We start from the raw sequence: 57,671 nt of genomic DNA, 5'->3' as shown, positions 1-57,671 counted from the left end.
TTGCGTTATTTCAACAAATCTCGCATCTTGAAGTAGTGATCCGTAATAATCGCGTCAACCCCCCAGCCGTACAACCTGCTGAATTCGTCCTCGTCATTGACCGTCCACGCGATGACTTTCAGCCCTGACTCATGCGCCCTGCGCACCAGGTCTTCGTCTATGGTGCTGCAGTGCGGCGCGATGAACTCCGCGCCGATGTCAAGAGCGCGATGGAGTTTTCTCTCGTTCCCGTAAGGCATGCGGTAGAGTTGCCCGGTCGGCGCCGTCGGATAGTTGTGTTTGTATTCGCGGACAATGTCTCTGTTGAACGACGTCACGACGGTATCGTTAAGGATGCCGTACGCTTCGAGCGTTTCACCTGTATCTCGCGCGTTCGCGCACTTTATCTCTAAGTTGAAGGCAACCCAGCCGGCCAATCTCTCCAGAATGTCATCCAGCAACGGGCGATCCGGGGCGTGCTTCTTGATCTCGTCGTACGGTGTATGGCGGATGACGCGGCCACCGACTGTGCCGTCGTGACATATCAAGAGCCTGCCGTCGACAGTCGATCGTACATCCGTCTCTATCATCCGCACGCCAGCGCGAACGGCTTTCTCCATCGCCTCGAGCGTATTGTCGGCGCCAAATCCACGGCCGCCCCGGTGCGCGATAATCTTCAACTGCCCTCCTTGACTTCTGGAGTTTCCCCCAAAAGTTAAGTGTATCCGAGTCCGCGGACTCGTATGTTATGCTCGTTGCCACGATGCGTATTTTGTTCATCTGTACTGGAAATATCATGAGAAGCGTCATCGCCGAGTGCGTGTTGCGCAGGCGGGCGGAGGAACTCCTTGGCTGCCGGGCGGTCGCCCTGACATCGGAGTCGTGCGGTATCGAAGCGGCGCCTGGTTCGCCCCCTCATCCGGAAACGTTGAGGTCGCTCGAAAAACTCGGAATCCCGGCATGCGACACGACCTCCTCTCCGGTGAACGAAACCCGCCTGTCCGCGTCGGATCTGGTTTTGACTATGACCCGCTGGCAATGCTACGCGCTCGCGAGGATCTCCCCCGCCCACCGGCAAAAGTGCTTCTCGATAATCGAAGTCAACGGCGTTATAGAGTCGCTGCTCGAGGATCGCGGCATCCGTCTCGACGACAAAGAGTGGTGGACGCTCGCCCGAAGGCTCGAGCAAACTAACCTGGAATCAGCGCTCGAGCGCGGCGCGGAGTTGATAAATTTACTGCGTAGAGGTAGACGGAAAGGTAGACGGTGCCTGACCCCTGCTATAGTTTCAGGCCGAGGTCGCGGAACTGTTCGGGCGAAACCTCGTCAGGCGCGCCGGTCATCAGATCGGAAGCCGACTGCGTCTTGGGAAACGCGATAACGTCCCTGATGGAGTCTTTTCCAGCGAGCAGCATGACCAGGCGATCGAGCCCCAGCGCGATGCCGCCATGCGGAGGCGCGCCGTAACGCAACGCGGAAAGCAAAAATCCAAACTTGGCCTCATACTCGTCGGGCGTTATCCCCAGGACGCGGAACATGCGCTCCTGTACCTCATGGCGGTGGATTCGGATTGAGCCGCCGCCAATCTCCATCCCGTTTATCACTATGTCGTAGGCGCGTGCCCGCACGGAAAGCGGATCCGTGTCGAGCGTGGATATAGACCCAGCCGTGGGGCTCGTGAACGGGTGGTGGAGCGACTTGTATCGCTTCTCTACACTGTCGTACTCGAGGAGCGGAAAATCGACTATCCACACAAGCTTGAACTCCGCGCCACACAAACCCATCGCGTCCGCTACGCCACCTCGCAGGTGATGCATGATGTCGTTACACGCGCCGCGATCCCCGGCCAGCAAGAACGCGGCGTCACCCGGTATGAGCTTCATCACGCTCGATAACCCATCTTTTTCATCTTGAGAGAGGAATTTGGCAACGGGCGAGCGCAGGCCATCGTCCTCAACGATGAACCATGCGAGCCCACCGGCGCCGAGCTCCCGGGCCCGCTCGTTCCAGTTATCCAATTGGGAGCGGGACATCTTTCCTCCGCCCTCGACGCGCATCCCACGCACGACTCCGCCCGACTCGATGGCGCTTGAAAAAACCTTGAAAGACGTACCTCTAAATACGTCATTCAGCGTGGACATGCGAAGCCCGTAACGAAGGTCGGGGCGATCCGTGCCGTAGCTCTCAATCGCCTCGTCGTAAGGCATGCGGGCAATCGGCGTCTCTATCGCGGCGCCTGTCGCGGCCTCAAAAACACCTGCCAGAAGCTCGTCAACGGCGTTGATGACGTCGTCCTCGTCAACAAACGACATCTCCATGTCCACCTGGGTAAACTCCGGCTGACGATCCGCCCTCAGGTCCTCGTCACGGAAGCAACGCGCTATCTGGTAGTACCGGTCGAAGCCGGCGATCATCAACAGTTGCTTGAACAACTGCGGGGACTGCGGAAGCGCATAGAACCTTCCCGGTTGAACGCGGCTCGGCACCAGGTAATCGCGCGCGCCCTCCGGCGTGCTCTTGCAGAGCTGTGGAGTCTCTATCTCGATAAAGCGTTGCGAGTCCAGGTAATCGCGAGTCGCCCTGACAATGCGGTGCTTCAGCTTGATGGCGCGTTGCGCGTCAAAACGTCTCAGGTCGAGAAACCTGTACTCGAGCCTGACCTTCTCGTCAACGTTGATGTCATCCCGTATCTCAAATGGAGGCGTTTGCGAGGTGTTCAGAACCTCGACATCTCTTGCCAGCACCTCGATCGCTCCTGTCGACAACTCGGTGTTCTCAGTCCCCGCGGGCCTGCGAGAGACGGCGCCGCGCACGGCAAGCACGTACTCCGGCCTGACATCCCCGGCAATCGCGTGACACTCCGCAGACACGGCGGGGTTGAACACGACCTGGACAACCCCATTTGTGTCACGCAGATCGATAAAGATCAAACCGCCGTGGTCGCGGCGCCTGGCGACCCATCCGTTCACGGTCACATCCTTGCCCTCCCACGAAAGATCCACGTCCCCGCACAAGACATCTCTCTTGAGCCGGAAGGAAACCTGCGTGTCTGAGCGTTGTGTGTTTGAGCGTTGCGTATCTGTCATCTTCTCATTCACCTTTCGATCCCGACAGCGGGAGGCAAAAACGCATAATGGGGTCAAACCAAAATATGCGTTTTTATGCGCGCTCCCATCATTTATCTGTTACAAAACGCATATTTTGGTTTGACCCCATTATGCGTTTTAGGAAATCGATCACTTTTTCGATTACCATCTCAACCGGGATCTGCCACTGCTCTGACGCGTCGAGGTCGCGCACTGTCACTTCTCCGCGCTCGAGCTCGTCCGGCCCAATGATGAGAACGAGACGCGCCCGCATCCGGTCGGCCTGCTTCATCTGCGCCTTTAGCCCGCGTCCCATGACATCGGTGTCCGCGGAGATGCCCTCTTCCCGCGCGCGGGCGAGGATATCCAGCAGGCGGTCACGATCCACCCCCGGCGCGCCGGCTATGAACAGGTCGAGACGCAAGCGCTCACACGGATCCAGGCCTTGAGCGTCCAACGCCATTACAAGCCTCTCCACCCCCAGACTGTACCCGACCCCGGGGGTCGGCGGGCCTCCGAGTTGCTCGATCAGATAATCGTAGCGCCCTCCGGCCGAGACCGTATTTTGCGCTCCCAATCCTTCAAACTGAAACTCGAACGCTGTGCCTGTGTAGTAGTCGAGTCCTCTCACCATGCGCTCGTCGATCTCAAACGTGATACTCAAACGATCAAGACTCATCATCACGGCGTCGAAGTTTTCCCGGCACCGTCCACACAGATAGCTTCCCATTGTCGGCGCATCCGCAACCGCGCGCCGGCAAGACCCATTCTTGCAATCCAGAACGCGCAGCGGGTTTAAGGAAGCGCGCCTCTGGCACTCCCCGCAAAGCGCAGGAATCACGGCGCCTAAAAACTCGGAGAGGCGGCTCATGTACTTCGGCCTGCACTCACCACAACCCACGTTGTTCAAGAAAAGGGTGTAGCCGGATAGTCCGAGGCGCTTGAACAGGTGATCGGATATCGCGATGATCTCAGCGTCGATGAAAGGATCAACACTTCCAATCGCCTCCGCCCCAACCTGGAAAAACTGCCTGAAGCGCCCCGCCTGCGGCCTCTCGCGCCTGAACATCGGGCCGGCATAATACAACTTCTGAGGAAGGCCTCGCGAGGCGAGCCCGCGCTCTATGAACGCGCGCGCGACAGGCGCCGTCCCCTCTGGGCGCAACGTAAGGCTTTCACCCCCCTGATCCTCAAACGAATACATCTCTTTGGTGACAATATCGCTATCATCGCCGATGCCGCGCCGGAAGAGGTCGGCGCTCTCTATGATCGGCGTGATTATCCTCTCATAGCCGTAGAGAGCCATGACTTCGCACGCCGAGCGCACAAGCCAGTTTGCCTTCTCCGAATCTGGATAGACGAGATCAAAAGTTCCTTTTGGCGCGCGGTACTTCATCAGCACTCCCTCTCGATGCCATGAAGATACGGATTTGTCGCTTTTTCGGCACGCACCGTCGTGGCGGGGCCGTGGCCCGGAAATATTCGCGCGTCGCCGGGAAGAGTCCAGACGTGCTTCCGCACGGAAGCAAGCAGTTGCGAAAGCGAGCCACCGGAGAGGTCAGTCCTCCCGATGGAACCTTGAAAGACCAGGTCGCCACAGAAGATGCTGTCGCCCGCAATGAAGCTCATCGAGCCGAGTGTGTGGCCCGGCGTGGGCACAACCTTGATCTCGCGGGCGCCAAACTCGAAAATCTGAGAAGCCTCGAGATGCTCCACATCACCCGACTTCATCCCCGCAATCATCGAGCTTAGCCTTCCTCCTATGCCCCGTGCCGATCCATCAAGAACACCCGAGTCGATCCGTGAGACAAACAGACGAGCGTTCAAAGCCTCCGCCACTTTCCCGGCGGCGCCGACATGATCCATGTGGCCGTGCGTGCACAGTATGGCCTTGCACTTGACGCCAGCGTCCGTGACCGCGCTGATTATCTTGCGCGCCTCGGCGCCAGGATCGATCACAAAACCATCACATGAGCTTTTGTCCATGACGATATAGCAGTTCGTATGAAACATCCCGACTTCCAACGTCTTGACGAATAATTTTTCCACGCGTGAACTTCCTGTCGATGTGCCCTAATAGTAACAGAGTAAACAACAATTGAACTTTGGGGGTCAGGTCTTTTTTCTAAAAGTCGATCGTCCGTCCAGAGGGGTCAGGCACCGTCTACCTTTACTGCGTAGGGGGGGTCTGGCAACGTCTACCGCTTTAGCGGTAGACGGTGCCTGACCCAAAAGTTAAATGTCGTAGGCGTCGATGACTGAGTCGATTTTTTTGATGTCCTTGAAAATATCCTTCAGATGGGTGTTCGAGCCTATCTCAAAAATCAGGTTGCTCCTCGAGAGGCGCTGTGAGTCCGAAGAAAACGACGCCGAGAGAATGTTTACGCCCTGATCACCAAGAACAGCCGTAATGTCCCTGACCAACCTGGGCCTGTCCCAGGCTTCGACGCATATCTCGACCACCTTGATCCTCGGCTCTTCTTTCTCCCATGTGACCTCGATAAGCCTGTCTAACTCTCGTGAGAAATCCTGAACATTCTTACAATCCTTGCGGTGGACAGAAACACCCCTGCTCCTGGTGACAAACCCTACTATCGGGTCTCCGGGAGCGGGACAGCAGCAACGAGCTACCTGCACCAGCGCGTTTTCTATCCCGTGAACTTTTATGCGCTGGATCAAGCGCGCGTCGCGAGCCTCCACATCAAACCTCTGCTTCGGCAAAGGCTCGCTCTCCGGGATCATTACTGATTTTTTCTCATGACCCGCCAGGCATTGCGACGCCTTGCCGGCAATCACGTTCGCGGAAACGTGGCCCGCGCCTATCTGCCTGTAGAGATCATCAAGCCCGGTCAGGCGCTGATCCTCGGCAAACTGTGTCAGTACTCTGGCAACCTCCCTGCGCTTGAACGGGACGCCCAGTTTTCGCATTGCCCGGTCGAGCGCCTCCTTGCCCTCGTTGCGCTCATCTTCACGCCGCTCGCGGGAAAACCACTGACGGATCTTGTTGCGCGCGCGAGACGTCTCGACGATATTGAGCCAGTCACGGCTGGGGCCGGAAGCGTTCTTTGAAGTCATGATCTCTATGATGTCGCCGTTATGGAGATGACAGGAGAGCGGCGCCATTTTCCCGTTCACCTTCGCCCCCACGCAACTGTGCCCGACTTCGGTGTGTATGCTGTAAGCGAAATCTATCGGTGTCGCGCCCGCCTGAAGCGATAGCAGTTTTCCGCCGGGAGTAAAGACAAACACCTCGTCCTGAAACATATCCACCTTGAGGTTCTTCATGAACTCTGCCGGGTCTTTGATCTCCTGTTGCCACTCCATCACCTGCTTGAGCCAGTTGCGGCCCCCCTGGTCGCGGCGCAAGCGCTCTTTGTACAACCAGTGCGCGGCGATCCCGCACTCGGCGGTACGGTGCATCTCATGGGTGCGTATCTGAATCTCCAGCGGCCAACCCTCCATGCTGATCACGACAGTGTGCAGGGAACGGTACATGTTGAGCTTCGGCATCGCGATATAGTCCTTGAAGCGCCCCGGCACCGGCATCCACATAGCGTGGATCACTCCAAGAACCGCGTAGCAATCGCGGATCGAGTCGACCGTAACCCTCACGGCGGAGAGGTCCATGATCTCGTCAAACTCGATGCCGCGGTTCACGATCTTTTCGTAGATGCTGTAGAAATGCTTGACGCGCCCTGAAACGTCCGCCTTTATCTTATTTTTCTTGAGTTCGTCCGAAATGTGTCCGGTAAGGCGTTGCATGTACTTCTCGCGCTCGACACGCCGTTCAGTGACCATTCTCTTTATCTGCTCATACCGCATGGGGTGCAGAACCTCGAACGAAAGATCCTCGAGCCGCCACTCGATCTGGGATATGCCAAAGCGGTGCGCCAGCGGCGCGTAGATATCGATGGTTTCCTGGGCGATCTCGCGACGGCGCGCGAGAGACAACGCGCCGATCGTCTCCATGTTGTGAAGGCGGTCAGCCAGCTTGATAAGCATGACGCGCACGTCGCCAGCCATTGCGATGAGCATCTTGCGCATGTTTTCAGCCTGCTGCTCTTCGCGCGAATCAAACTTGAACCGCTCGAGCTTTGTAACGCCATCGACGATGTCCGCGATCGTCGCAGAAAACTGATCGCGGACATCGGCTATCGAGAGACCAGTGTCCTCGACCACGTCATGGAGAAGCGCCGCGCTGATGGTGTTTTGATCCAGCTCCAACTCCGCGAGGGTGGATGCCACGGCGATCGGATGAACAATATACGGCTCGCCGGATTTCCGGCACTGGTCACCGTGCGACTTCAAGGCGACCCGGTATGCCTTCTCGATCTGGCGCTGCCCGCTCTTCGAGAAAAGGCGCCCTGTCATCGAGAACAACTTCTCAGCGCCAGGCGACCGTTCCGTCATCACTTCTTCTTTTTCTTCTTCCCGCTCCCGGGGCCTTTGGTCCGCGACTTCGCCAGGTTCTTGGACGTCTGACCGCCCTGCGCCGGCTTTGGCTTCGGCACGGGCTTGCTCGCATGCGTTGATTCGCCCGATTCACCTGTTGAAGTTTTAGGCATGGGTTTTGGTTGCGGCTTCGAGGGAGGCGGCCTCTTGTCTCGCGCTCCTGTTACCGTTTTCCGAGCGCCAGCGCTCGCCGAAGAGGCCCTTGCTCCAGCACTCTTTTTCAAAACAGGCGTTACCGCGCTTGCGTCGCCGGATTCGCGCGCGTCGCGGATATTGCGCCTCTCGACCTGGCTGATGTACGCCCTGTACTTAGGCTCAGTCTCCTTCCACAACGCGAGGAATGGGCTCGCGACGAAGATGCTCGAATAGGTTCCAGCGGCAATTCCGATGAACAACGGGAAGGCGAACGCTTTCAGTGTCTCCCCACCAAAGAAAAGAATTGTGACAACAGGCATCAAGGTGGTCAACGAGGTGTTGATCGAACGCGCCATCACCTGGTTTATGGACTCGTTCACAACCAGTGAGTACGTCTTTTTGCTCTGTCTGGTAAGCAGATCGGAGTTCTCTTTGATGCGGTCAAAGATCACAATCGTGTCGTACAACGAGTATCCCAGGATCGTCAGAACCGCAATCACAGTCGCAGGCGTCACCTGCTTTTCGGTGAGCGCGTAAACTCCCACCGTAACCACCAGGTCGTGCAACACGGCGATAATGGCGCTGATCGCCATCTTGAACTCGAAACGAACGCTGATGTAGATGAGGATCGCCACCAGAAAGGCAATCAGCGCAACAATCGCCTGCCGGGTCACCTGGCCACCCCACCCCGGACCGACACTGTTTTCCGCAAGCAACTCTTCCATGTTACCGCTTTTTTTCAGTGCCTCGGTGAGCTGTGCTGTTTTCGCGTCGTCCAGCTTTGGCACTCGCACGAGAAACTGGTTATTGCCCGAGGACTGTATCTGCGCGCTGGCGTACCCGACCGACCCGGTTGCCGCCCTTACAACTGAAATGTTCGTTTTCGGCTTGACCCTGAGATTGAACTCGGTACCGCCAGTGAAATCGATTCCGAAATTGAGGCCGAGGATGAACAGTCCGACTATCGACACGACAATGAGTGTAATTGACACAGAGATCCAGACGTACTTGTGTTCAATAATATTGAGATCTTTCGCGCGTCTCGGGATGAGCCTCATCATGCCTCACCTCCCTTCAAGTCCGCCTCGACACAGGCACCGATGGCGCCAGGCCTCTCCAGCAACTTCCAGCCCGCCAGGAGAGACGTCAGAGGCCTCACAAAACAGTACGAGATGAAAACATCGAAAATAGTGGCAATCCCAAGGGTCAACGCGAATCCTTTCACCGACCCGATCGCGAACAGATACAGGATCGCGGCGGTGGTAAACGAGACCGTATCGGCTGCTATGATAGTGCGAAACGCGGACTTGTAAGCGGTATCCACCGATGAGCGCATACTCCTGCCAGCTTTGACGTCCTCTTTCAGCCGCTCAAAGAAAACAATGCTCGAGTCCGCCGCGATGCCTATAGAAACGATAATGCCGGCGACACCGGCCAGCGTCAGAGTCCAAAAGCTACCAAGCACGCAGATGAACCCAAACATCAAGCCACCGAAGACCATCAGTCCCAGGCATGTGATGACCCCCAGCACGCGATAGTAAACCAGCATGAACAGCACCACCACAACAATACCGATCAATCCTGCGATGACTCCTTTTTTCAGCGAGTCGCGGCCCAGTGTCGCTGTGACGTCGTTCTCTGTAAGGCGCGTAAGCTCGACGGGAAGCGCGCCCGTGTTGATCACAATCACAAGATCCTTGGTTTCCTGGTCCGTAAAGTTGCCGGTAATATTTCCCTTGCCTTCTGTAATCGCTTCCTTGATGTTCGGCGCCGATTCGACCTTGTAATCCAGCACTATGGCAAGTTGCTTGTTGACGTTCGCCTTTGTAATATCCGCGAATTTACTGGCGCCATCGCCGGTCATTTCGAAATCCACCTGCGAGGCGCCTTCCTGCACCGAAACCTCCGCGCGCTTAACGGCGTCACCGGTCAGGAGGGTCGGCCCAAGCTTGAGGATGACTTTTTCCTTTTCTTTATCAGGACCGGCAAGCGTCACCGGCTTGTCCTCCCGACGCTGATCGTCCGGTGTCACTTTCCAGCCAGGGTCTTTTTTGGCCTCACTCTCGGACTTGGATTCAGAAACGATTCGAAACTGCAACTGCGCGGTCTGACCGATCAGATTGATCGCTCTTTTTTTATCGTGAATGCCCGGAAGTTGGACAATAACGTTTTTTGTCCCCTGCGTCGTAATGTCAGGCTCGCCAACTCCCATTTTGTCAACCCTGGTTCTGATCTTCTCAACGGTCTTCTCGAGCACTCCCGCGTCGAGAACCTTGCCCTTAGAAGGCCTGGCTTCGTACACGAGGCTGATGCCTCCCTGCAGGTCAAGGCCCAGGCGCGGCTTCATATCGAAGCCGAACTTGATGGCATAGAGACCCACGAGTATCAGTATCATCACGCCAACTGAAATCACGTTTTTCGTTTTTTTGCTCATGAATTCTCCATCTGACGTCGGCCTTTCGTCTTATTCGTCTTCTTCATCTTCTTCGGCAGACTCTTCTTCCTCTTCTACCGCCTCACGGACGGTCAAGTTGCGGGCGATCGCGGATCTGCTGAAGGTCATGCGCACGTCTCTGTCAACCTCGACGACCACAGTGTCATCGGACAGCTTCTTGACGATCCCGTGAATGCCGCCGATAGTCATTACCTCGTCACCTTTTTCGAGTTCGGCTAACATGTCCTGCGCCTCAGCCGCCCTCTTTTTCTGAGGACGGTAGAGCACGAAGTACATCACCAGGAACATGAGGCCGAGTATCACCCACATTCCCCACGCCCCAAAGCCCGTCACCGGTTTCTTGGTAGAGCTCGCCGCGGCCAGCGCAACACCTGGATGAACAGCCGCCAAAACACTTAAAAATGTCACTTTCGCCAAATCCCTTCCAAATATCGAGTCCTCACCGTCAGTCAGGCGCAAATCTCACATATCATAATGTATCGGTTGCTCTTTGTCATTTAACCCAAACGCAGGGGTCAGGCACCGTCTACCGCTCCGTCTACCGCTCCGTCTACCTTATGATTCGATCGACGCGCGCAACTCACGCATGAGAGCGGAGAGAGCGTACAGATTATGAACCGTCAGCAGGTGGAACCCTAAAATCTCTTTGGCCGTAACCAGATGCCGCAGATACGCCCTCGTAAACCTCTTGCACGTGTAGCAACCACACGCCGGATCCAGTGGGCCGTCATCGTTGGCGAACGCCGCGTTTCTGAGATTGACCCTTTCCGAACCGATCCACGCCGAGGCGTTCCGCGCTGTGCGCGTTGGCAGCACCGAGTCGAACATGTCCACCCCAAGAGCGACCGACGCATTGATGCCTTCGGGATCGCCTACGCCCATGAGGTAACGCGGCCTGTCTGAGGACAGGTTCTCGATGGTCGCATCTATCAACTCGAGCGTCATCTCTCGTGGCTCGCCTACCGAGAAGCCCCCGAGGGCGTATCCGGGAAAATCCAGCTCCGCCATAGCCGTCGCGCTCCGCCGCCGCAGATCGGCATAAGCGCCGCCCTGAACGATGCCGAAGAGCGCCTGGCGCGGATTGTCGTGAGAGGAAAGACAGCGCCTCGTCCAATCCAGGTTAAGCGAAACCGAACGCTCCGTCCTGGCGCGATCGGCGGGGTAAGGGAGGCACTCGTCCAGCGCCATCGCGATGTCCGCGCCCAGAGCGGACTGGACGCGCATGGACTCCTCGGGACTCAAAAACACGAGCGAGCCGTCGAGGTGCGAGCGGAAGGAAGCGCCCTCGGCGGTGATCTTCACGTCCTTGCCGAGGCTGAAAACCTGGTAGCCGCCGGAGTCGGTCAGTATGCCTCCATCCCAGCCCATGAAGCGATGGAGCCCCCCAGCGCGCTCTATCACCTCGATCCCCGGACGCAGCATGAGATGGTACGCGTTCGCCAGCACCATGTCGAAACCCAGGTCGCTAACCTCGTCAGGGCGCATCGCCTTGACTGTAGCCTGCGTCGCCACGGGCATGAAGCAGGGAGTGCGCACTTCACCGTGCGGCGTCCTGAGCACTCCGGCGCGAGCGCCCGTTTTTCTGTCCAGCGCGGTTACCTCGAACGAAAAACCATTTGATGTCATTGAATCAGCATAGCATCACCAAAAGAGTAAAAGCGGTAACCCTCGCGGATAGCCTCCTCGTAGGCGCTCTGAACCGGCTCTATCCCGCCGAACGCGCAAACCATCATGAGGAGCGTCGTGCGCGGGAGATGGAAGTTCGTGATAATGGCATCGACTATCTTGAAGCGGTAACCGGGAGTTATAAAGAGATCGGTGCAACCTTCCCCCGGTGTCACAAGCCTGCTTTCCGCCGCGCATGACTCGAGCGCGCGGACCGAGGTTGTGCCGACGGCGACGACGCGCCCGGTTTTTCTCCTTGCCTCGTTCACCGCGCGCGCGGCGGCCTCGTCGAGCGAGAACCACTCCTTGTGCATGCTGTGATCCTCGACCATTCGCGCGCGCACCGGCACAAAGGTATCCATGCCGACGGCGAGTTCGAGCCCGGCGATTGTCAAGCCAGCGCGACGTACCCGCTCCAGCAATGCGTCTGTGAAATGAAGCCCGGCGGTCGGCGCGGCGGCCGACATCTCACGCTCCGCGTACACCGTTTGATACCGCTCGGCGTCCGCCAGTTCATGAGTGATGTACGGCGGAAGCGGCATCTCTCCCTGTTCGGCTATAGCGCGATTGAGTTCCTCGCCGCGCTTGTTGAATTCGACTGTCACGACGCCCGATTCGAGGCCGTCGGTGACAGTGGCCTCGAGCGTCCCGTCGCCAAGCAGGACACGGATCCCTGGACGCAGCGATGCGCCGCGCGCCATCGCCTTGAACACCGACTCTCCTCTGTCTTCGAGCAGTAGAAGCTCAACCGAGCCGCCGGTCCGCGCCTTTCTTCCTTTGAGGCGACCATGAAACACACGGGTTGTGTTGAGCGCCAGGCAGTCGCCGGGGGCAAGCAACTCCGGCAGATCGCGGAAGACACGGTGCGATATCCGCCCTGTGGCGCGCTCGAGGACAAGGAGCCTGCTGGCGTCGCGCTCCGGGAGAGGATCCTGCGCGATCAGGGCTCGCGGGAGGTCATAGTCGAAGATGTCGGTTCTCATCGGCGGGGCGGGTCGCTTTTCTGATACCGTTCCTTTTCGCTGTAGACGCAACCGCAGTAGCCCTGACGGTACATGCCGGCCTCCCGGGATTTCTCTGTGGCCTCACGGTATCCGCTCGTCATGTCCTCGAACACGAAGCGAACACCGTGCTCGGCAGCCGCGGCTTCACCGGCCTCGCGTATAAGCTGCTGGTTCTGATGCGGGCTTACCAGCAAAGTGGTTGTAAAGCTGGCGATGCCATGCGCGCGGGCTTCGGCCGCGGCGCGCGAGAGGCGCAAAGCGAAGCAGCGCGCGCACCGCTCTGGTGGCTCGATAACGCCGACGCTCGCGAGAAACCGCTCCATCTCGTACGAGCCCACTTTCAAGGACAGGCCGTGCTCGTCGCAGTAATCCACCACGGCAAAGTATCTTGCTCTGTACTCGCGAAATGGATGGATATTAGGGTTATAGAAAAAAGGCGTGACAACCAGTCCACGCTCTTCCAGGAGAGCCAGCGGGTATATGAGACATGGAGCGCAACACGTGTGCAGCAGGATCGAGGGCATTAGAACAGGCCACCGCCCTCGGGCTGGCGCCCCAGGTGTTCATAAGCGCGGGGGGTCGCTACCCGTCCCCTTGGAGTTCTTTTGAGAAACCCGATCTGCATCAGGTAAGGCTCGTAAACGTCCTCAAGCGTGTCGGACTCCTCACCGATAGAAGCCGCAAGCGTCTTGAGGCCGACCGGCCCTCCCGAGAACTTATCGACTATGGCACAAAGCACAGCCTGGTCGAGAACGTCCAACCCCATCTCGTCTATCTGCAGCATCTCCATGGCCCTCGCGGCCACATCTCCGGTGATAACGCTATCGGCTTTCACCTCAGCGTAGTCGCGCACGCGGCGGAGAAGCCGGTTCGCCACGCGCGGAGTCCCGCGCGCCCGGCGGGCGATCTCGTGAGCGCCCGTATCGTCGACACGGATGTCGAGTATGCTCGCGGCCCTGTTGACGATAGCCTCCATCTCAAGCAGGGGATAATAATCAAGCCGGCAGGACACACCAAAGCGCGTAAGCAACGGCGCCGTGATCAACCCTGTTCTGGTAGTCGCGCCGATCAACGTAAACTCCGGCAGCGGAAGGCGGACATCACGCGCGCCAGGGCCTTTCCCTATGATGATGTCGACCTGGAAATCTTCCATGGCGGGGTAGAGGATCTCCTCAACAACTCGCGGTAGCCGGTGTATCTCATCGATAAACATGACGGCGCCCTTCTCGACATTGGTAAGTATGGCCACGAGGTCGCCCTGGCGCTCGAGGGCGGGACCGGAAGTCGAGCGCATGCCGACTCCAAGCTCCGCGGCGATGATGCCGGCAAGAGTTGTCTTGCCGAGACCCGGCGGGCCTGACAGAAGCACATGATCGAGAACCTCGCCCCGGTTCCTGGCGGCCTCGATAAAGATGCGCAACTGTTCCTTGTTGGCGGCCTGACCCACGAACTCGGATAGTGTACGCGGCCTCAAGGTAAGGTCGATCGCCTTCTCCTCGGACGATATCGCCTCACCGGCGAGACCTTTCCCGTGCTGTTCAGACATCCTTAATACTCCGTTTCATGTTAGGGGTCAGGCAACGTCTATCGCTTTAGCGGTAGACGGAGAGGTAGACGGTGCCTGACCCCTCTACGCAGTAAAGGTAGACCCTATGCCATTTGCTTCATGGCAAACTGCAAGAGCTCCTCGACGGTTGCCTCCTCGCCCTTGAACGGGTATTTTTTAAGCGCCTCGTGCGCCTCGAGCCGCGAGTATCCGAGTTGCGCCATGGCCATGGCAGCTTCGTTAAACGCGAACCGGCCATCGGGGGGAAGGCCCGTCACGTCCTCGATCGAGGGGTCAACCTTGTCCTTCATCTCGAGCAGCAAGCGCTCGGCGCCCTTCTTCCCAACCCCGGGGATGATCGTGAGAGCGTCCGCGTCTCCCATCCTTATCACCGTCTCAAACCTGTCATGCGGGAAAATCGACAACACAGAAAGCGCCTTCTGGGCGCCAAACCCTGATACCGACATGAGTTTGACAAATAAATCTCGCGACGCGGGCGAATCGAACCCGTACAACTGCAACACATCCTGTCTGACGTGAAGATATGTGTGAAGCGCGACCACGCCACCCACCCCCGGCGCCTGGTCTATTGTTCCAGCCGGCGCCCTGACCTCTATGCCGATACCACCAACCAGCACGACCAGACGATCCGGGTTCTTCTGAATTATTTTGCCGTTGATGTACGCGATCATCTGTTACCGTTCCTCTTGCGTCCCGGTGAGCTCGCGGATTCTTCGGGAGTGCAGATGGCATATCGCCATCGCAAGCGCATCGCAAGCGTGAAGCGACACGGGCGGCTCATGCATCTGTAGAAGCGTCATTATCATATACCGAACCTGCTCCTTGGACGCGTTCCCGTTGCCGACAACAGCCAGTTTGACCTGAAGAGGCGTGTACTCTACCCATCGAGCGCCGGCGTGGTTGCAGGCGAGCAGTATAACGCCCCGCGCCTGGCCCACCGCCATCGCCGTCTTCTGATTGGCATTGAAGAAGAGCTGCTCGATAACCACCACATCAGGCTCGAGTTCGAGAATAATCTTCTTCGACTCACTGTATAGTTTATCAAGCCGATCCGACATGTCCGCGGCGCTGGAGGTTCGAATGGCGCCGTGGACATCCGCCCTCATTTTGTCACGACTCTCGATTACGAGGCCATAGCCGGTGTTGGTTATCCCGGGGTCTATGCCCAGTGCTTTGAATTCTCCGGTCAAACCGATTCCTCGAGCGCATCTATGGGGATATCGAGGTTCGCGTACACATCGTTTACGTCATCTATCTCCTCGAGCGCGTCAATGAGGCGCAACACCTTCTTCGCGTCATCTTTCTCCAGCAGGATCGTCGTTTTGGGAACCATTGTGAGCTCGGCGCTCTCCGTCTCGATTTCGGCCGCCTTGAGGCCGTTCCTCACTGTCGCGAAGTTCTCGATATCGCAGACTATTTCCCAGTATTCACCCTCGCCATCGAGGTCGTCCGCGCCCGCCTCCAGCGCGATGTTCAGCAACTCCTCCTCGTCATGCTCGACAGACTTCTTAAACAGAAACACGCCCTTTTTCTCGAACATCCACGCCACGGACCCGGTCTCGCCAAGCCTGGCGTTCGCCCGCGTGAACGACCTGCGCACCTCGGCGCTGGTTCGATTTCGGTTGTCGGTCAGCACGTCAACGATAACGGCGACGCCGCCCTCGGCGTATCCCTCAAAAGTCATGTGCTCGAGCTGCCCGCCCGCGAGCTCACCGGTTCCTTTGGCGATAGCTCGCTTGATGTTTTCCATGGGCATGCTGACTTTGCGCGCGGCGTCGATCTCAGTCGCGAGGGCGGTGTTGGCGTTGGGGTTCCCTCCACCCTCGCGCGCGGCTATCGTGATGCGGTGAGACATCTTGCTGAAGAGCTGGCCGCGTTTCGCGTCCTCCTTGCCCTTCTTGTGCTTGATGGAGTGCCACTTGGAATGCCCTGACATCTCATACCCCCGTGTCGCTCTTGGCGCCGCGCGCCGACGCCACCATGTCCAGAAAATACCGGTGCACCCTCGTGTCATCCGTCAACTCCGGATGAAACGCCCCAAGGAGCACGTTGCCCTCACGCGCCATCACTACGCCCTGCTCCAGGCGCGACATCTCAACTGCGCCCGGGCCCATCTCCTTTATCACCGGCGCCCTGATAAAGAGCGCCCTGAATGAAATGTCCTCATCAGGAATGCCCTGTATATGAATGTCTTTCTCGAACGAATCCACCTGTCTTCCAAAAGCGTTGCGCTCGACAGCCACGTCCGCAAGACCAAGTATCATCTCGTGTTTTCCGCTCACGCGTCTGGATACGATAATGAGCCCGGCGCACGTCCCGTAGATTGGGACACCAAGAGCCGCGAGCTTTTTGATCGGGCCCGCGAACCCATACTCATCAATCAGCTTTCCAATCGTAGTGCTCTCTCCTCCAGGGATGATGAGTCCATCCACGCACGAGAGCCCGGAAGGGCGCTTGATGCCTGTCCCCCGGGCGCCACACCGCTCGATCATATAGAGGTGCTCGCGCACCGCTCCCTGCAAAGCGAGAACCCCGATGGTGAAGTTGTTACCAGCCACGGAACTGTATCAGGTTCTCCTTGTCTATCTTGCCTATCTCGAGACCCTTCATCGCCTCACCCAGACCCCGTGATACTTCCGCGATCACTTTAGCGTCCTCGAAGTGCGTGGTTGCCCGCACGATGGCCTTCGCGCGTTTTGCCGGATCCTCCGATTTGAAGATGCCCGAGCCTACAAAAACGCCGTCAGCGTCCAACTGCATCATCAAAGCGGCGTCCGCGGGAGTCGCGATCCCTCCGGCGGAGAAATTTACCACCGGCAACTTGCCCGTTCGCGCGACCTCGATCACCAACTCGTACGGCGCCTGGAGATCCTTCGCTGCGCTCATGAGCGCCTCTGACGGAAGCGTCGCAAGCCTCGCGACCTCACTGGTAATAGCGCGCATATGGCGAACCGCCTCGACGACGTTGCCGGTTCCAGCTTCGCCCTTGGTACGAACCATTGCCGCGCCCTCGCCGATACGGCGGAGCGCTTCCCCCAGGTTGATCGCGCCACACACAAAAGGAACCTTGAATTTCCACTTGTCCACGTGATGCGCCTCGTCGGCGGGTGTGAGAACCTCGCTCTCGTCTATGTAATCTACTCCCATAGCCTCGAGCGTCTGCGCCTCGACAAAATGACCAATGCGGCACTTCGCCATGACAGGTATCGTCACGGCTTCTATTATCCCCTGGATCACGTTTGGATCCGCCATGCGCGCAACACCGCCATCCGCCCTTATGTCGGCCGGCACGCGCTCGAGCGCCATGACCGCGACGGCCCCGGCATCCTCGGCGATCTTCGCGTGCTCGACGGTGGTGACGTCCATGATGACGCCTCCCTTGAGCATCTCCGCGAGGCCTCTCTTTACCGCGTCCGTACCTTTTTCGACACCACTTTCCATGATTCACCTTTATCTGTACGCATCAGTGTATCAGCCAACAATGTCATAATATCCAATAGCGTGTGTTATCTGCAACGCGAAAACGCAACAAAGGGGCCTGACCCCTACTGTTGCGTTTTTAGTTGAAGGTGACTTGTTTTGTTGTCGGAACCAGCTCGATCCAGGTCGTTCCAGGCTTGAAGCGGATCACCTTGCCGGAGTTGTCGGTGTATGCAGTGTGATCGGCGCGCGACAACTTCCGCCAGTTCGCGTCTATCAAAGCGCCACGGACAAATACCTGCGCGCGGCCGCTGCCGACGATCCCCAGGTTTGACATGTCGGCGCCGCGTGAATCCACCAGCCCGGAAGGCGTGGTCGTCACGTACTGAACGATCACATTATCGGCCGCAAGCTGGCTACCCGTGTTCCTGTCTATATGAGGCACGCCCTTTACCAGCCGCATGAACCTGCCGGATGTTGAATCATAAGCGTAATCGACGGCGCAGATCGACAGGTAAGGTATGTGGATATTTTGAACAACTGTCATTGAAGGCTTGTACTCCGGTGAAGGGTTTGCCGCGTTCGCCGCCGAGCGCCTTATTTCATCGGCCCTGTCCCGCTCCATCTTCGCCTGTTCCTCATCCGCAAAAAATCTGAAAGGAGAAATCGCGTTTTCCTCATACGGACAAAGAGTGTCGCCCGCCTCTCTAAGCCTTGCGGTCGTGCTGTAGAGATTGTGTGGCGCGCGTCTATCGCTTGAACGCCAGTATGCGCCCGGATACGCGAACTGATCGAGATCGGCAATACCTGATTGCTTGACCATGGCCAGTACCGGAGGGCTGCCCCCGCAGTGACAAAAAAGCGCATCATACGGGAACGTGATATCCAGATCCGCCGGTCGCGCGCTTCGGACGGGCCCGGCGGCGGATGCGTCCCTGTCAAGGAAGATAGCCAGGAATCTCGTTATTCCACCTTCGCACTCCTCCTCGTAGATGACACACGCGCTGCCGAGACCTGATTGCGGGCGCGCCGCCGGATCATTTTCTATCTTGATAGCGACCGGACGGCGCTGGATGAAGATAGGATCGACGGGCGTCAGGCCACAGAGCGGACATTTAGCGAGCCTGGGCTTTGTCGCCCGCGCGCCCTTTTTCTTAAGAGACTTGTCGTTCTTGTGGAACCACGAACAGCCGCCGGCAAAGACAAGCGCGGCCAACAGCACCGCTATGATGATTGCCCTGCTACGAGAGTTCATGATCCATCCAATAAATGCAACAGGGGTCAGTATTGAGACCTGACCCCTGTTGCACTGGTTTCCTGAAAGTTGCCTGCCATCCGGTTTAGCCGCGCGACGCGCTCCTCGATTGGCGGATGGGTGTCGAACATCCTGTTCATGCGGCTGCCCTTGCCGCTTCTGAGATTCAGCGGCTGCGCTATATACAGGTGCGCCATGGCCTTATTGGCTCTGCGCATACGATGGTCATCCCCGCCTATCTTCTCGAGTGCGGAGCTGAGCCCCAACGGATACCTTGTCAGAAGCGCCCCGTTGGCGTCCGCCAGAAACTCTCGCTTCCTGCCGATAGCGAGCTTGATGAGCTGCGCGATTATCGGCGCGATAATGGCAAGCGCTATGCCAATGACTATCAGTATGAGCCCGGCTTCGCCGCTGTCACTGTCACTGTCGTTATCGGAAAACCAGAACGTCCTCAAGAAAATATCCGAGAGCATTACCACGATACCGACAAGCACGATTGTCATGGAAAGAAAAAGTATGTCGTAATTCTTCACGTGTGACATCTCGTGAGCGATTACGCCCTCCAGCTCCTGATCGTTCATCATGTCGAGCAAGCCGGTAGTCGCGGCAATCGCCGAGTTTTGCGGGTTGCGTCCCGTCGCAAACGCGTTGGGCGCGACGTCGTCTATCACGTAGATACGCGGTGTCGGAACCCCTGCGGCAATGGCAATGCCCTCGACGGTATTCCGGTACCTTATGAATTGCGGGTCATCCCCTATCGGCCGCGCGCCCGACACTGATAACGCCACACTGTCGCTCTTATAGTAGCTGGCGAACCCCATGCCAATAGCGACGATCCCCGCGACTCCAAGCCCGACGAAGCCAAACACCGGGTGTGTTGTGCCTCCCCACGCAAGCCCGATAACGTAACCCATCCCCACCACAAAAACGATGAAAAGAAACAGCATCAGAAAAGATTTCCACTTGTTGGAAGATATCGCTTCGTACAACTCTTAGTGCTCCTCCACCGATATAACCCGCCCTGAAATACCTGACGTCTTTTCTAGAAATCGACTTTCGGAACCTCTTTGTATCCGGGCGTCTCGGGTTCGAAGTATTCACGCGGCTCATTGAAGCGGAAAATACCCGCGATCACGTTTGCCGGAAACTTCTGGCGCGCGATATCGTACGCCATCACCGAGTCGTTGTAGAACTGCCTGGCATAAGAAATCTTGTTCTCCGTCCCGGAGAGCTCCTCTTGAAGAGCGAGAAAGTTCTGATTCGCCTTCAGTTCCGGATAAGCCTCCGCAACCGCGAACAGTGACTTGAGAGCCTCTGAAACCATGCCTTCGGCCTTAGCGCTCTCACCGACGCTGCCCGCGCTCATCAGAGCGGAGCGCGCCTTGGTGACCATCTCAAAGGTGCTCTTCTCGTGAGCGGCATAACCTTTCACCGTCTCCACGAGGTTTGGAATCAGATCCGCCCTTCGATTCAACTGGACGTCTATCTGATGCCACGCGTTATCCAGCCTGTTGCGGTACCGCACCAGCTTGTTGAACAGCAGGATGATGCCACCGACGAACAGGACGACCAGCGCGACAACTGCTATTATCCCCCACATAAAAACCTCCTCTAAGTTAATTTCAACATTATAATACAACAAATCGCTTAACTTTGGGGTCAGGTTTTTTTAAAGTCAATCGTCCGTCCAGAGGGGTCTGACAACGTCTACCTTTACTGCGTAGAGGTAGACGGTGCCTGACCCCTCTTAAACTTTAAAAAGACCTGACCCCAAAGTTAAGCGGAATAGATTCGCTCCAGGCGTTCGGCGAGGCGCTCCCAGGAAAACTGGCGCACACCCTCGAGCCCGGCCTCTCGCAGTTTCGCGCGCAAGGCGTCGTCTTGCAGTATGTTGACAGTAACCCGGGCAAGATCCCGCGAGTCCCCGTTCTTGAACAGCAGGCCCCCGGGCGCCTGTTTGACAACTTCGCTGTAACCCGGTATGTCGGACGCCACCACCGGCGTCCCGGACGCCATCGACTCGATCAGCACGATGCCAAAACTCTCGCCGCCATGCGCGGGCGAACAAAAGATGTCGGAGGACGCGTAATGCGCCTGCAACTCTTCGTTATTGACATAGCCAAGAACAGTGACCCGATCGCGCAACCCGTGAGGCAAAGAGCGCCGGACGCCTTCTGAAGTAAATCCGGCGCCAATCACCGACAGCCGGCAGGTGGGAACCTCATCGCAAATGAGAGGAAACGCCTCGAGCAGTGTGTCCAATCCCTTCCTGGGCTCATTACGTCCGATGAACAGTATCTCGCGATCGCCACCGCGTGACTTCGCGACGTCGGTACGTGGATTGAAACGTGACATGTCCACACCATTCGGAACTATCTCGTACTCTCCCGGCATGTAACGCGAAGCCGTCAGGCGCGCGGGCTCTGAGACGGCAATGCGGAAGTCAAGGCGCTCGATTCGCCTGCGAAACAGAGCGCTCCCCAACCGGTAGGCAATCGAGGCGCTCTCGCGTCCAGCGTGAAAAGTCCCTCCAACTTTGCACCTGGCGGCGCGGACGGCTGAGGTTGAAACCATTGGGACAAGCGGCTCGTGCACGTGCGCCACGTCGAAGCTTTCCGACAGAAGAGCCTGGCAGACCCGCCGCCTGGTTCCTGGCGCCACTGCGACATGGGCTATCGAGCCGTTGGCCCGGAGCGCGAGCGAGCGCCCCGCGCTGATGAAGCGCGCGCCATCTACGGCAGTTCCCTCGTCCGGCGCGATCACCACAACCTCGTGCCCGCGAACGGCCATCTGCCGCGCAAGACCCTCGATATGGTTATTGACACCACCGGGATAAGCCCATGAATACGGCGACACAATCGCTATCTTCACAGCTCCACCTCCATGCGCATGTATGAAAAATCAGATATCATGAAGAACATGACAGCCATCTTTCAGTTTATAATAAGGCTCGACAGATCCATGTTCCACTTTCTCAACTCCATCGCGGGTAGGAACTCATGGCTCGACTGGCTCATCCGCGTCGGCTCGGACGACCACATAGTGATGATAGTTCTCACCCTGCTGACACTCGCCACGCTTCTTATAGCAAAAAACCACCAGGGAAGGGAAGTGGCCTTCCGATCGATCATCTGCGCGCTCATGGCCGCGATCGCGTCGATGATTATCCTTTTCGCGCTCAACAACCTGTTCTTCAGACCCCGGCCTTTTACGACTCAGACGGTCCACATGCTTTTCTACCATAACACCGACTCGGCGTTCCCTTCCAACGCCGCGACACTGGCATTCGCCCTCGCATTCGGCGTGTTCGCGCACTGGCGAAAGCCCGGCGCCGTCATGCTGGCGATGGCCGCATACATTGGTTTTGCGAGAATCACCTCGGGCATCCACTACCCGCTGGACATCGTCGGAGGCCTGCTGCTGGGACTGGGGAGCGTACTGGCAGTCAAAGCCGCCGAGCCCATCTACGCCCCAACCGCCAGATGGCTCAACTCCGGCGCCGACCGGCTTCTCGCGTCATGGAAAACACCCGCGCGCGTCGAGCGCGAAAGAAGCGTGGACGTTTGACCAGGCTCATTCACTTCCGTGGCGACTTTGCGGGGATGTTCCTCTTTCTTCTGGCTCTCCTCATCGGGCTGTGGCAGATCGTGGTCGCCTGGAAACACCTGAACAGCCTTTCGGTCACAGGCTACCCCGACAGGAGATGGGCGAGCTACACCCTCGGCGCCACTATCATCATCGCCTCATGCGCCTGGTACTTCTCAGGCAAAGGGCACTTCGCATCCCCCGACCTCGAGGGCGTCGAGACGTTGCTCGTGCTGGCGCTGGCGCTCGCGGGCGCTACGATTGTCCAGTGCGTCATGGCGAAACTCGCCGGGCTGGCGCGCGCCCTGATTCAACGATCCCGCGACGCTCGCGCGGCAGACTGACGTCCTGAATGCGATAGCCGACGCGCTCGAGTAGGATAAAGCGTCAGTCACTTTCCACTTTTCTCATCCACCTCGCTTATCAAGGGCGAGGGGGTTCAGCGGTCGGATGGCCAGGCTGGCATGAACATGTGCCATTGCGTGGGATCCTCGCGGATCAGAACCTCGAGGTTTCCGGCAATCTGCTGCATCGTCGCCTGAACGATCTCTTCTCTGTCGCCGGATCCGTCGACGTAGATCGGATCCAGTACACGACCCGACCACCTGTTGCCCTTCAGGTTTCTTACGGCAGCACAGAATATCGGCGAGCCGCTTCGCATCGCCAGCACGGCGGGCCCAGGCGGCAGTGTAGTTTGCTCACCAAAGAACTCCACCGGTACACCACTGCCCTTCAAATCCCTATCGCAAAGCAGGGCGATTGCCGCTCCTTTTTTCAAAACCTCCACCAGTTTGTCCCTGGTCTCAGATCTGCGATCGTACGGGAAGATCTCTACGCCGACATCGGCCCTCAACCGGCAAAACATATCGAAAAGCTCCGGGGGCTTGAGCGCCTCGGCGACCGCGACAAGCGGGCCGAGGCTGGACACATATACGGCGCCTACCTCCCACGAGCCGTAATGTGGCAACACAAATATTGCGCCCTTGCCACCGGCCATTACCTCCTCGAGAGCTGTCACGTTTATCGTGTCGAAACGCTCGAGCACATAATCGCGGGTTCTGGTAGGCAGCCAGATGACGTCCACCCAGTAGTCAGCGTAGGAACGGCACGCGCGACAAGCGGCGCGCTTCACCGCGGCACTGGTGGCATCCGGCCCCAGCACACGCCTCATGTTCCTCAAAACCAGACGCCTCTTGCGCGGAAACACGTAAAAGTAAACAACGCCGCAGGCGCGGGCGACAGCGCGCGTCAACCCGATTGGTAGAGCGGAAACCACCTTTTCCCCGAGCACGAACATGTAATAAACGATCTTCATTTATCAATCTTCTTCCACACTTCGACAAATCGCGCTATAAACGTTTCAACCATGAGCGCCACAACTATCCAGAGAACGCTCCGCAACACCCATGGCGACAGCCCGTTGAAAAAGAATCCCACGCTGAGCGCGATAAACCTTGGCGCCCTGGCCATCAAGCCGGCCCTGCAGGTCACCCCAAGCGTTTCAGCCCTGGATCGCGTGTAGCTTATAAGGAAGGAAACCACGAGCATCACCAACACAAGACCGACATAGACGCCTTCGTCACAGCGAAGATAAAACGCCGCGACACCGAGGTAGACCGCGGAGTCGCTGATACGGTCAAGCAGGGAATCCAGGAAAGAGCCAAAAACTGACACACGGTCCAGTTTTTTTGCGACGTAGCCGTCGGCAATGTCCAGCACGCCGGAAATCACAAAAAGCGCCGCGCCCAACAGCACGTGCCCGGTAGCAATGAAATAACCGCACGCCATGGCAAAGCACATGCTCAATACCGTGATCATGTTGGGCGAAATCCCCGACGAGGAAAAAGCCCACAGAACCGGGTGAAAAAACCACTCGCCGAACCGGCGCAAGCCTTTTTCTCTTTCCTGCCCGCGCGTCAACTCTTCGCTTGAAGGACAACCCACCAGCATCACTCCCGTATTTCCCAAATCTCTTTCAAAATCTCGCGCGCCTCATCCGCGCGATCCTCGGGAACTATCACCCCGTGTATTCCCCCGATCCCAAAATAAGGAAACACAAACAGTCTGTTCATGATTACCGGAATACCAGTTTCTTTGAGCGCGCCCTCGAGCATACCCGCGGCAATCTGGTTGGGCGCGCTTGCCACTTCGACCCAACCACAGGGGACATTACCGCGCTTCCCGAAGAGCCCGCTCAACAGCGACCGCCGCTTCTCCAACAGGCACATCCCTTCTCTCGCCGGTGTATCGCATCTTGAGCTCCACATCGCCCGAGGCCGGGAGCTTCTTTCCTGTGATCAACTGGATCGGGAGCCCGATGAGGTCGGCGTCGTTAAATTTAATCCCCGGGCTTACATCGCGGTCGTCGATGAGAGTCTCGATTCCACGACGCGAAAGCTCAACCTCGATCTCCCGGGCCGCATCGCGCTGAGCGCCGCCCGTGGTCTCTATGACGATGATCTCCACCGGCATGGGAGCGACCGCTCTGGGCCACTTGATGCCACCTTCGTCGTGATGCTGTTCGACAATTGTCTGCAACATTCTCGAGGTTCCAATGCCGTAAGTGCCCATGACAATAGGCTTTGCGCGCCCATCGGTGTCTGTGAAGCCGGCATCGAGAACCTCGCTGTACTTAAGCCCCAGTTTGAAGATATGCCCTATCTCGATACCGCGCGCTATCACGAGTTCACTTCCACACGCCACGCAAAGATCGCCATCCACCACTCCCGCGACATCCGCGAGTGGCGCCGTCGTAAAGTCCCGACCTTCCTCAGCGCCACGAAGATGATAGTCCACCCTGTTCGCGCCGGTTACAAGACCGCAAGCGCCTTTGACCTCCACGTCAAACAGCGCGCGCGCGCCGGCAAGCCCGACAGGGCCGGTGAAGCCGGGCGTTATCGCTGGATAAAGGCCGCGCTCATCATCCCTCATGACGTGAAAATTGTCGACGCCAAGCGCGCGGGCAAGTTTGGGCTCTGAGACATCGCGGTAACCGGGGACAAACACCGCGAGCGCCTCGCCCTCCACAACATAGAGCACGCACTTGAGAACCGAATCCGGTGTCACATCGAGGAACGCCGAGAGTTCGCTGATTGATACCATTCCAGGAGTGTGCGCCTCCTCCACAGGCGCGGGCGCTCCACCGAACTCGCGCGCGGGCTTGTGACGCTCCAGCTCACCGTTAGCGCCATAATTGCAACCGGGGCAGTAAACAAGGATATCCTCTCCGACCTCGGACACAACCATGAATTCGTGTGATACTTTGCCGCCTATAAGCCCCGTCGAGGCCTCGACTACACATATCTCGAGCGAACAACGATCCGCGATCCGGAGGTACGCGACCCGCATCGCCTCGTACATAGACTCGAGGTCTTCCTCGCATGTGTGAAAACTGTAAGCGTCCATCATGCGGAACTCGCGCCCGCGAAGCAAACCGAACCTGGGCCTCATTTCATCGCGAAACTTGGTTTGTATCTGGTAAAGGTTGACGGGCAGCTCGCGGTACGACGGCGCGCCGCGGGCGACCGTCATGGTCATGAGTTCCTCGGCGGTAGGCCCAAGGCAAAACTCGCGGCCCTGGCGGTCCGTGAGCCTCATCATCTCGGGGCCGTACGCGTGCCAGCGGCCGCTGCGCATCCAGGGGTCGCTCGGATGAAGAAATGGAAGCGCCACCTCGAGAGCGCCCGCGGAGTTCATCTCCTCGCGAACGATTTCCTCTATCTTCTGAAGGGCGCGGGCGCCAAGCGGCAGGAGCGTGTAGATACCGGACGCGAACGACCTCATCATCCCCGCGCGAAGCAGCAGTTCGTGGCTCGTCACCTCCGCTTCCGCCGGCTTTTCCTTTAACGTCGGGACGGTCACTCGCGATATTTTCAAACTCCGTTATCCTCTCACTCTTCACTTCTGCTTATCGCCCGGGCAGGCCACCGCATCCAACGCCAGTTTCTTGACCTCGGCGACCAGTTCCTCCATCATCTCCTCGGATGCTACCTTGCGTATCATTTCACCTCGAACGAAAAGCAACCCGCTTTCCTTGCCGCCCGCAATACCGATATCAGCCTCGCGCGCTTCCCCCGGGCCATTGACCGCGCACCCCATGACTGCAACGCGAAGCGGCGCGCGGATCCCCTCCAGTGCCTGTTCGACTCCCATCGCCAGAGTTATCACGTCAATCTCGGCGCGGGCGCAAGTGGGGCATGATATCACTTGCGGACCGATTTCCGCCAGGCCGAGCGAGCCCAGTATCTTGCGTCCTACGCGCGCCTCCTCGACAGGCGACGCGGTGAGCGAAACACGTATGGTGTCTCCAATGCCCTGTGCAAGTAGCGCTCCAATGGCAACCGCGCTCTTCACCGTGCCCGAGGAGAGCGTGCCGGCTTCAGTCAACCCGATGTGAAGCGGCCAATCGGTGCGCTCGGAAACCATGCGATACGCGTCAATCGTGCGCGGGACATCGGAGGCTTTAACTGAAATCTTCAGATTCTCTACGCCCGCTTCCTCCATCACATGAGCCCCCGCGAGCGCGCTTTCGGCAAGGACGGACGCCGCGGGCGTAACGCCTTCGACCTGTCGGCGCCTCTCCAGAGATCCGGCGTTGACGCCGACCCTGACTGCCACTCCACGCCTGGCGGCTTCTTTTCCGATCTCCTTTACCCTCTCCTTTTTTGCGATAGTTCCAGGGTTGATGCGAATGCCATGCACTCCCTGCTCCATCACAAATAAGGCAAGCTGCCAATCGAAGTGGAGGTCGGCGATGATTGGCATCCTTGTTCCGGCGATGATGGCTGGCAACGCTTCCGCCGCCCGAGCGTCCGGCACTGCGACCCTGACAATCTGGCAACCGGCGTTCTCCAACTCGCGTATCTGCGCCACTGTCGCGGCAACATCGCCCGTGTCGGTATTAGTCATGGATTGAACACTCACCGGGGCGCCGCCTCCTACAGGCACATCCCCCACCATTATGCGTTTTGTCTTTTTTCTCTCGATCATCCGCCCTCCATTAATTGGGGTCAGGCACCGTCTACCTTTCCGTCTACCGCTGCGCGTCGCGCAACACTGTGGTCAGGCCCCAACGCAACACCTGGGGTCAGGCACCGTCTACCTCTACTGGCACAGACAGTGACGTCACCTTCTAATTACTTGAACGGGTTGCGCAACGGATTGAAGATGTCCAGAAGCGCAAGCCGCAGAGCGATCAGCGATAAAACGACGATAACAGCCCAGGCGACAGGAACGATCTTGCGCACATCAATTTTCTTTTTCAAAAGTTTTTCAATCACGATCACCATCAGGTGGCCGCCGTCAAACGGTGGCAACGGCGCAAGATTGAATATCGCCAGAAACAAAAACAGTTGAGCAATTATGTAGATAAAGACAGATGCCCCCTGCCCCGCCGCCTGGAACGTGAGCTGCGTGGCGCCGACAACGCTCCTGGGGCCATCCTGGCTCCTCGGAACAACGCCGACCAGCATCTTCGCGGTTTTTGCGGAGAACAGCGAACAAAGCCCCTTGACGAGCGCGACCGCCACCTGGCCGATCGTTTTTGAGGCCTGTCCTATAGCGGCAATCGGGTTCGACTTTCGGACGGCGGTACTCGCGGTATCCGCGCGTACCCCGAGAATGCCCCTGCCATTCACATTCAGAAGCGTTGCGACAGCCGTTCGCTTCTCCGCGAGGCGCTCGTATTGCAGCACAACATGTTTTCCGGGCCGCTCTGAGATTAGATTTACCATATCGGACCAGTCGCGCGCCGCATGCCCGTCAACCGACTTAATGAGATCTCCCTTGCGCAAGCCCGCAATATAACCAGGGCCAGGCGTCTTTTGACCGGCGCGTACCTCGACCGTCTTCTGAACCTCTTCGATCTTTCCCGTCAACACGGTATAGCCGATGGGCCAGAAGAGAAGGAAAAAAAGCAAAAACGCGATGAGTGTATGCACAAACGAACCCGCTACAATCACTATCGCGCGCTTCCACGCCGGGGCTTTGTAGTAAGAGCGGGGAAGATCCTCGGGCGGAATCTCCTCGTCCGGGTTCATCCCGAGTATTTTCACGGAGCCCCCCGCCAGAAACCACTTGAGGGAGTAGCGCGTCTCGCCACGGTCAAACCCAGCGATCTCCGGGCCAAAGCCGATAGAAAACTGCTGAACCTTGATCCCCACGGCTTTCGCGGCAAAGTAGTGCCCCAGTTCGTGTGTCAATATCATGAACGCTATGAAAAAAACAGCGACTATTGCCCAGAAAACCATCAAACCTTGTTCTCCAATTCCTTAATTACATCCAGCGCAAGCCGCCTCGAGCGCGCTTCAGCGTCTTCTATCTCATCGAGCGTCTTACCCTCGAGCGGCTCATGCCGCTCAAGCGCGTCGCCAACCACACACGCGATTCCCTTAAAACCAATACGCCGCGAGAGAAACGCCGCGACCGCCTCTTCGTTTGCGGCGTTCATAGCCGCGGGGTAAGTTCCACCACTCTTCCCCGCGTCATAAGCGAGACGCAGCAACGGAAAACGAACTGTGTCAACTTTCTCAAATGACAGATTCCCATACTCCGTGAGAGAAAGGAAGTCCGCCGGCGACGGCGCCCTCATGGGATATGTAAACGCGTACTGTACCGGTATCCGCATATCGGGCACGCCCATGTGCGCCAGCACTGAGCCGTCAACCATCTCAACCATCGAGTGGATGACGCTCTGCGGGTGAATCAGCACGTCAATATCTTCCAGCGCGATTTTGAAGAGATGGTGCGCCTCGAGAACCTCGAGCCCCTTGTTCATGAGCGTCGCGGAGTCAATTGTCACCTTCGGGCCCATGTTCCACGTAGGGTGAACCAGCGCCTCCTCAGGCGTCACCTCATCGAGCGAACCCGAAGATCTGGCGCGAAAAGGCCCTCCCGAGGCTGTCAGCACGATATGCCGAACCCCCTCGCGATCCTCACCTTGCAGGCACTGAAATATCGCCGAATGTTCGCTGTCAACCGGTATTATTCTCGCGCCTGACGCCCGCGCGGCGTCGAGCACAAGCGCGCCTCCGGCTACCAGGCTCTCCTTGTTGGCAAGCGCGAGTGTCGTGCCTTTGTCGAGGACGGCCAGCGTGGGCGCGAGTCCCGCCGAGCCCACGATCGAGTTCAACACCAGGTCGTGCTTCCCTGACTCGACCAGCTCCACCACTCCTTGAGGCCCCGCGAGCAGCTCAACACCTATCTCGCGAAAAACGCCCGCGAATCTGGTTGCGGCGTCCGGGGAGGAAAGCGCCGCGCGCCGCGCGCCGAGGACGCGCGCCTGTTCAGCCATGAGCTCGCCGTTGGAATGGGCAGCCAGAGCGGTGACCGTGATAGTGCCGTGAAGTCGCCGCGCGACTTCAACCGCCTGTGTGCCGATAGACCCTGTTGAACCGAGGATAGCGACTGTTTTCAAGTTACCACCGTGTCATTGCTATTTGATAACGAAGTAGAAAAGGAAGTAGAAAACGGCCGGCGCCGTGAATATAGTCGAGTCGAACCGATCCATGATACCCCCGTGGCCGGGGATGACAGCGCCCATGTCTTTGACTCCGTAATCGCGCTTCATGAGCGACTCCGCGATGTCTCCTAGTGGCCCCAGTATCACCACCAGCGCCCCGATTGCCAGTGCGACACCGTACGAGAACCAGACAAACTCCTTGTTTCCAACGATAACCGTAATAATGAACCTGAACAGCACCGACGCCGCCATCACGCCGATTGCGCCGGCAATAGTTCCCTCCCAGCTCTTCTTCGGGCTGATGTCCGGCACCATCTTGTGATATCCGATCTTGCGGCCGACGGCCCACGCGCAGATATCGTAAACCCAGATGAGCGCGATCATGAACAGAAGTATCCACCAGCCTCTGTTGGGGTGCGCCGCGTGCTTGCAGGCGAAGTCCCTTATGAGAACAAGGTAGCTCAGGCAAAAACCCGAAAGGAGGGGCGCAAACACCGTAAGCGCTACTGCCTTGGTCGGTTTCACGTGGCGCAGCACGAACACGTACCATATGAAACTCAAGAATATAAGACTGATCGTAACGTAGCCGAAGCTCTCTACAGGCTTGTAATGCGCCAGCAGCACATAAGCGATCGAGCCTCCTATGCCCAGCACAGCCGCCGTAGGCGTCGCCTGGCCTTTCGACTCGAACATGCTGAAAAGCTCGACCGATCCTATGACCGCTGCCGCCGCCACCACGAAAGTGAACGGCACGGCGCCCCACACCAGCGCTCCAAGAAAAACAACGCCGAAAAGCAACGCGCCAACAATCCTGTGAGAGAAGCCGTCTTCGATCGATCTTCTTCGCGCTCGCGTTCTCTTCATTTTTCTCCCTTTGCGCCTACGCCAGGGGTCAGGCACCGTCTACTTTTACTGCGTAGGGGGGTCTGGCAACGTCTACCGCTTTAGCGGTAGACGGTGCCTGACCACTGGTTGCGGTAGACGGAGCGGTAGACGTTGCCAGACCCCTGAATCATATTTCCATGAGTTCCTTGATCTTTTTCTCTGTGAGTTCGTCGATCTCTTTGATGTGTTTATCTGTAAACTTCTGCATCTCGTCAATGCCGCGATGCAGGTCGTCCTCGGTGGCCCCGCCTTTCTTCTCCTCCTTGCGGAGCGCCTCAATCGCGTCCCGGCGCACGTTGCGCACGGCAACCCGGCCTTCCTCCGCCCGCGTCTTTACGAGCTTGCCCAATTCCTTCCGGCGCTCCTCGGTCAACTGAGGGATCGGCACTCTGATGACATGGCCATCGTCCGACGGGACAAACCCAAGATCCGACTGCGTGATAGCTTTCTCGATTTCAGCGATAGCGGTTCTGTCGTACGGCTGAATTACGAGCAGCCTCGCTTCCTGCGCGCTCACAGTGGCGATCTGATTGAGCGGCGTCATCGTGCCGTAGTAGCTCACGCTCAACCGCTCGAGCAGATGCGGGCTGGCGCGCCCGGTTCGCACAGAGCCGAACTCAGCGGCCGTAGCCTCAACCGCCTTTGCGAACTTTCTTTCTGCCTCTTTCATGATGACATCCGTCTGAACCACCTCCAGCGCTGTTTATCCGACCACACAACTGTGCCAACGTCATCGCCCAACAGAAGACGCCTCAAATTGCCGTGATTGAACAGATTGAACACGATTATCGGCAGATTATTGTCCATGCACAGACTAATCGCGGTCGCGTCCATGACCTCGAGCTCCCGGTTGAGAACCTCGAGATAGCTCAACGTCTGAAACATGACAGCTTCAGGAAACTTGACCGGATCACGGTCGTATACCCCTTCCACCTTGGTCGCCTTGAGTATAGCCTCCGCGCCGATCTCCAGCGCGCGCAACGCGGCGGCCGTGTCAGTTGAAAAATACGGGTTTCCGGTGCCACCGGCGAAAATAACAATTCGCCCTTTCTCGAGGTGACGCAATGCTCGTCGCCGTATAAGTGGCTCAGCAACCTCCTGCATGGTGATCGCTGTCTGTACTCTCGTGTACACTCCCTCTTTTTCAAGGGCATCCTGAAGCGCCAGGGCGTTCATGACCGTAGCCATCATTCCCATAAAATCCGCGGTCGCCCTGTCAATCCCCCGCGCGCTCGCGGCGCCGCCCCTGAATATATTGCCGCCGCCGACGACAAGGGCAAGTTGTATCCCTGTCGATTGAACCTCGGCAAGCTCCTCAGCTACAGACCTGACGGTTTTGATATCAATACCGTACCCGAGAGTGGAATCCATGAAAGCTTCGCCGGATAGTTTGACAAGCACTCTCTTGAAAGCGGGCGCGTGGGACGTGAGCGGCGTTCTTCTGTCGAGATTCAGCCCGCTGTCAGACGTTTCGCCCGGCTCATCCAACCGCTTTCTCCTTGTTCTCGCCAACCTGATAGCGAATAAACCTTCGTATTTCTATCTTCTCCCCCATCTTTGCCGCCGAGCGCGCGACAAGTTCCCCGACCGTCAACGAAGGATCTTTGACGAAAGGTTGCTCCAGCAAACACACGTCTCCGTAAAACTTTTCGAGCATACCGTTGATTATCCTGTCCCAGACCTTCTCGGGCTTGCCATCGGCCTCGCATCTCGCGCGGTAGATCGCCAGTTCGGACTCCACCACCCCGGCGGGAACCGTCTCCCTGTCAAGGTACGCCGGGTTGACAGCGGCTATCTGTATCGCGACAAGGTGCGCCAGTTTTTGAAACTCCTCGTTTCGCGCCACAAAATCCGTCTCACAATTGACCTCCACCAGAACGCCGATCTGCTGACCCAGGTGAATGTAAGACTCGACAATACCTTGTTCCGCGGTCTTCTCCTGACGCTTTTTCGCGCTTGCGAGCCCCTGCTCTCTCAAAAACCGAACCGCCTTCTCGATGTCGCCACTCGTTTCAGCGAGCGCCTTCTTGCAATCCATTATGCCAACGCCGGTCCTGGCGCGAAGATCCTTGACCTGTCCTGCTTTTATCTCACCTTCAGCCATCGTTTATCTCCTGCTCTTTTTTGACTTTTAAAAACTACCCGCCGTCAGGTGTTTGCTCGGCGAGAGAAACGCCTTCTGGATCGAGCACGACCGGCTCTTCGACGGCATCTACCGTAAGTTCTTTCTTGACATCTCCCGGGAATCCGGGCGTTATCGCAGGCCCGCTTATGTCATCCGGCGAGGCGCTATATGCCGGCACGGCCCCTCCAACTCTAACCGGAGCTCTCTCGCACTTCTCGCGGGCGATATCAGCCTGCTGTGCGATCTCATCGGCCAGACGCGCGTCGCGCGCGCCCATGCCATCGATAACACCATCCGCCACTACCCTGCAAAGCAGGCCAATCGCGCGGATAGCGTCGTCGTTGCCTGGAATGACCAGATCAACCTCTTCGGGATCGCAGTTGGTGTCAACAAGTCCGACTATCGGTATCCCGAGTTTGCGGCCCTCGGCGACCGCGATTCTCTCCTTGTGCGGATCGATAACGAAGATCATGGAGGGTAACGCGTGCATGTTCCGGATCCCCTCGAGGTTGCGGCGTAGCTTGTCTATCTGGCGACGTATCTGGAGCGCCTCTTTCTTGGGAATTAGCTCGAGCTCGCCATCGCGATCACGACGCTCCAACTCGTCCATGTGCATGATTCGCGAGTGGATTGTCGAGAAGTTCGTGAGCGTGCCACCGAGCCAGCGCTGGGTAACAAAAGGCATTGCACACCGTGTCGCGTGTTCCTCAACCGCCTCCTGCGCCTGCTTCTTGGTTCCCACGAAGAGCACGTTGCCGCCATCCGCGACAGCGTTCCGTATAGCGTTATAGGCCGTCCCTGTCATGACAAGTGTCTTCTGCAAGTCAATGACATAGATGTCGTTCCGCTCGGTGAAGATGTATTGCTTCATCTTGGGATTCCACCGGCGACGCTGGTGCCCGAAGTGAACTCCCGCTTCAAGGAGCTCCTTCATCGTGACTACAGGCTGAGTCATTCTCTACCTCCAATTTGATTTTTCCTCCCCCGCATTCATTCCCCACCGCTAACCCGAAGGCACCCACGGCGAAGTCGTGCGAGGTGTGTATTTTTACCTGCTACAGCAGGCAAATCCTGATAAGTGTATCAGAGAGGGGCAGGTCTGGATAGTTGCATTTAGGGTCAGGTCTCAATAGTTGCATTTTCGGACCTGACCCTACGCGTAATCGATGCCCAGCGCATTGCCGAGCCTGGCGCGCAGGCGAAGAATCGCCTTTGTGTGTATCTGACAGACACGCGATTCCGTGACGGACAGGACCTCTCCGATTTCTCTCATCGTCAGACCCTCGAAGTAGTAAAGGCTCACAACCGTGCGCTCCCTCTCCGGCAGATGATTGATCGCCGACGCGATCATGTCCTTTATCTCCTCGACCTCAAAGGTCTTGGACGGATCCTTCACCTTTACGTCCTCAATAGTTTCAGCGAAACTGATCCTGTCTGGACGATCGCCCGTAACCGTCCAGAGCTCATCGAGCGCTACGATCGAGATGGGAGTAAGATTGCCCAGAAGATTCAGGTATTCGTCGAGTTCGATACAAAGTTCCCCTGCGACTTCCTCGTCGGTCGGTTCGCGCCGCAGTTTGCTCTCGAGCGACACATACGCTTTCTCAATCTCACGCGCCTTGAGACGCACCGAGCGCGGCACCCAATCATCCGCGCGGAGTTCGTCGATTATGGCGCCTTTGATCCGCGCTATAGCATAGGTCTCGAATTTGATGCCACGCCCCAGGTCATACTTCTCAATAGCATCCAACAACCCGAATACGCCGTAAGACACCAGATCGCTAAACTCTATTGAAGACGGGAGGCCGGAGAAGACACGGCCCGCGACATACTTGACCAACGGTGAATAATGAAGTATCAACCGCTCGCGAGCGTCGGCTGAGTGAAGATCTTTGTACTCGACCCAAAGTTGTGCCGTCTCTTCCTCGGCCTTGTCCACGCTCGCTGATTTGCGAGCCGAACTCCTGGGTTTCGCGGCGCCGGTTGGTCGTGCCATGCTACAGGCGCCTGTCATGCGCGCGGGTGACTCTTCTCATATGCTTTCCTGATCTCCGCTTTTGTCAGGTGCGTGTAAATCTGCGTGGTAGCAACGTTTCTGTGCCCGAGCAACTCCTGGACAGAGCGCAGATCGGCCCCATGGGACAACAAATGCGTAGCGAACGTATGCCTGAACGTGTGCGGGCTCACACTCTCTCCCGCGGCCAGGCCCGTTACCTCGCGATGTACGATCCTTCTCACCTGGCGCTGGTCGATAGGCGCTCCTCGCTTGCCCAGGAACACGGCTTCCCCACCGTACCCCGACCTCGCAACAAGCTCTCCACGCTCTTCTGTTATGTAGATCAACAGGGCGCGCATCGCCGGTTCGCCCGCCAGGGCGACTCTCTCCTTGTCGCCCTTGCCCACAACACGTATCATACCAGCATCGAGATTGATGTCCGAGAGCTTCAAGCCGCAGAGTTCACCTACCCTGATTCCAGTCGCGTAGAGCACTTCGATTATCGCGCGATCCCGGCGAGTAAGTTCGGTGTCGCAAGCGGGAGCATCGAAGAGCGCCTCTGTCTCTGCCTCCGTCAGATAATGTGGAAGCCGATGACCTTTGACCTGGAACGACAGCGTTGTCGCGGGATCAGAGGCAAGCGCGCCGGACTCCGCCAAAAAATGAAAGAAAGCCCTGGCACACGCGCACCTCCGCGCGACGGTCGATCGCGCGTAACCCCTGGACTGCTGGTTGGCCAGAAAACTCCGCAGCAATCTGTGATTGACAGTGGACAGATCAGAAACGCCCGCGCGATCGAGAAACTCCTCGAGGCGCGCAAGATCCTTCCTGTATGCGGCAATTGTGTTAGGTGACAGGTTTCTGCCCGTCTTGAGCTGCTCAAGAAAAGCTTCAATATTTTTACGTACATCACTTTGCTGATCATGTTCGATAGCTATCATCTCGCCTCAGTAATTTGCATCATTGAGATATATACCATGATCCGCGGATATCTCCTTGAAATGACAGAAGCCAGCACACAAACGGGTTCACTGTTTGTTGCTAGATTATATTATATAGCAGTTGTTTATAACGTTGTCAATTATTGTTGTTTGGGTTGTGGGCGCCTGTCTGCCAAACGGCAAAAAGGCATAATGGGGTCAAACCAAAATATGCGTTTTGTAACAGATAAATGATGAAAGCGCCCGCAAAAACGCATATTTTGGTTTGACCCCATTATGCCTTTTGGTTTGACCCCATTATGCCCTGGGGCGGCATTTCTGATAAGAGGCGCCGGCCGAGCGCGTCACGAGTCCCTTTACCTCCAGCGAACTGAGCGTCACCATCGCGAGCCGTACCGTAAACGCCGCCTTTCGGGCAAGATCTTCGATGTCGCACGGTCCACCGTCAAGCGCTTCGAGCAATTTCCTCTCGTCGCGGGAAAGACTTTCACCGCGATTCTCTACGCTAAACGCCTCCGGCGGCGGGTTTGTGATCATTCCCATTTCAGCAAGGACATCCTCAGGGCACGTGACCAGCGCGGCACCCGCGCGAATGAGAGCGTGCGTCCCCGAGCTGTTAGGAGACAGCACCTGCCCAGGCACCGCAAGCACTTCCCTGTTCTCGGATAGCGCGAAGTCGGCTGTGATAAGAGCGCCGCTTTTCTGTGACGCCTCGACGATCACGACCGCTCGCGCAAGGCCCGCGATGACACGGTTTCGCGCGGGAAACTGGTACGGCCTTGGCTGCGTGCCCGGAACGTACTCCGAGAGAAGGCATCCTTTTTCGACCACTCTCTTGAAAAGCCCGGCGTTGCTCCGTGGATAAACGACATCTACCCCGCAACCAAGAACCGCGCACGTGTGGCCGCCGGCCTCAAGAGCTCCAACGTGCGCCTCGGAATCGATGCCGTAGGCGCCGCCGCTGACAATTGACAGACCCTGATCGGATAATCCTCGAGCAAGCCAGCGCGCCACCTCGAGCCCGTATGGCGTGGCCTTTCGCGAACCGACAATAGCAACGCAAACCCGGTCGCCGGGGAGCTCGCCCCGGCAAAAAAGCGCGTAAGGAGGATCGTGTATCTGGGCAAGCCGAGCGGGATAACCCGGTTCACCCCTTGCCACAATATCGATACCGGAACTCGCCAGGCGATCGACAATCTTCGCGGGTTCAACGCGCAAAGCCTCGCCTCGCCAGTCGCCCATCGTCGGATCACCGCCATCATAAGCGCCGTTTCTCAGAGCCTCCCATGCGCTCGCCGGCGTTCCAAAAAGCGCGAGCATCTTGCCCACGCGCTGTGTCGTAGCGTCCGGCAGGGACAGTAACGCTATCAATTCAGCCTTCTCCCGCGCCAGCCATGGATTTGGATCCCTAACGCGGGAATCGTCTGCAATCTCGTTCACGGTTACTTTCCTTCTTAGTGCACAGCCGCTCCGGTAAAACGGGCGTCTCTCTCGAGGCAACGATACTGCACGGCCTCGGCAAGGTGTTCCACTTCAACCCGCTCGCTTCGCGCCAGATCCGCGACTGTACGCGCCACTTTGAGCACCCGGTGATATGAGCGCGCGGACAGGCCAAGCCGCTCAACCGCAACGCCAAGAAAACGTTCGCCTTCGCTCGTCGCACGGCAGTGCGCGTCCAGCATCGAATTGGTCATGGCGGAGTTGAAATATACTCCCGAGCCGGCGTAGCGCGCTTCCTGCATTTTTCGCGCCGCAACTACGCGCTCGCGAACGGCCGCCGACGGCTCTCCTCCTTCTCTTTGCATCAGTTGCGCCCGGGTCAAGCGCGGTACCTCGATCTGTATGTCGATGCGATCAAGAAGAGGTCCGGATATCCGCGAACGGTAACGAACAATATCCCCGACAGAGCAAGCGCACTCGTGTTGCGGATCGCCGAGGTATCCGCATGGACACGGGTTCATCGAGGCGATAAGGCTGAAGCGCGCGGGATATGCGACCGCAATCATCGAGCGAACGATGGTGACACACCTGTCTTCTAGCGGAACGCGCAACGACTCGAGGGCGTTACGCGGATAAAGAGTAAGCTCATCCAGATACAACACGCCACAGTGGGCAAGTGATACTTCGCCAGGCTTCGGCAGAGGAACGCCTCCACCCGTCAGACCAACCGCGCTTATAGAGCTGTGGGGGGCGCGGAAAGGCCTTGCCCCCGCAAGCGATCCACCGGGAGAAACCATGCCGGCGACGCCGCGAATACGCGTCACCTCGAGAGCTTCCTCGAGCGTCAGTGGCGGCAGGATGCCGGGGAGCCGTCTTGCCAGCATAGTTTTCCCCGAGCCGGGAGGCCCAATCATCAGCAGGTTGTGACCTCCGGCCGCGGCTACCTCGAGCGCCCGGCGGGCCGGCGCCTGACCGCGCACGTCGGCAAGGTCGGCAACCGTATCCGCGTTCTCAATGAGCATGTCCTCGGGATTAACGCGGACCGGATCGGCGCGCGCGCCTTCGAGAAAAGACACAGCCTGCCGAAGGTTCTCAACGCCATAGACATCGAGCCCATCGACCAAAGCCGCCTCGTGCGTGTTCCCTTCAGGCACAATCAGAAAATCAGCGCCACATTCCCTGGCGCCTATAGCAATCGAGAGAGCGCCCTTCACCTCGCGCACACGGCCATCCAGCGAGAGTTCACCTACCGCGATGAAGTTCGAGCTCGTCCGCGCCAGACTCAACTGGCCCATCGCCCGAAGTATGCCAAGCGCGATCGGGAGGTCGAACGACGGCCCTTCCTTCTTGACGTCCGCCGGGGCGAGATTTATGTGAACCCTGGTTTTCGGCCACTCAAACTGGGAGTTCTTGACAGCCGACTTTACCCTGATGCGCGATTCCTTCAAAGCGGCGTCTGGAAGGCCGACTATCTCCAGGCCGGGTAATCCACTGGTGATATCAACCTCTATCTGGATACGGTGGGACTCCATTCCAACGAGTGTTGAGCCGAAAAGCTTGGCGAACAAGAAACCTCCACGGATTGAAGCATTACAAGCTCATTATAAGCATTACAAGCAAAGAAAGCAAACGGGACGGGCGTGGCCGTCTATCGCAACCTGTAAACGTAGTCGATGTCATCTCGATTGGCATCGAACACTTTCCACGGCTGGAGGCCGTGATGCTTCAATGACCACGCAAACACCTTTTGAAGAGTGACCGGGTTGAACAGGTTCGCGTGGACGATAACGTACTCGATGCCAAGCGCCTTGAGGTAAGCGACGGATTCTTTCGACGGGAACCCGGCCAGCGCTTTGACCGATTCATAGTACGAGTCCGGGATGAACCCGCTGTATCCGTTCAACAACTTCTTCCAGTGCAGAGTGGAGTAATAGACCCGCCACGGTTCGCGGGCAAGCCACGTTTCCTCGTACTGCAGGCCGTCCTTGAACGTCCGGGGAACGTAGTCCGCGAGCGGAAGCTCCGCTGTCGGCGCGTCGCCCGGCTGCTGCTTCAACCAGGCGTAGACTGGAGGAAACTCGTTCTTGAGAGGTATCGTGTACATCGGCAGGCTCACGGACATCAAGTCAAGAAAGAGCAATCCAACGATTGCCAGAGCCGCCAGCGCTCCAAGGGCAGGAGACCTCCTGCGCCCCAGCCACGATAAGAAGAACCGCACGGCAAATGCCGACAGAACAGCCAGTGACAGTAAAATCAGGATAATGAAGCGCGGCGGTACCCGGATCACCTTGAAACCGGGGAAAAAGTAATAAAAAAGATCATAGGGCATTGGAATGTCCGCGGTGTGACCAAAGAAATAAAGCCTGCTCCCCAGGCACAGTACTACCGCCAACGCCGCCAACGCAATGTAAAAACGCGCGTAAAACCGCTCGCGAGCGCGCCCTTTCGCAAAGAGAACACACGCTCCGGCAATGCCAAGGACAAGCGGCAGCAACCCAGGAAAGAGCGAGCGCTCTGTCGGGCCGCCCCGTTTCACGGTGCTTTCCCGCAAACCCGCGGTGAGCTTGCCCCAGACCATGTTCTCTTCAGACGCTATCGCGAAATCACGCACGTCCGCTGAAAAGATATCGACCTCTTCGATAGTTCGGACGAAGCGGGGGTTTTTTGACTGCACCTCTAGATAAGGACGCGCGAACGGCGCGATAACGCAACCGGCCAGCGCAAAGGCGATCAGCAAAATCAATGTCCAGCGGAGAGTAAAACCTTTCCTGTTCAACATGAGCCTGACCAGCAGGAAAAGCATGATAGCGACCGACAGCATAATCCCGTAATACCACGTAGCCAGCGTCTGCAACACAAAAAAGAGCGCGGCCATGGCGGCGTCTTTCCATTTTCCTTCTTCGCTGTACTTGTGAAGAAAAAGAAGGCATAGCGGTATCCACCCGGCCGTCGAGAGCTGGAGGTGCCCCATGTGCGCCATTCTGGGAGCGGCAAACGCGAAAACGACACCGGCGACAAACGCCCCGATGCGGTTGCCCGTCAGGTGTTTGGCGAGCAGGTACGCCCCAAGAGCGCAGAGAAACAGGTTGAATATCAACATGAGGTTGGCGGTCTCAACTGGATTGCCAGTCAGCAGCATCAGCGGCGCGCCGATAAACGCTGTTGTGAACTGGTAATCCGAGTAGGACAGCGTATGCGGATTAGGAAAATAAATATTGGAGTTGAAGAGGTTAAACGGGTTGCTGGTGAGCGTTTTCACGTCCCACGCGAGCGTCCACGCCTCAAAGGTCGGATCGTATGGATCCTTGTACGTAGCGTGGTTGCCCTTGCTGATCATCGGCCTGGTAAACACACACGACAGAACAAGAAACACGATTATGATTGCAAGGCCCATAGCCCTACTCTGATTGATGATCTTTGGGTCAGGCACCGTCTACCTCTCCGTCTACCGCTGCGCGGTAGACGCGGCGGGGTCAGGCACCGTCTACCGCTGCGCGGTAGACGTTGCCAGACCCCTGGGTTGTTTCGTGTATAAGTTAGAATGCGTCCGGGATATGTTTTATATCGGTGACCGCGCCTGATCGGTCGAGCATGACCGCGATTACATCAAAGCGTATTTCGCCGTGCTCCGGGATCCCCGACAGGTACTCGCTCGCCAGCATCCGCAGGCGGTGCGCCTTGCCGCGCGTTACGGCTTCCTCCGGTTCTCCGAACGTGGTATTCGTTCGCGCTTTCACTTCGGCAATGACAGTGAGCCCCGCGCGTCTCGCTATGATGTCGATCTCGCCCGCGCGCACACGCCAGTTGCGCTCCACGATCTCGAAACTGTTTTTCTCGAGAAACGCGCACGCGGCATCCTCTCCCAGCCGCCCGATAGCCTTTCCGTCAAAGCTCAACCTGGTTCTCCCACAACGGCATTTCAACGGCGGCGTCCGCGACGCCCGAGAAAGAGAGCCTGTGTATCTCGCAGGGGCCGTGCGCGACAAGGGCCTCCATGTGCTCCCGTGAGCCGTATCCTTTGTTATGCTCAAAGTTGTAACGCGGGAAGCGACGGTGCATGGAACGCATTACCCTGTCCCTCTCCACCTTCGCCACAATGCTCGCCGCGGCAACTGAGTGGAATCTACTGTCGGCGTGGGGTATTCCATAGGTCGGAAACGGCAAGCCCGATGGAGAGTAGTGATCGCAGATGCCACAATCGCAGGCGGGTTCGATTCCCGCAAGCGCATCCGCCAGAGCTTTCAGGTTGGCGGTCTGCAGCCCCCAGCTGTCTATCAAGCACGAGTCCGTAAAAATCACCGATACGCTTGTCGCGGCTTCCAGTATTTCGAGATAAAGCTCTTCACGCCGCCCTGGCGCTAAAGCCTTCGAATCGTTTACACCCTCGACCTCTACCCCTGGCTCGAACATGACCGCGGCGGCCGCCAGCGGACCAGCCAGCGCTCCGCGCCCCGCCTCGTCCGCCCCCGCTATCAGATTCACCGCATCTTCGCGGAACAGATCCTCGTTCGCCACAATGTCGTTCTTCCCGCCAATCGTCAGCCCGGCGCGGAACCATCCTGTCCTTGAGGCTTGCCAAAGCGGTTCGGGGGCCACCATCTGAGAAACACTCTCCCTATGACGTTACGGTACGGAATCGGTCCGAAGGAACGGCTGTCTCGCGAGTTGGGGCGGTTGTCCCCGAAACCGTAAAACATCCCCTTCGGCGTCTTTACAGGCCCAAAATTACAGTTGTTTTTCACTGCATACGGTTCGTTCACGCGCTTCTGGTTTATATAAAGCTGACCGTCCTTCAATTGAATAGTTTCGCCTTCAGTCGCTACTACCCTCTTCACATAAGGCGTCACGCCCTCGTGTGTCAAGTGGAGAGTCTCTCCGATTTCCTCAAAAGGCCAGTAAAGCGGGTTGCTGGTATTCATTGAGTTTTGACCGGAAGGCGGGTATCGCCAGACGACTACATCGCCTCTGCGGGGCTTTCTGAAGCAGTAGGTCGCCCTGTCCACCATAACCCTGTCGCCTACCTGCAATGTCGGACTCATGGATAACGACGGAATGATAAAAGCCTTCAAAAAAAATGATTGGACGCCAACGGCGACAACAGCTGCCATCACGAGAATAATCATCGACTCCCGGATAGCCAGCCAGAGCGATCCTTTCTTGCGAAAAGGTTCGCCGACTTTTTCCGCGGGATGATTATCTTTCACAAAACCGTTGTTGCCTTCGCCGGCCATCTATCGAGCCATCGCCATGTCAGTTCTTGATTTTTTTATTCTTGACGCGCGCGGCCTTGCCGACCTTGTCCCTGATGTAGTAGAGCTTCGCCCGCCTGACATCGCCCTCCTGGACTATCTGAATGTCTTTGATTATCGGCGAATGAACCGGGAACGTGCGCTCGACGCCAACCCCGAAGGAGATCTTCCGCACAGTGAAAGTCTCACGAGCGCCCGCGCCCTGACGCTTGATGACAAGCCCCTGGAACGCCTGTGTGCGCGTACGCACCGTGCGCTTCTCTCCAACACCGCTGGATTCCTTGATCTCTATTTTCACCTTTACCGTATCGCCAGGCTGGAACTCGACAATGTCCTCTCGAAGCTGGCTTCTCTCGATTGTCTCTATCTCATTCATCTTCTTCTCCAAATCATCGTACGCAAGAACTCGATAAACTATAGCAGAAGAGCCGGTTAGCTATCAGATATCACTCCAGCAAGTCAGGCCGACGCTCGCGAGTACGCGCGAGTCCCTGCTCCTGCCGCCACTTGCCAATACGGCCGTGGTCGCCACTTACAAGAATGTCTGGCACCTTCCAACCGTGGAACTCCGCGGGTCGCGTGTACTGCGGACACTCGAGGCGACCACGGGAAAAAGATTCCTCCTTCAGGCTTTCCTCGTTGCCGAGAACGCCCGGCAGAAGCCTCGCCACCGCTTCAAGAATGGTCGCGGTCGCTATCTCTCCTCCAGAAAGCACAAAATCTCCAAGAGAAATCTCAGAGCCGGCGATATGCTCTCTTACGCGCTCGTCCACACCTTCGTATCTGCCGCAGATAAAAACCAGAGTCTCTTCTTGAGCAAGCGCGCGGGCGCGTCCCTGGTCGAAACGCTCGCCCTGTGGAGTAAGCAAGATGACAGGAAAGCGGTCGCGCAAGCTTTCCGCGTCGGCGCCAAAAACACATCGCATGGCATGCGCAACCACGTCCACGCGTAGCACCATCCCGGGTCCGCCGCCAAACGGACAGTCGTCTACCTTGTGATGCGGGTCGGGAGAAAGCGCGCGCAGGTCATGAACGCGAACCTCGAGCGCCCCCGCGTCAACGGCCTTTTTAAGGATTCCGGCGGCCATTGGCGAGAGGAGCATCTCCGGCAGCACGCAAAACACGTGCGCGCAAACAGTCAAGGCGCCATTCCGTTCGGCAGGTTCACTGTGATAACTCTCTTTTCCATGTCAACGCCCCTGATAAACTCTGACACGAGCGGCACTCCAAACTCCGTGCCATCAGCGGCGGTCACCATCAGCAGATCCTGCGCGGCGCGGCACACCACCTCGAGGACCTCGCCATGTTCGCTGCCATCCTCCTCGACCAGCTTCATGCCTTTGAGGTCGTGTGCCCAGTACTCTCCCTCCGCCAGTGGGGCCGCATTGCTCGCCGGCGCCAATAAATACAGATCGCGAAGATTCAGAGCGGCTTCACGGTCTGTCACCCCGAAAAAAAATACGCGCATGCCTTTGCCGTAAGGCGCCGCTGACTCGACGGTTACTTCACGGAACTCCTGATTCCCGACCTCGACGAGCAATTTGCTTCCGGGCGCAAAGCGCTCGGGCCAATCCGACAGAACCTCTACGACAAGAGCCCCACGAATCCCGTGAGGCTTCACTATCTTTCCAACCGCCAGGAGATCATCGCCGCCCGGCGCGACATCGTTTTTGTTCAATCCAATTTCAATCCAATATCTCTACCATTACGTTCTTTCCCTGCCTGGCCGCAGCCGCTTTGACCAGCATTCGCACCGCCTGCGCGATCCTGCCCTGCTTGCCGATGACTTTTCCCATATCGTCAGGATGCACCTTGAGCTGCAGTATGACGGACTTCTCTCCTTCTATCACTTCGACATGGACGTCATCAGGATTATCAACCAACGCCCTGGCAAGGTATTCAAGGAGATCTTTCACTGTCGAGCCTCCATCTATTAACGCGCACGGGATACCGCTACTCTTTTTTGGAACTCTGAAACTGCTCCCACACGTCCTTGATCTTCATTAGATTCTGCACCTGTCGCGATGGCTGCGCGCCCTGCCCGAGCCAGTAAAGCGACCGCTCGCCATTGAGCTCTATTGTCGATGGTTCAGTCATGGGATCATAAAAGCCGAGGTTCTCGATGAACCGGCCGTCCCGCGGCGCGCGCGAGTCCGCGACCACGATTCGATAGGACGGTTGCTTCTTCTTTCCCACTCTCCTCAATCTTATTCTAACCAATACTCCTCCTTTGATTTTATTATTTTAGCAACTGTTGGCTAGAAAGGAAACAGCCGCTTGAGAGCGCCCATATTCGCTCCCTTGCCCGAAAACGTTTTCAGCATCTTCTGCATCTGCGCGAACTGCCTGGTGAGCTGGTTCACATCTTGCGTAGACGTGCCGCTGCCGGCCGCGACGCGACGCTTGCGGCTTCCGTTGAGCATGTTGGGATGGGCGCGCTCCTCATTGGTCATCGAGTGAATGATGGCCTCGATCTTTTTCAGATGGTTGTCGTCCACATTGATCCCTTGCGCGCGGGAGAGCCCGCTCATTCCAGGAACCATCTCGAGAACCTTGGAGAGGCCTCCCATCTTTTTAAGCTGCTGCATCTGATCCAGAAAGTCGTTGAAGTCAAACTTCTGCTTGCGCAGCTTCTCCTCCATCTTGCGCGCCTTCTCCTCGGTCATCAACCCCTCGGCCTTCTCAACCAGAGTGACAACGTCTCCCATGCCCAGGATGCGTGAAGCGACTCTGTCCGGGTGGAAAACCTCGATATCGTTCATCTTCTCGCCGGTGGACGCGAACTTGATTGGCCTGCCGGTCACGGACTTCATCGAGAGCGCCGCTCCACCGCGGGCGTCGCCGTCCATCTTGGTGACAAGGATGCCCTCGAAGCCTATTTTCTCGAGAAAAGCGTTCGCGACGTTTACCGCGTCCTGACCGGTCATCGCGTCGACCACCAGCATGGTCTCGCTCGGCGACACTGAATCTTTGATATCCGCGAGCTCCTGCATCATCTCTTCGTCGATGTGCAGGCGGCCGGCGGTGTCGAGTATCAGTACGTCGTTGCCCGCCCGCGCCGCTTCACGGACAGCCTCCTCGGTGATCTCGAGGGCGCTCTTGTGCTTGAAGTACGCGACCGGAACGCCTATTTGCGACCCAAGAGCCTGAAGCTGCTCGACCGCCGCCGGACGGTAAACGTCAGCCGCCACCAGCATCGGGTTCCTGCCCTGATTGCGCAACAACACCGCCAGCTTTGCCGCGGCTGTAGTCTTGCCGCTTCCCTGGAGCCCGACGAGCATGATGATCGATGGCGGGTGGGGCGCGAACTCGAGCTCCCGCTTTTTGCCGCCGAGGATTTCCGTCATCTCGTCGTAAACTATTTTCACCACCTGCTGCGCGGGGGTGATACTCTTTACGACCTCTTCTCCGATAGCGCGCTCTCGCACACGATCGACAAACAGCTTTACTACTTTGAAGTTGACGTCGGCTTCCAGCAACACGAGGCGTATCTCGCGCATCGCCACGTCCACATCTTTCTCGGACAGCTTCCCGCGAGAGCGCAGTTTCGCAAACACATCCTGCAACCGGTCGCCCAAACTCTCAAACATCGTTTCTCCTCTAAAAAAACGCAGATCAGATCAGGGGTCAGGCACCGTCTACCTTTCCGTCTACCGCAACCACGCAACCAGGGGTCAGGCACCGTCTACCGCTGCGCGGTAGACGTTGCCAGACCCCTCTACGCAGTAAAGGTAGACGGAGAGGTAGACGGTGCCTGACCCCGTTATGCGTTTTTCACTTGTTGATGAGAGCTATGCTTTGCCGAGGATACGGAACACTTTGGTTCCGCACTTCGCGCAGGTGCCCTTCATTGCCTTCATCTTGTTCTTCATTACGACTTCATCGGGATTTTTTATCTCTCTTTTCTCTTTGCACTTCACACAGTAACCCTCAGCCATCGTTCCTCCTTTTCCAGTCATTGACCGTACATACTAAACTTTGGACGCTTGCGGAATTATACCTTTGTGACTGATTATACTCTCCTGTACCAATCGACAAGGCGCGCCACGTGTGGATATACACAGCGGGCCGCCGTGAGGCCGCCGGCTATCTTTCTCGACCTCTCAGGCACTCGAGGGGTAGCGGCCTTGATCGCCTCAAACCATTCGCGCGGATCAGGCCTCGAGATGATCCCCTCGAGACTGAAGATGCTGATGTCCCGGACACCGGCGGCCAGCGCGGCTTCAAGACCGACCGCGAGATCAACCGGTGAATCAAATGTCGGCTCATCCTCCAGGACGCCCACCCCGGTCACGCCAAGCGATATTCCAGCGCGGCCACCGTATTTAGAGCGCAGCATTCCGCAGTTTTCATAGACGAGCCAGTTGGCGTCGCGTCGGGTTATCGTTCCACCGGACATCGCCGCGATCATGCTCACATACACTGTCGGGCTGATCACGTCCCAACTGATACCCGCCACCGGTGTCTCGACCATGTCCTGGATCAATTCCACGTCCCACTCGAGCTCGAGGCCCACCCATGGGAGCACAGCCGCGAGCGTTCTGATCCCGCGATCCTGAATCTCGTCGTTGAGCTCACTCAGGCGCCCCCTGGCCTTATAGTAGCGCTCGCGATCCAGGTTATCCCACACTTGAGAAAGCGCAACTCTCAGTTTCTTCACAGGGCTCGTAGCCGACATTATCTTTTGGACCTGCAGGAGAGACATCTCCAGATCCACTGCTACCATGTCGGGCAGGATGCCGTTCCGCTCGGCCCACTCGAGCTGGTTCCGCACCAGCTCTGCGTACGTGGAAATGTTGCGCTCGCACGGCCAGTAACCGCGCTCTTTTTCCATCAGCGGCCAGAAAGCGAACTCGATCCCGGCTTCCTTGAGCTTCTTGAAGGCGTTCGCGTTCTTGCGCGTAAGCGAAGCGGGATGCATTGCGACCGCCACAGAAGCCGAGAATTCAGTCAAGAATGGGAGCGCCTTCTCTACGATTTCGCCGGGGGTAAGCAACTCTTCCCAGAACCTCAAGTCAAAATGCATAGTACCGTTCCTTTCTCTCTTGCAAGGCTAAAACAGCGCGCGGGCGTACTCATCCGAGTCAAATGGCCGCAAGTCCGAAAGCCCCTCACCGCATCCGATGTAAGACACGGGTATCCCAAGCTCTCGTCCGATCGCCAGCACCACGCCGCCTTTCGCGCTACCATCCATCTTGGTCAGCGCGATCGAGCCAATTTCAAACGCCTCACTGAAGATGCGGGCCTGAGTTACGGCGTTCTGGCCGGTAGTGGCGTCTATGACCAGAATGCTCTCAGGAGCGCCCTCTATCTGCCGGTCGGCGACCCTCCACATCTTTGCCAGCTCATCCATCAAGTTCTTTCTGGTATGCAGCCTGCCCGCCGTGTCCACAATTACGAAATCGATGCCGCGCGCGCGCGCCGACTCGATAGCGTCAAAAACCACCGCGCCGGGATCGCCGCCGGTTTTGTGACGGACAACCGGCGCCCCGACCCTGTGCGCCCACATCTCCATCTGTTCGTCGCCAGCCGCTCTGAACGTGTCAGCCGCGGCGTAGATGACCTTGTGTCCTCGTTCCTTGAGCAGATATCCGATTTTTGCCGAAGTGGTAGTCTTGCCGACGCCGTTTATGCCAACTATAAAAATTACGTGTGGACGCGCCAGGCCAAACTCTGGGGAAGCGCCAAACGAGCGAATTGTCTCGGCGACCTCCTCCCTGAAAGCATCCTTCAAGCCTTCGAGGTCTCTTATTCCCGCGGAGAATATCCTGTCCTTCGCGCCCTTGACGATCTCCGCGGCGCACGCGACTCCCGTGTCGGCGGCTATCAACGCCTCCTCGGTTTCGCGCCAGAATTCACTATCGATCGCCTTGCGCGTCGCGGCCCTCACAAAAGGCTTTGAGAGAAATCTTCGCGAGCGAAACATGCCGCGGCGGTACTTCTGCTTCTCTTCATCCTGCCCTTCGACCGGCGTCTCGAGCTCTTCTTCCTCGCCGACACCGTCAAGTTCAAAAGAGATATCTTCTTTCGGCTCTGAAAGATCTTCTGTCGAAACCGCCCGGCGCGCGTCGAAGGAAGAAGATTCACGGGCCGCCATCGTCGCGGCGCCGTCCTCAGGCGCGGAAGGCGCGCGTCTCGGGCCAGGCCTGCGCTCTCCCGGCGCCTTCAACCTCTTTTTACCTTTTGCCATCAGGAAGCCGCCTTTTGTTCCACTTTCTGGGAGATGACCCTTGACATCCCGTCGTCCTGCATGGACACGCCGTAAAGAATGTCGGCGATCTCCATGGAACGTTTCTGGTGCGTAATGAGCACGAGCTGAGACTCGCCCTTGAATTCACGCGCCAGATTCAGAAACTTGTGCAGGTTCACATCATCGAGCGCCGCCTCGACCTCGTCCAGAAAATAAAACGGGCTCGGCCTCACCTTGAAGAGCGCGAAAAAAAACGCGAGCGCCGCCATGGACGTCTCCCCACCCGACAGCAGTGATAATCTTCGCAACCGCTTGCCCTCCGGCTGCGCCATGATTTCTACTCCAGTGCCCAAAAGGTCGTCGGGGTCCGTCAGGCGAAGTTCCGCGTCGCCGTTCGGAAAAAGCGTGATGAAGATTTCCTTGAAGTGATGGTTGATGGCGTCAAGCGTATCACTGAACTTCTGCTCTATCTCCCGATCCACCTGATGAACAACGCGTTTCAACTGCGCGCGGGCCTGCTCGATATCATCTATCTGTGTCTTGAATAAATCACTGCGCTGCTCGAGCGTCTCGCGCTCTATTATCGCCTTGGGATTTATCGGCCCTATCGCCTCGAGTTGCCGCGTCAGTTCCTCTATTCTGGCCTCGAGCTCACCCATCGGCGCCTCATCAGGATAATGCTTGAGCGCAAATTCAAGTGGAACTTTGTGGTCGTCCACAATGCGATCCACCAGTTGCTCAACTCTGACCTTCATCTCGGCGTTCGATAGTTCCTCGGCGTGCATCCGATCACGCAGAGACTCGCGTTCCGCCTGAAGGCCGTCAATCGCCCCGCGCAAAGCGCGCGCGCTATTCATAGCTTCCTTTTCCTTCAAAACGCCTTCGTCGAGCCCGCGCTTCGCGCGTTCTCTGGCCGCCTCGAGCAGCATGACAAGCCGATCGCGCAACGCGACAATGTTGGCAAGATCATCTTCGTCAATCGCATGGAGGACGCAGCCCTGTTTCCTCGAGCGCAAGGAGCGCTCCTTGACGCGGCCTGTCTCCAACCGCCTGTCGAGCGTGGCAATCTCCGAAACGGCGGCGCGCGCCTCCCTGGTGAGCGCGCTGTGAGCGCTCTCACATTTTTGAAGCTCGGCCGTGGCCAGGCGTTCCTCATCAATCAACGTCCCGGCTTGAGACTCAAGTTGCGCTTGATCAACCTGCGACCTGCCCTTTGCCGCCGCCGGCGTTTTGTGACATCCTTCCACGTCCGCCTTCAACGCCTCGATACGCGCGGTAAGCGAAGTGTTCCTCAAGCCTTTTTCTTTGAGCGCGTCTCTTGCGGTTGAGAAAGCGCTCCCGGCATCCAAAAGCTCGGCTTTCGCGCGGCTTGTTTCATCGGTGAAATATTTCCGCCGCAACTCGAGAGCGTTGATATTCTCGCTCAAATCCTCGAGAGAATCCTCGAGCTGTCGCCGTCTGCCCGCTGTCATATCAATTACGGCTGGGTTCACCGTCGGGCTGCCGCCCTTTATCATTCCCCCTGGCGCAATGACATCCCCGGCGGGAGAAAGAAATGTCTGTTGCGGATAACGCCCGGCAAGCTTGACGGCGGATTTCAGGTCATCCGCCAGATACACTCCGTCCAGCAGGGCATCCAGAGCATCGCCAAACCTATCAGGCGCTTCGACCGCGTCCCTCGCGCGCGCGGCGCCCTCAACATGCGGGCTCGAGCGCTCATGTGACGGTTCTTCGCCACCGCGCCTGAAAAACAGGCCCTGCCCGAGACCTTTTTTCTTGAGATGCTCTATCGCGACGACGATAGCGTTCGTGTCGCAGGCGACTATTCCAAAAAGCCATGGGCCAAGGTATCCGACGATCGCGCTCTCGTGTGAGGGATCTATCTTCAAATCGGGGGCAAGCATTCCTTCAAGGCGCCCGCCGGTCGGGTCACTATCGATCAACGCCGCCGACACGCTCGCCGGTCCACACGTCTCGGTTTCAAACCGCGTAAGAATACTCAGTGTGGCGACAAGGCCGGCCTGTTGCCGCTCGGCCTCTCGCAACTGATCCATCACCCCGGCGCTCCCGGCGTCAAGGGACTCGAGACTCGAAGAGAGCTCATCCAACCTCGAGTGAGCAAGTGATTCCCGCTCTCGAAGAATGGCAAACTCGCTTTCCGCCGTGGCGCGCTCGCCGGTGAGCCGCGCGAGTTCGGCCTTCTTCTCGGCAAACGCTTTCTCCGCAAGATCGGCCTGTTCGCGCTCGCTCTCTCGAAGCACCTCGAGCCGCGCCTCGATGGTAGCCCTCCGCCTGGCAAGATCGTTCAGGTGGCTGTTGATTTTCAAAACGCTTGACTCAAGCTCCGTCTCGCGTTTCCTCAACTCCTCGAGCTTCTCGAGGATCGCGGCGCGCGATCGATCAAGCGCCAGATTCTCGGCGGTGAGTTGCTCGAGCGCCGCCGGCGGCACCGCGTCCTCCTCCTTCAACCGCCTGAACTTCTCGTCGGCAAGCGACAGCATGACCTTCAACTGCTCGTGGAGCGACACGAGCCTGTACAGCCCGCCGCGCAAACTTCCCTCTCGCGTTTGCCACTCCGACTGCGCCTTCTCGAGCATCGAGGCTTCAGCCGCTTTTTCACGGAGCGTCTTTTCAATCTCCCCCAGCCGCCGTGAGCACTCCTCCCGCTTATCCTGGCGCCCCTGGTGCTCCACGCGCATCGCGCGAAGACGCGCAACGTCTAACCTCAACTTCGTCTCGTTCATCTCTCCAACCACTGTCGTGTACTGCTCGAGCCTGCCCGCCTGACGTTGCAGCGGGCGCAACGCGCGCCGTACCTCGCGGGCCACGTCGTTTATTCTGAGAAACTCCTCATCCATGCGGGCGAGTCTTCGCATCGCCTTCTCACGCCTCTTGCGATATTTGAGCAGCCCCCCAGCTTCTTCGATATAATTCCGCCGCTCCGCGGGAAGGCACGACAGAACTTCGTCAAGCTGTCCCTGACTGATGACCGCGTTGACACTTCGTCCAACTCCCGCGTCCGACAGGAGTTCCTGAATGTCGAGAAGCCTGCACGGGCTGTTGTTCAAGCGATACTCGCTGTCACCGCCGCGAACGACATTGCGAGATATGACCACCTCCGAATAATCCAGCGGAAAATCATTATTGGAGTTATCGAGCGTCAGCGAGACCTCCGCCATGTTGACAGGCTTGAGGCTCATTGAGCCGGCGAAAATGACGTCCTCCATGCGATTGCCGCGAAGCGACGTGGGACTCTGCTCGCCCAGCACCCACATGACAGCGTCGGCGATATTGCTCTTACCTACCCCGTTCGGGCCAACGATTACAGTCATGCCAGGCTCGAACTCGAGCACGGTTTTTCTGGCGAAGGACTTGAAGCCTTTGATAGTCAGCGATCTGAGAAACAATCTAACCCCTTCTTGATTCCTTCCCACGCGATAGCTCCGGCCCCCACAATGCCGGCGTCGCCACCGAGAGTCGAGAGAACTATGGTCGTGTTCTCGACAAGAACGGTTATGCCGTGCTCGGCAATGACCAGGTCGAGCTCGTCTAACAGCAGGTGGCCCGACCGCGCGACCCCACCACCCAGAACCACCATCTCCGGATTGAACACGTGAATGAGATTGACGATGCCAAGGCCAAGATAATACGCAACGCGCTTGAACGCCTCCAGCGCCTTTGGGTCTCCCTTTTCCGCGGCTGCGGAGACCATCTCGCCGGTAATAAGAGACGTGTCGCCACCGCACATATCCAGCAGAAGCGAATTGTCCGAACCTGATGACAGTTCCGCCGCTTCCCGCTCGAGCGCGGTTCCCGACGCGAGAATCTCCAGGCACCCACGGCGGCCGCAACCACAAACCGGCCCGTTCGGGTCGATCACCATATGGCCCAGCTCGGCCGCGGTTCCTCTATGCCCCCTGTAGATATTTCCATCTATATATACGCCTCCACCAACACCGGTGCCCAGGGTAAGATAGACAAAATCGTCCACGCTTCTGCACGCCCCCGTGAAATGCTCACCAGCCGCGGCGGCATTAGCGTCGTTTTCCAGGAACGACGGCAGGCCCGTCGCTTCGCGTGATATCTTCTTGAGCGGCGCCATGGACCAGGCGATGTTCGGCGATTCCAGCAGGACGCCTTTCTCGTGCAAAATATAGCCCGCCGCCGCGATGCCGACCGCGGCGGCTTCAAAACCCTCACCGCGCGCCGCGTGAACGCACGATTTGATGAGATCCATGAGTTTCGCGACCATTCGCTCGCCATCGCGCACAGGTGATGGCGTTTCCTGCCTGAGGATTACACAACCGGTCGCATCGACGGCGCCAACCGCTATCTTGGTGCCACCCGCGTCCGCGCCGATGACGCAACGCAAAAAGGGGTCAGACTCTTTTTTGCGTTTTTTCACCATGGATAAACCGTCCTTCTCGTGTTTCAGCGCAGTCTACCTTTTCTAGTGCTTCCCGCCGGAGGACCAGCCGAGTTTTATAATCGCGACCCGCGCCGCGCCCTGTTCCGCTTCTTTCTTGCTGGCGCCGGCCACCGGGCCGAACTTCCTGTCTCCCACTTGAACCGTCGCATAAAAAGTCTTGAAGTGGTCCGGCCCCTTTTCCTTCATCCCGTACCTGGGCATCAGCCCCATGCGCTTGACGGAAAACACCTGCAAATCGCTCTTGAAATCACTTGAGCCCCACTCCACGATATCGCGAAGAATAGGGGTCAGGCATGAAATCACCATGCCGCACGACACGTCGAAGCCACCGTCCAAGTAGAGAGCCCCAACCACCGCCTCAAAGGTGTCCGCGAGTATAGATTGCCTCTTTCTGCCACCACTCGACTCTTCTCCCTTTCCAATCAAAATATAGTCGCCGAGCCCAAGCCGTTCCGCGGCCTCGGCAAGCGCCGCGGCGCGCACCACCGCGGAACGGATCTTTGTCAGTTCACCCTCGGGATAATCCAGAAAATCCTCAAAGAGAACGCGCGTGATGGCAAGCTCGATAACCGAGTCGCCCAGGAACTCGAGCCTCTCGTTGGACTCGATAGAAGGCCTTCCATTTTCGTTGACGTACGACCTGTGGCTGAGCGATTGCGCAAGGAGAGAGCGGTCGGTGAAAGTGTATCCGATAAGATCCTCAACTGCTTTTAACACGTGTTCGATCTCGGTCAAAGAGAAAAGCCTTTCAATAACTTTTATGCGCCGATGAGCGCTGATCTGAGGTTATCCGCGCGCCTCGATCCCGATTTGCTCGAGCATCAGGTCGAGATCAAGCCCCTCCCTGATGAAACCACGCATCCGCTCTATCTTTTCCAGGTTGTGAACTTTCTGACGTCCGATCACCGCATCGACCATCTCAACGGTGGTCGCGGTGTCATAATCAACCAGAATTACAGGCACGCCAATCTCCTCGGCGTGATTCAGAACACGCGAGTCAGGCATATGTCCCCCGGTCAAGACCAGCGATTTAGTTGGTGTTTCCAGCGCGGCAAGCTGGATGTCGGAGCGATCCCCACCCGTCACGACCACCTTGTTCGCTTGCTTTCGAAACAGCCGCAACGCCTGCTCCTGACCCATCGCCCCTACCATCATCGACTCGATAAGCTCGTCGCCCTTGTCCCTCGCGGATACTATTTTGCCATCAAGCCCATCGGCGAGGTCATTGACCGTTATCGACCGAAGCGCGTTATCCACCGGGATAGAGCCAAACATATTGACGCCATTGCTTTTCATGTACCGGCCAAACCGATTCCGGGTAAACTCCATGCGCCGAGGCGGCACCCAGTTGAGCACAACCCCAAGAAACAACTTACCAAAAAAATCGCTCGCGGAGAGAACTCTGTCAACGGTCAACTCCTCGTCAAACGTGTCGAGCAACAGCACTTTCGCCTGAAGAGCGCCAGCCACCTCGAGCGCCGAAAGATTGAGCATCCTGCCGTGCAGAAAGTTCCGCGCTCCCTCCAGGAACATGAGATCTTTGCCTTTAGACAACTTATTGTAAGATGCCTCGACCCTCACAAGTGGATTCTCGGGCTTCTTGCGCATGTACCTGACTAGCGTGTCACGGTTTAGGAAGTAAGGGGAGATATCTGATAACGAGTCGGAGAGGCCGAGCACTCCCCGCGCGAAATAAGCGTCCTCATCCACCTTCTCGTTTTCAACCTTGATCGGGAAGGCGCCGACCGGCTTCATATAGCCGACCTTGAAGCCCCTGTCGCGAAACTCGAGCGCGAGTCCCACTACCACGCTGCTCTTGCCGCTATAATTTTGCGAGGAGACCACTATTATCGCAGGCAAACGCGTTGCCCTCCAGAATTCATCTTAAACGCGGCCGGGCACGCGGAATTATCAAGCGGGGATGCGAAAAATGGCTTGCTCATGCGTGCGGTCATTCAACCTCGAAGATCTGACGACCGTCGTAATAGCCACACTCTCTGCAAACCCGGTGAGGCAACTTGGCTTGATGACACTGCGGGCACCTGCCGGGCACGGCGACCTTGAGCGCGTGATGCGACCTGCGGGAATCTCTATTCGACTTTGACGTTTTTCGTTTGGGAACAGCCATCTTTCATCAATCCTTCGGTCAACTGAAACACTTCACAAAGAGTACTTGAGAGCAAGAAGCCCGTCAAGGCAAAGGCAGGCAAAGCCAAAGCCAGGGGTCAGGCACCGTCTACCGCTCCGTCTACCTTTCCGTCTACCGCTACGCGGTAGACGTGGGCAATCATTAGTCGTTGCACGTCGCACATGAAGAACTGGAGCAACTTCCGCAACTGCTTCCACTGCTGGGAGTGAACTTCTCGCCGGACTTGACTCCAAAAACGCTGAATAGCTTGTCCAGCTTGCCTTTTCCGCACTTCGGACAAGTTACCTTCTCCCGCGAGCGAACAAGCTTCTCAAATTTAGTCCCGCACTCCTTGCACCGGTACTCATATATCGGCATGCCAACCTCGTATATCATCCGTGTTTCGTGAACTTTTCACGCGGGAAGTATATCAGGATGCAACTGGGATCAGGTCTGAATAGTTGCATTTTCTGACTGTCGACACAGCAACTGTAAAGCAAAATGCAACTATTCAGACCGGATCCCCGAAGTTTAATCCGCGAAGCCGCCAATTGTGTCTGTACCCGCGCCTTTTGCGTTCCAGTACATGGCGCGCTCGACCATGATCTTCTTATCCGGGGTCTTTGAGGTGACTTTGATGGCGGCCCTGCCCTGTACACCCGAGTGCTCGGCCATGTTGAACGTCTTGCGTGATCTCGCGGGAATTGTCTCTGTCTTTGTGACGTTGCCCGCGCCAGTCGGGGTGAGATAGGAGATCTCCACCGAGACGGAAGTGTCGTTCGGATTCTGCACGAGCGTCCACGTCTCTCTTCCTTCTGAGGTCTGCCCATCCGGGAGGCAGAAGGTGGTGTGAGGGGATGACATCCCTATAGAGTCGTGGCACGCCTCTCCTGTTCCGTTGTTCCAGTATATGGCGCGCTCGGCGATTATAGACTGTGATCCGTGCACGTGAGTCGAGACGTCCGTGTTGTGGGAGAGCTGGTCGTTTACCTTTACGGTTTTTCTGGAGTTGGCGGGCATTGTGAACGATGGACCCTCAACCTCGCCGGCGGACGTCTGGTAGGCGAGAGAAACGTCAGTTGGATCGTCATGCGGGTTCTGCACGAGCACGTACGTTATGTAGTTCACGTTATAGCCTGTCGCGCCTTCCGCTAGGTAGTAGTCAGTTGCGGGTGTTGTTGTCCCTATGGATTCGTGGCCCTCGCGTCGGTTGTTGCGGTACATCGCCCTCTCGGGGATTACCGGCTGGTTACTTACCACCTTGATAGAGGCGTCTTTCTGCCCAATATCCGTTTCCATGTTGAAGGTGGCGCGGGAGGAGGCAGGAACGTTGTGTGTGATCGTCTTTGGCCCTTCTCCCTCTATCATGTAGGTGACGGTCGCCGTTGCGTCCGTGGTGTTGGGATTCTGTATGAGAAGCCAGCACTCGAACCCCCACTTAGAGGAGCCTTCAGGCAGGTACCACGTCTTTGCCGGCGCTGTCACTCCAACTGAAGAGTGGCCCTCCGGGGAGGCGGCGCCCTTTCCAGTCCAGGTCATGGTGCGATCCACGGCTATTGGTTTTTCTTCCGTGTACTCCACCTTTGTGGAGAAGTCCGTTGCTCCCCCCATAACCGATATCAGATGATCGTTTGTGAGAGTGGTCTGTGAGTTAGGTAGAAGAGATACAGTCTCTGTCTTGTTCGCTTTTCCTGTCGGCATGTAGGTGACAAGAGCCGTGACCGCGCTCGCATTCGGGTTCTGGATGGTAATGTAGGTGGAGAACCCCCAGTCGGTAGTGCCTTCTGCGAGGTACCAGGCGAGGGTTGCGACCTCGCTCATTACGGTGAACGCGTTGGCTTTGCTCCCGCTTTTGCCGTCGGGGTTGGTGACCATGACCGTGTAGGTGCCGACCTGCGTGCCGTTCAGGTTGAATCTGCAGGTAATCATGGTCGATGAAACCACGTTCACGTTCGTTGCGATGATGTCGGGCTGTCCGGCCCTCTTGAGCCGGACAATGGCACCGCTTTTGAAGTTGGTCCCAGCGAGGTTGGTGATGGAAACCGTCTCGTTATTGAAGCTGGCGTTGCATGTGATGGATGTCACAGTGGGAGCGGGGGAAATCGGGAGAACCGTGAACGTCTCGGGGTCGCTGGCCCCTCCCGTCGTTGTGACAACGACATCTGTCTTACCGGAAATTCCCGCGGGCACCTCTACTACTATCTCGGTGTCGGTCCAGGAAACCAC

The 57,671-nt window shown here is 57.5% G+C and carries 59 protein-coding genes; 3 read left to right on the top strand and 56 right to left on the bottom strand.

The window, feature by feature from the left end:
• Positions 1-5: 5 nt before the first annotated feature.
• Positions 6-659 carry a hypothetical protein gene (locus CVT63_00865; protein PKQ28852.1) on the bottom strand — a complete coding sequence of 218 codons (654 nt, stop codon included), beginning with the start codon at positions 657-659 and terminating at the stop codon, positions 6-8.
• A gap of 68 nt (positions 660-727) precedes the next feature.
• Between CVT63_00865 and CVT63_00860 the strand changes: the two genes are divergently transcribed.
• Positions 728-1,360 carry a hypothetical protein gene (locus tag CVT63_00860; GenBank protein PKQ28851.1) on the top strand — a complete coding sequence of 211 codons (633 nt, stop codon included), beginning with the start codon at positions 728-730 and terminating at the stop codon, positions 1,358-1,360.
• Here the strand turns inward: CVT63_00860 and CVT63_00855 are convergent.
• The 20 genes from CVT63_00855 to CVT63_00760 form a co-directional block, all read right to left on the bottom strand.
• Positions 1,260-3,065: an aspartate--tRNA ligase gene (locus CVT63_00855; protein PKQ28850.1), complete on the bottom strand. Its 1,806-nt coding sequence runs from the start codon at positions 3,063-3,065 to the stop codon at positions 1,260-1,262. The two genes, CVT63_00860 and CVT63_00855, sit on opposite strands and share 101 nt — an antisense overlap.
• 88 nt (positions 3,066-3,153) lie before the next feature.
• On the bottom strand, positions 3,154-4,461 hold the full coding sequence (locus CVT63_00850) for a histidine--tRNA ligase (GenBank protein ID PKQ28849.1): 1,308 nt from the start codon (positions 4,459-4,461) through the stop codon (positions 3,154-3,156).
• On the bottom strand, positions 4,461-5,114 hold the full coding sequence (locus CVT63_00845) for an MBL fold metallo-hydrolase (protein ID PKQ28848.1): 654 nt from the start codon (positions 5,112-5,114) through the stop codon (positions 4,461-4,463). The genes CVT63_00850 and CVT63_00845 overlap by 1 nt, the downstream gene beginning before the upstream one ends.
• 186 nt (positions 5,115-5,300) lie before the next feature.
• A complete protein-coding gene (locus tag CVT63_00840; protein PKQ28847.1) occupies positions 5,301-7,475 on the bottom strand; it encodes a GTP pyrophosphokinase in 2,175 nt (724 codons plus the stop codon).
• Positions 7,475-8,713 carry a protein translocase subunit SecF gene (gene secF / locus CVT63_00835; protein PKQ28846.1) on the bottom strand — a complete coding sequence of 413 codons (1,239 nt, stop codon included), beginning with the start codon at positions 8,711-8,713 and terminating at the stop codon, positions 7,475-7,477. The genes CVT63_00840 and secF overlap by 1 nt, the downstream gene beginning before the upstream one ends.
• Entirely contained in the window at positions 8,710-10,086 is a 1,377-nt protein-coding gene (gene secD, locus CVT63_00830; GenBank protein ID PKQ28845.1) for a protein translocase subunit SecD, read from the bottom strand. The genes secF and secD overlap by 4 nt, the downstream gene beginning before the upstream one ends.
• Positions 10,087-10,116: 30 nt before the next feature.
• The gene (gene yajC, locus CVT63_00825) at positions 10,117-10,416 is read right to left on the bottom strand and encodes a preprotein translocase subunit YajC (protein ID PKQ28861.1); all 300 of its coding nucleotides are present in this window, start codon (positions 10,414-10,416) and stop codon (positions 10,117-10,119) included.
• Positions 10,417-10,662: 246 nt separating this feature from the next.
• Entirely contained in the window at positions 10,663-11,733 is a 1,071-nt protein-coding gene (locus CVT63_00820) for a tRNA guanosine(34) transglycosylase Tgt (GenBank protein PKQ28844.1), read from the bottom strand.
• On the bottom strand, positions 11,730-12,755 hold the full coding sequence (locus tag CVT63_00815) for a tRNA preQ1(34) S-adenosylmethionine ribosyltransferase-isomerase QueA (protein ID PKQ28843.1): 1,026 nt from the start codon (positions 12,753-12,755) through the stop codon (positions 11,730-11,732). Before CVT63_00815 ends, CVT63_00820 begins: the two co-directional genes overlap by 4 nt.
• The gene (locus tag CVT63_00810; GenBank protein ID PKQ28842.1) at positions 12,752-13,300 is read right to left on the bottom strand and encodes a hypothetical protein; all 549 of its coding nucleotides are present in this window, start codon (positions 13,298-13,300) and stop codon (positions 12,752-12,754) included. The genes CVT63_00815 and CVT63_00810 overlap by 4 nt, the downstream gene beginning before the upstream one ends.
• The gene (locus tag CVT63_00805; GenBank protein ID PKQ28841.1) at positions 13,300-14,322 is read right to left on the bottom strand and encodes a Holliday junction branch migration DNA helicase RuvB; all 1,023 of its coding nucleotides are present in this window, start codon (positions 14,320-14,322) and stop codon (positions 13,300-13,302) included. Before CVT63_00805 ends, CVT63_00810 begins: the two co-directional genes overlap by 1 nt.
• Before the next feature lie 104 nt (positions 14,323-14,426).
• Positions 14,427-15,014, bottom strand: coding sequence for a Holliday junction branch migration protein RuvA (gene ruvA, locus CVT63_00800; protein ID PKQ28840.1), 588 nt, complete (start codon positions 15,012-15,014; stop codon positions 14,427-14,429).
• Between the two features lie 3 nt (positions 15,015-15,017).
• Positions 15,018-15,533 carry a crossover junction endodeoxyribonuclease RuvC gene (locus CVT63_00795; protein PKQ28839.1) on the bottom strand — a complete coding sequence of 172 codons (516 nt, stop codon included), beginning with the start codon at positions 15,531-15,533 and terminating at the stop codon, positions 15,018-15,020.
• A complete protein-coding gene (locus tag CVT63_00790) occupies positions 15,530-16,279 on the bottom strand; it encodes a YebC/PmpR family DNA-binding transcriptional regulator (GenBank protein PKQ28838.1) in 750 nt (249 codons plus the stop codon). Before CVT63_00790 ends, CVT63_00795 begins: the two co-directional genes overlap by 4 nt.
• Before the next feature lies 1 nt (position 16,280).
• Positions 16,281-16,880 (bottom strand): pyridoxal 5'-phosphate synthase glutaminase subunit PdxT, encoded by a 600-nt coding sequence (locus CVT63_00785; GenBank protein PKQ28860.1) that lies wholly within the window; start codon positions 16,878-16,880, stop codon positions 16,281-16,283.
• A gap of 10 nt (positions 16,881-16,890) precedes the next feature.
• Complete coding sequence (locus CVT63_00780) at positions 16,891-17,784, bottom strand: pyridoxal 5'-phosphate synthase lyase subunit PdxS (GenBank protein ID PKQ28837.1); 894 nt, start codon at positions 17,782-17,784, stop codon at positions 16,891-16,893.
• Positions 17,785-17,902: 118 nt separating this feature from the next.
• Positions 17,903-19,018, bottom strand: a complete 1,116-nt coding sequence (locus CVT63_00775; GenBank protein ID PKQ28836.1) for a hypothetical protein — start codon at positions 19,016-19,018, stop codon at positions 17,903-17,905.
• A gap of 26 nt (positions 19,019-19,044) precedes the next feature.
• Positions 19,045-20,007 (bottom strand): zinc metalloprotease HtpX, encoded by a 963-nt coding sequence (locus CVT63_00770; GenBank protein PKQ28835.1) that lies wholly within the window; start codon positions 20,005-20,007, stop codon positions 19,045-19,047.
• Positions 20,008-20,060: 53 nt separating this feature from the next.
• Complete coding sequence (locus tag CVT63_00765) at positions 20,061-20,618, bottom strand: hypothetical protein (GenBank protein ID PKQ28834.1); 558 nt, start codon at positions 20,616-20,618, stop codon at positions 20,061-20,063.
• A 176-nt stretch (positions 20,619-20,794) separates the two neighbouring features.
• Complete coding sequence (locus CVT63_00760) at positions 20,795-21,889, bottom strand: hypothetical protein (GenBank protein ID PKQ28833.1); 1,095 nt, start codon at positions 21,887-21,889, stop codon at positions 20,795-20,797.
• Positions 21,890-21,901: 12 nt separating this feature from the next.
• On the opposite strand from CVT63_00760, the gene CVT63_00755 reads away from it, so the two are divergent.
• Both CVT63_00755 and CVT63_00750 read left to right on the top strand, forming a co-directional pair.
• On the top strand, positions 21,902-22,585 hold the full coding sequence (locus tag CVT63_00755; protein ID PKQ28832.1) for a hypothetical protein: 684 nt from the start codon (positions 21,902-21,904) through the stop codon (positions 22,583-22,585).
• Positions 22,582-22,947 carry a hypothetical protein gene (locus tag CVT63_00750; GenBank protein ID PKQ28831.1) on the top strand — a complete coding sequence of 122 codons (366 nt, stop codon included), beginning with the start codon at positions 22,582-22,584 and terminating at the stop codon, positions 22,945-22,947. Before CVT63_00755 ends, CVT63_00750 begins: the two co-directional genes overlap by 4 nt.
• A 95-nt stretch (positions 22,948-23,042) precedes the next feature.
• On the opposite strand, the gene CVT63_00745 is transcribed toward CVT63_00750, so the two are convergent.
• The 35 genes from CVT63_00745 to CVT63_00575 form a co-directional block, all read right to left on the bottom strand.
• Positions 23,043-23,918 (bottom strand): phosphatidylinositol mannoside acyltransferase, encoded by an 876-nt coding sequence (locus CVT63_00745; GenBank protein PKQ28830.1) that lies wholly within the window; start codon positions 23,916-23,918, stop codon positions 23,043-23,045.
• On the bottom strand, positions 23,915-24,553 hold the full coding sequence (locus tag CVT63_00740) for a hypothetical protein (protein ID PKQ28829.1): 639 nt from the start codon (positions 24,551-24,553) through the stop codon (positions 23,915-23,917). Before CVT63_00740 ends, CVT63_00745 begins: the two co-directional genes overlap by 4 nt.
• Positions 24,553-24,870 carry a hypothetical protein gene (locus CVT63_00735; GenBank protein PKQ28828.1) on the bottom strand — a complete coding sequence of 106 codons (318 nt, stop codon included), beginning with the start codon at positions 24,868-24,870 and terminating at the stop codon, positions 24,553-24,555. The genes CVT63_00740 and CVT63_00735 overlap by 1 nt, the downstream gene beginning before the upstream one ends.
• A complete protein-coding gene (locus CVT63_00730; protein PKQ28827.1) occupies positions 24,773-26,479 on the bottom strand; it encodes a proline--tRNA ligase in 1,707 nt (568 codons plus the stop codon). Before CVT63_00730 ends, CVT63_00735 begins: the two co-directional genes overlap by 98 nt.
• A gap of 21 nt (positions 26,480-26,500) precedes the next feature.
• Positions 26,501-27,592 carry a 4-hydroxy-3-methylbut-2-en-1-yl diphosphate synthase gene (locus CVT63_00725; GenBank protein PKQ28826.1) on the bottom strand — a complete coding sequence of 364 codons (1,092 nt, stop codon included), beginning with the start codon at positions 27,590-27,592 and terminating at the stop codon, positions 26,501-26,503.
• Positions 27,593-27,738: 146 nt separating this feature from the next.
• The gene (locus tag CVT63_00720) at positions 27,739-28,851 is read right to left on the bottom strand and encodes a hypothetical protein (protein ID PKQ28825.1); all 1,113 of its coding nucleotides are present in this window, start codon (positions 28,849-28,851) and stop codon (positions 27,739-27,741) included.
• Entirely contained in the window at positions 28,851-30,017 is a 1,167-nt protein-coding gene (locus CVT63_00715) for a 1-deoxy-D-xylulose-5-phosphate reductoisomerase (protein ID PKQ28824.1), read from the bottom strand. Before CVT63_00715 ends, CVT63_00720 begins: the two co-directional genes overlap by 1 nt.
• 18 nt (positions 30,018-30,035) lie before the next feature.
• A complete protein-coding gene (locus CVT63_00710) occupies positions 30,036-30,926 on the bottom strand; it encodes a hypothetical protein (GenBank protein PKQ28823.1) in 891 nt (296 codons plus the stop codon).
• 148 nt (positions 30,927-31,074) lie between these two features.
• Entirely contained in the window at positions 31,075-31,617 is a 543-nt protein-coding gene (locus CVT63_00705; protein PKQ28859.1) for a ribosome recycling factor, read from the bottom strand.
• Positions 31,614-32,402, bottom strand: coding sequence for a UMP kinase (locus tag CVT63_00700; GenBank protein PKQ28858.1), 789 nt, complete (start codon positions 32,400-32,402; stop codon positions 31,614-31,616). The genes CVT63_00705 and CVT63_00700 overlap by 4 nt, the downstream gene beginning before the upstream one ends.
• A gap of 25 nt (positions 32,403-32,427) precedes the next feature.
• The gene (gene tsf, locus CVT63_00695) at positions 32,428-33,051 is read right to left on the bottom strand and encodes a translation elongation factor Ts (GenBank protein ID PKQ28822.1); all 624 of its coding nucleotides are present in this window, start codon (positions 33,049-33,051) and stop codon (positions 32,428-32,430) included.
• A gap of 34 nt (positions 33,052-33,085) precedes the next feature.
• Positions 33,086-34,027, bottom strand: coding sequence for a 30S ribosomal protein S2 (rpsB, locus tag CVT63_00690; GenBank protein ID PKQ28821.1), 942 nt, complete (start codon positions 34,025-34,027; stop codon positions 33,086-33,088).
• A 198-nt stretch (positions 34,028-34,225) separates the two neighbouring features.
• Positions 34,226-35,068, bottom strand: a complete 843-nt coding sequence (locus CVT63_00685; protein PKQ28820.1) for an RNA polymerase sigma factor WhiG — start codon at positions 35,066-35,068, stop codon at positions 34,226-34,228.
• A gap of 14 nt (positions 35,069-35,082) precedes the next feature.
• Positions 35,083-36,009 (bottom strand): tyrosine recombinase, encoded by a 927-nt coding sequence (locus tag CVT63_00680; GenBank protein ID PKQ28819.1) that lies wholly within the window; start codon positions 36,007-36,009, stop codon positions 35,083-35,085.
• Between the two features lie 297 nt (positions 36,010-36,306).
• Positions 36,307-37,449 carry a DNA-protecting protein DprA gene (gene dprA / locus CVT63_00675; protein PKQ28818.1) on the bottom strand — a complete coding sequence of 381 codons (1,143 nt, stop codon included), beginning with the start codon at positions 37,447-37,449 and terminating at the stop codon, positions 36,307-36,309.
• Positions 37,450-37,463: 14 nt separating this feature from the next.
• Positions 37,464-39,017, bottom strand: a complete 1,554-nt coding sequence (locus CVT63_00670; GenBank protein PKQ28817.1) for a hypothetical protein — start codon at positions 39,015-39,017, stop codon at positions 37,464-37,466.
• An 80-nt stretch (positions 39,018-39,097) separates the two neighbouring features.
• On the bottom strand, positions 39,098-40,879 hold the full coding sequence (locus CVT63_00665; protein PKQ28816.1) for a hypothetical protein: 1,782 nt from the start codon (positions 40,877-40,879) through the stop codon (positions 39,098-39,100).
• Between the two features lie 106 nt (positions 40,880-40,985).
• Positions 40,986-41,345, bottom strand: coding sequence for a YraN family protein (locus CVT63_00660; GenBank protein ID PKQ28815.1), 360 nt, complete (start codon positions 41,343-41,345; stop codon positions 40,986-40,988).
• Positions 41,335-42,048, bottom strand: coding sequence for a ribonuclease HII (locus tag CVT63_00655; protein PKQ28814.1), 714 nt, complete (start codon positions 42,046-42,048; stop codon positions 41,335-41,337). The genes CVT63_00660 and CVT63_00655 overlap by 11 nt, the downstream gene beginning before the upstream one ends.
• Positions 41,988-42,680 (bottom strand): signal peptidase I, encoded by a 693-nt coding sequence (gene lepB, locus CVT63_00650; GenBank protein ID PKQ28813.1) that lies wholly within the window; start codon positions 42,678-42,680, stop codon positions 41,988-41,990. Before lepB ends, CVT63_00655 begins: the two co-directional genes overlap by 61 nt.
• A gap of 19 nt (positions 42,681-42,699) precedes the next feature.
• On the bottom strand, positions 42,700-43,074 hold the full coding sequence (locus CVT63_00645) for a 50S ribosomal protein L19 (GenBank protein PKQ28857.1): 375 nt from the start codon (positions 43,072-43,074) through the stop codon (positions 42,700-42,702).
• 70 nt (positions 43,075-43,144) lie between these two features.
• A complete protein-coding gene (locus CVT63_00640; protein PKQ28856.1) occupies positions 43,145-43,801 on the bottom strand; it encodes a tRNA (guanosine(37)-N1)-methyltransferase TrmD in 657 nt (218 codons plus the stop codon).
• A 35-nt stretch (positions 43,802-43,836) separates the two neighbouring features.
• Positions 43,837-44,388 carry a 16S rRNA processing protein RimM gene (gene rimM, locus CVT63_00635; GenBank protein PKQ28812.1) on the bottom strand — a complete coding sequence of 184 codons (552 nt, stop codon included), beginning with the start codon at positions 44,386-44,388 and terminating at the stop codon, positions 43,837-43,839.
• Complete coding sequence (locus tag CVT63_00630) at positions 44,384-44,614, bottom strand: RNA-binding protein (GenBank protein ID PKQ28811.1); 231 nt, start codon at positions 44,612-44,614, stop codon at positions 44,384-44,386. The genes rimM and CVT63_00630 overlap by 5 nt, the downstream gene beginning before the upstream one ends.
• Before the next feature lie 37 nt (positions 44,615-44,651).
• Positions 44,652-44,918 (bottom strand): 30S ribosomal protein S16, encoded by a 267-nt coding sequence (locus tag CVT63_00625; GenBank protein ID PKQ28810.1) that lies wholly within the window; start codon positions 44,916-44,918, stop codon positions 44,652-44,654.
• Positions 44,919-44,956: 38 nt separating this feature from the next.
• A complete protein-coding gene (locus tag CVT63_00620; GenBank protein ID PKQ28809.1) occupies positions 44,957-46,288 on the bottom strand; it encodes a signal recognition particle protein in 1,332 nt (443 codons plus the stop codon).
• A 422-nt stretch (positions 46,289-46,710) separates the two neighbouring features.
• Positions 46,711-47,724: a hypothetical protein gene (locus CVT63_00615; protein PKQ28808.1), complete on the bottom strand. Its 1,014-nt coding sequence runs from the start codon at positions 47,722-47,724 to the stop codon at positions 46,711-46,713.
• 27 nt (positions 47,725-47,751) lie between these two features.
• Entirely contained in the window at positions 47,752-48,888 is a 1,137-nt protein-coding gene (locus CVT63_00610; protein ID PKQ28807.1) for a signal recognition particle-docking protein FtsY, read from the bottom strand.
• Positions 48,888-52,322, bottom strand: coding sequence for a chromosome segregation protein SMC (gene smc, locus CVT63_00605; GenBank protein PKQ28806.1), 3,435 nt, complete (start codon positions 52,320-52,322; stop codon positions 48,888-48,890). The genes CVT63_00610 and smc overlap by 1 nt, the downstream gene beginning before the upstream one ends.
• A complete protein-coding gene (locus CVT63_00600; protein PKQ28805.1) occupies positions 52,277-53,296 on the bottom strand; it encodes a glucokinase in 1,020 nt (339 codons plus the stop codon). Before CVT63_00600 ends, smc begins: the two co-directional genes overlap by 46 nt.
• Positions 53,297-53,338: 42 nt before the next feature.
• Positions 53,339-54,052, bottom strand: coding sequence for a ribonuclease III (gene rnc / locus CVT63_00595; GenBank protein PKQ28804.1), 714 nt, complete (start codon positions 54,050-54,052; stop codon positions 53,339-53,341).
• A 51-nt stretch (positions 54,053-54,103) separates the two neighbouring features.
• Positions 54,104-55,177 (bottom strand): hypothetical protein, encoded by a 1,074-nt coding sequence (locus tag CVT63_00590; protein ID PKQ28803.1) that lies wholly within the window; start codon positions 55,175-55,177, stop codon positions 54,104-54,106.
• Positions 55,178-55,268: 91 nt separating this feature from the next.
• On the bottom strand, positions 55,269-55,445 hold the full coding sequence (locus tag CVT63_00585; GenBank protein PKQ28802.1) for a 50S ribosomal protein L32: 177 nt from the start codon (positions 55,443-55,445) through the stop codon (positions 55,269-55,271).
• A gap of 162 nt (positions 55,446-55,607) precedes the next feature.
• Complete coding sequence (locus CVT63_00580; GenBank protein ID PKQ28855.1) at positions 55,608-55,823, bottom strand: FmdB family transcriptional regulator; 216 nt, start codon at positions 55,821-55,823, stop codon at positions 55,608-55,610.
• A gap of 153 nt (positions 55,824-55,976) precedes the next feature.
• Positions 55,977-57,671, bottom strand: a complete 1,695-nt coding sequence (locus tag CVT63_00575) for a hypothetical protein (protein ID PKQ28801.1) — start codon at positions 57,669-57,671, stop codon at positions 55,977-55,979.

The sequence above is a fragment of the Candidatus Anoxymicrobium japonicum genome (assembly GCA_002843005.1).
Taxonomy (GTDB): Bacteria; Actinomycetota; Geothermincolia; order Fen-727; family Anoxymicrobiaceae; genus Anoxymicrobium; species Anoxymicrobium japonicum.
Note: the sequence above shows the minus strand (reverse complement) of the source record. Positions and strands in the feature narration are given on the sequence as shown.

Coding starts and splice junctions, on each gene's coding strand:
- CVT63_00850 (PKQ28849.1), bottom strand. CDS start 4,461: ATGAAGTACCGCGCGCCAAAAGGAACTTTTGATCTCGTCTATCCAGAT.
- CVT63_00810 (PKQ28842.1), bottom strand. CDS start 13,300: ATGCCCTCGATCCTGCTGCACACGTGTTGCGCTCCATGTCTCATATAC.
- rpsB (PKQ28821.1), bottom strand. CDS start 34,027: ATGACTCAGCCTGTAGTCACGATGAAGGAGCTCCTTGAAGCGGGAGTT.
- CVT63_00685 (PKQ28820.1), bottom strand. CDS start 35,068: ATGGCACGACCAACCGGCGCCGCGAAACCCAGGAGTTCGGCTCGCAAA.
- CVT63_00725 (PKQ28826.1), bottom strand. CDS start 27,592: ATGATCGAGAGAAAAAAGACAAAACGCATAATGGTGGGGGATGTGCCT.
- secD (PKQ28845.1), bottom strand. CDS start 10,086: ATGAGCAAAAAAACGAAAAACGTGATTTCAGTTGGCGTGATGATACTG.
- CVT63_00780 (PKQ28837.1), bottom strand. CDS start 17,784: ATGGAAAGTGGTGTCGAAAAAGGTACGGACGCGGTAAAGAGAGGCCTC.
- CVT63_00600 (PKQ28805.1), bottom strand. CDS start 53,296: ATGGTGAAAAAACGCAAAAAAGAGTCTGACCCCTTTTTGCGTTGCGTC.
- CVT63_00790 (PKQ28838.1), bottom strand. CDS start 16,279: ATGTCAGGGCATTCCAAGTGGCACTCCATCAAGCACAAGAAGGGCAAG.
- CVT63_00755 (PKQ28832.1), top strand. CDS start 21,902: ATGCGCATGTATGAAAAATCAGATATCATGAAGAACATGACAGCCATC.
- CVT63_00585 (PKQ28802.1), bottom strand. CDS start 55,445: ATGGCTGTTCCCAAACGAAAAACGTCAAAGTCGAATAGAGATTCCCGC.
- CVT63_00720 (PKQ28825.1), bottom strand. CDS start 28,851: ATGGTTTTCTGGGCAATAGTCGCTGTTTTTTTCATAGCGTTCATGATA.
- tsf (PKQ28822.1), bottom strand. CDS start 33,051: ATGGCTGAAGGTGAGATAAAAGCAGGACAGGTCAAGGATCTTCGCGCC.
- CVT63_00805 (PKQ28841.1), bottom strand. CDS start 14,322: ATGTCTGAACAGCACGGGAAAGGTCTCGCCGGTGAGGCGATATCGTCC.
- CVT63_00740 (PKQ28829.1), bottom strand. CDS start 24,553: ATGCTGGTGGGTTGTCCTTCAAGCGAAGAGTTGACGCGCGGGCAGGAA.
- CVT63_00705 (PKQ28859.1), bottom strand. CDS start 31,617: ATGAAAGAGGCAGAAAGAAAGTTCGCAAAGGCGGTTGAGGCTACGGCC.
- CVT63_00775 (PKQ28836.1), bottom strand. CDS start 19,018: ATGAACTCTCGTAGCAGGGCAATCATCATAGCGGTGCTGTTGGCCGCG.
- CVT63_00710 (PKQ28823.1), bottom strand. CDS start 30,926: ATGAAGAGAACGCGAGCGCGAAGAAGATCGATCGAAGACGGCTTCTCT.
- CVT63_00815 (PKQ28843.1), bottom strand. CDS start 12,755: ATGAGAACCGACATCTTCGACTATGACCTCCCGCGAGCCCTGATCGCG.
- CVT63_00680 (PKQ28819.1), bottom strand. CDS start 36,009: ATGATAGCTATCGAACATGATCAGCAAAGTGATGTACGTAAAAATATT.
- CVT63_00735 (PKQ28828.1), bottom strand. CDS start 24,870: ATGTGGAGCTCAAGATGCGATACACCGGCGAGAGAAGGGATGTGCCTG.
- ruvA (PKQ28840.1), bottom strand. CDS start 15,014: ATGATCGCGTACATCAACGGCAAAATAATTCAGAAGAACCCGGATCGT.
- CVT63_00840 (PKQ28847.1), bottom strand. CDS start 7,475: ATGACGGAACGGTCGCCTGGCGCTGAGAAGTTGTTCTCGATGACAGGG.
- CVT63_00640 (PKQ28856.1), bottom strand. CDS start 43,801: ATGCTCCTCTCGCCAATGGCCGCCGGAATCCTTAAAAAGGCCGTTGAC.
- lepB (PKQ28813.1), bottom strand. CDS start 42,680: ATGGCCGGCGAAGGCAACAACGGTTTTGTGAAAGATAATCATCCCGCG.
- CVT63_00620 (PKQ28809.1), bottom strand. CDS start 46,288: ATGTTTGAGAGTTTGGGCGACCGGTTGCAGGATGTGTTTGCGAAACTG.
- CVT63_00765 (PKQ28834.1), bottom strand. CDS start 20,618: ATGTGGGGGATAATAGCAGTTGTCGCGCTGGTCGTCCTGTTCGTCGGT.
- yajC (PKQ28861.1), bottom strand. CDS start 10,416: ATGTGGGTGATACTCGGCCTCATGTTCCTGGTGATGTACTTCGTGCTC.
- CVT63_00820 (PKQ28844.1), bottom strand. CDS start 11,733: ATGACATCAAATGGTTTTTCGTTCGAGGTAACCGCGCTGGACAGAAAA.
- CVT63_00580 (PKQ28855.1), bottom strand. CDS start 55,823: ATGCCGATATATGAGTACCGGTGCAAGGAGTGCGGGACTAAATTTGAG.
- CVT63_00610 (PKQ28807.1), bottom strand. CDS start 48,888: ATGGCAAAAGGTAAAAAGAGGTTGAAGGCGCCGGGAGAGCGCAGGCCT.
- CVT63_00615 (PKQ28808.1), bottom strand. CDS start 47,724: ATGCATTTTGACTTGAGGTTCTGGGAAGAGTTGCTTACCCCCGGCGAA.
- CVT63_00655 (PKQ28814.1), bottom strand. CDS start 42,048: ATGGTGGCCCCCGAACCGCTTTGGCAAGCCTCAAGGACAGGATGGTTC.
- secF (PKQ28846.1), bottom strand. CDS start 8,713: ATGATGAGGCTCATCCCGAGACGCGCGAAAGATCTCAATATTATTGAA.
- CVT63_00855 (PKQ28850.1), bottom strand. CDS start 3,065: ATGACAGATACGCAACGCTCAAACACACAACGCTCAGACACGCAGGTT.
- CVT63_00645 (PKQ28857.1), bottom strand. CDS start 43,074: ATGAATGAGATAGAGACAATCGAGAGAAGCCAGCTTCGAGAGGACATT.
- CVT63_00745 (PKQ28830.1), bottom strand. CDS start 23,918: ATGAAGATCGTTTATTACATGTTCGTGCTCGGGGAAAAGGTGGTTTCC.
- CVT63_00860 (PKQ28851.1), top strand. CDS start 728: ATGCTCGTTGCCACGATGCGTATTTTGTTCATCTGTACTGGAAATATC.